Origin of the sequence: Actinospica sp. (assembly GCF_035552695.1) — a bacterium.
In the GTDB taxonomy this organism is placed as follows: domain Bacteria; phylum Actinomycetota; class Actinomycetes; order Streptomycetales; family Catenulisporaceae; genus Actinospica.
Window position 1 is genome coordinate 1 of sequence record NZ_DASZKT010000279.1, and the last position, 56,291, is coordinate 56,291.

Sequence of the window (56,291 nt, forward strand, 5' to 3'; positions counted from 1 at the left end):
CGCCAGCAACGTCGTCGGCGAAGAAGGCACGAACGGCGGATTGTGATGCTCACCCGTCGCGAACACATCCAAACCCACCTCCTCCGCCTTCCGCGCAATCGCCACCATCGCCATGATCCGCTCATGCTCCGACGGCGCACGGCCGGTGGTCGGGTCAACGCTCACGTCGCCGACGGTGAAGATCCCGAACTGCACGGCACTCAGCTCCTTTGTTGACAGTTCAACTACCTGCCGAACGGTCCGGGCGGCGCCGCTATTCCGCCGGCCCCCGGAACGCGAAGATCCCGGCCAGTCTTTCGACTGGCCGGGATCTTCGGTGGTAGCGGGGACAGGATTTGAACCTGCGACCTCTGGGTTATGAGCCCAGCGAGCTACCGAGCTGCTCCACCCCGCGTTGCTGTTGCTCTACTGTACGTCGAAGCCGACGGGCGGCGCAAATCGGTATCCGGGTGGTCGAGAATGGTCGGCATGGATCCTTCGAAGAACCCGGCGCTGACGCAGGCGCTGATCGAGTTGGAGCAGCACGTGGCCCGGGACGGCTGGGACCAGGGCATCCGGCTGTTCGCGCTGGTGGACACCGCCGAGCTGATCGCCGCCGAGCCGCGGCTGGCGGCCGCGCTGGCCCCGGAGACGGTGGAGTTCGGCGGGCAGATCGGGCCGCTGCGCACCTACACGTCCATCGAGCAGGAGGGCGTGCCCGCCGACCGGCCGCTGGACGAGCTGCTGGCCGGGATCGCCTGGCCGGAGACGGTGCACGGGGCCGCGCTGGTCGTCGAGCGGCTGATGCTGCCGCCGAGCGTGCAGGAGCAACTGCCGGAGGACGAGGAGAACGCCGACGAGTGGGTGGCCGCGCATCCGGAGCGGCAGGAGGTGCGCATCGCCGTGGGCGTGCTGCGCGACGGTTCCCGTGACTGCGCGCTGCGGCTGCGCACCAAGGACAAGGACGACGAGGTGCTCTCCGGCGCCGACCTGGTGCCGAACCTGGTGCGCGCGCTCGCCGACACGCTCAGGGACTGAAACTCAGGGACTGAACCGCCCGGACCTGAACGCCCGGAACCGAACGCCCCGGTCAGCAGAGCGGCGGCGTCTTGCCCTCGCGGATGTCGGTGAGGGCGTTCAGCGCGTCCTTGAGCGTGTTGACCTTGACCAGTTCGAGCCCCGAGGGCTCGTTCGCCTTGGCCTCGGCGCAGTTGCTCGCCGGGGCCAGAAAGACCGTCGCGCCGGCGTCGCGCGCGCCGATGGTCTTCATCTGGATGCCGCCGATCGCGCCGACGTTGCCGGCCGCGTCGATGGTGCCGGTGCCCGCGACGACCCGGCCGCCGGTCAGGTTCGTGTCGGTCAGCTTGTCGATGATGCCGAGCGCGAACATCATGCCGGCGCTCGGCCCGCCGACGTTGTTGAGCTGGATGGCCACCGTGAACGGGAAGACGTTCTCGCTCTCGATGGAGACGCCCACCTCGGCCTTGCCGCCGTTGTTCTCGCTGCCGGTGGTGATCGCCTGCTTCTTGCCGTCCCGGCTGACCTCGAAGGTGACCTGCGCGCCCGGGGCCAGCTTCTGGATCGCGGAGGTCACCTCGTTCATCCCGGTCTGCCCGCCGCTCGCGACCGAGGTGCCGTCCACCGCGTCGATCACGTCGCCGGCCTGCAGCTTCCCGGCCGCCGGGCCGCCGTCGGTGACCGACGCGATGACGACCTCGCTGCCGGTCGGCTTGATGTTCAGCGCCGCCAGCGCCGCGGTGACGGCCGAGTCCTGCGAGTCGGTCATCTCCTGGGTGTTCTGCGCGTCGCTCTGCTGCTGGGTCTGGCCGGCCGGGTAGATCGTCTCCTTGGGGACGATCGCCTGGTCGCTGCTCAGCCAGCCCGCGATCGCCTCGCCGAGCGGCATCTGGTAGCTCTCCTCGGACACCCCGACCGTGACCATGCGCAGCTGACCCGCCGTCGGATAGGTCTTGGTGCCGGTGATCGTGATCAGCGGGGTGCCGCTCGCCGTGCCGTCCTGGGTGCCGAGCACGTTGAAGGTCGGGCCCGGGGTGAGCTCCGCGTAGGGCACGGACTGGAACAGCGCCCCAGCGGCGAAACCGGCGAGCAGGGTGCCGGAGACCGCGAGGGTGACGGCGCGACGACGAGGCATACGCCCGACCTTAGTGCACCCGACTGAAGCGCGGCAGGCGGGATTACTCCTGTCGCGTGCGCTCACGCGGGCTCGCCGCCACCCCGTCCGCGGCGGCGCGGGCCAGCACCTCGCGGGCGCGCCGGTAGTGGTCCATCGTCTCCACATCGCTCCGGGCCGCGCGGACCCGGCGCACGATCGCGATCACGATCGCGGCCAGCAACGCCGCCGCGGCCGGGACCGCCCACCAGATCAGGATGGAAAGCACATATCCGACGGTAACTCAGATACCCGCGCAGGTGTGGGAACCGCGGAACTCAGACACCGACCCACGTGTGCGAACCGTCGGCGAAGCCCTCGCGCTTCCAGATGGGCACCTCGGCCTTGAGCGTGTCGATCAGCGCGCGGCACGCGGCGAATGCCTCGGCGCGGTGCGCCGCGGAAGCGACGACGACCACCGCGGCCTCGCCGACCGCGAGCGGTCCGACGCGGTGCTCGGCGGCGAGCGCGATCACGTCGTGGTCGACGGCCACCTTCTCGGCCACCTCGCGCAGCCGGGCCACGGCCTCCGGGTGCGCCTCGTACTCGAGGCCGGTGACGACCGCGCCCGGCGCCTCGGGCGTGTGGTCGCGGACGGTGCCGAGGAAGACGGCGGTGCCCCCGGCCGTCGGGTGGGCGGCCAGGGCCAGCAGCGCGTCCACGGACAGCGGCTCGGTGCGGACTTCGACGTGGATGCTGGTCATCGCTCCATCATCGCGCATCCGCGGCGCGCGGGGGTAGCGACCCCCGCGAAAACGGGCGGCTTCGGCCGGTCAGGTGCGGCGCTTCTTCCTGGCGCGGCGGACCAGCGCGGCGGTGCCGACCAGCGCGACGGTGGCGCCGGCGGCACCCAGCGAGGCGGCGGCGTCCTTCTTGCCGAGGCGGCGGGCGAGCGCGGCGTGGTGCCCGGCGACCTCGTCGAGCAAGGCCTGGAAGGCCTCCTCGTTCGCGTACTCGGCGGCGTAGCCCGCGGCCTCGAGCCGTTCCGAGGTCACGGCCCACGGGTGCATGACGTACTGCAGGTCGGTGGCCGGGGCCGGGGTCAGATGCAGCCGGTGCAGCCGCTCGGCCGCGCCGAGGGCCAGGCCCGCGGGCAGCTCCATGCGGCGCAGCCCCGAGCTCTCCTCGATCTGCTCCTGGCTCAGCCAGCCGGGGCTCGCCACGTTGTACGCGCCCTCCAGCTCCTCGTGCAGCGCGGCGAACGCGAGCGCGCTGGCCAGGTCCTCGAGATGGCAGAACTGCCAGCAGGGCTCGGTGTCCTTGGCCACGAGCAGCCGCGGGGCCTCGAAGTGCCGGGTGAAGACCGTGTCCACGCCCGGGCCGGTGACGATGGCCGGGCGCAGCACCGTGACGCGCAGGCCCGGGTGGGCGCGCGGGGCCCGGCGGCCGAGGCGCTCGATCTCCAGCAGGTCGGCCACCAGCGAGCCGTCCGGCACGGCGCGCAGCGGGGCGGAGTCCGGGATCGGCACGGGGTTGTCCGGCAGTGCGCCGTACACCATGGCGCTGCTGCGCAGGATCACCCGGCGCACCCCGGCGGCGGCCGCGGCGGTCAGCACGGTCTCTGTGCCGCGCACGTTCTGCCTGGTCCGCTCGGCCGGATCGGTGTCCGGGCTGGTGTCCAGGTCGGTGTGCACCAGCACGTCCACGTCGCTCAGCCGCTCGGCCAGCGAGGGGTCGAGCAGGTCGGCCGAGCGCTGCACCGCGCCGGCCGGCCACTCCGCGCGGTCCGGCTTGGGCCCGCGCGGCACCAGGCCGATGCTCCGGCCGGCTCCGCCGTACTCCGCGAGATGCCGCAGCACCGCGGCGCCGACGTGCCCGGACGCGCCGGTCACGGCCACCGTGAGCGGCCGGGACCTGGCGTGGCCGGCGGGCCGCGTGTCGCCGTCCGCCGGCCGGAGCCTGGCCGTACGCTTACCGTCGTCTGCCGGGGAACTCAAGAGCACGCTCCGTTAGTTACGGTGGGAGAGGGAGGTTTCCCGCCTCTCATGATCGCCGATCCTTCCGTGGGCCGGTGCACCGGCTCCGGAACTTAAGCCAGTCGAGGTATCGAACGTGAATGACCACCCGGAAAGTTTCCCCGACCCGGAGGAAGAGCCGGCCTCGGTGCCCTTCGAAGAGGTGGTCAAGGGGCTCGAGGGGCTCGGCGCCGACGTCGAGCGCGAAGAATCGCAGCGGGCCGCGCAGGAGCGCGGGGCCCGCGAGGAGGAGCAGAAATCGGCCTCCGACCAGCAGCCGGGCCAGCCGTTCCCGGGCATGCCGCCGGGCATGCAGCTGCCCAGCCCGGAGCAGCTGCAGGAGCTGCTCGGCGCCTTCGGCCTCGGCTCCGGCGAGGGCGGCATGCCGGACCTGTCGAAGCTGGCCGCCGGAATCGGCGACCAGATCCCTGGCCTTGACCCGCAGATGCTCGCCATGATGATGGGCCGTATCCAGTCCCTGATGAACTCGGGCGAGGGCCCGGTGAACTGGGCGCTGGCCAAGGACATCGCGCGCGGCGCCTCGGCGGCCACGCCCGACCCGTCGCCCACCGCCGGCGAGGTGGCCTCGCTCGCGGACGCGGTGCGGCTGGCCGAGCACTGGCTGGACGAGGTCAGCGAGCTGCCCGCGGGCACCACCGGCGCGCTCGCCTGGAGCCGCGCCGAGTGGATCGAGCAGACCCTGCCGGTGTGGAAGCGCCTGGTCGAGCCGGTGGCGCAGGGCATGACCGGCGCGATGAGCGGGATGCTGCCGACCGAGGCCGGGGAGATGTCGGGCCCGATGGGCGCGATCGTCAAGCAGATGGCAGGCACGCTCTTCGGCCACCAGATCGGCACCGCGCTCGCCGAACTGGCCGGCGAGGTGCTCGGCTCCTCGGACATCGGCCTGCCGCTCGGTCCTGAGGGCAAGGCCGTACTGCTGCCGGTCAACGTCGCCGCCTTCGGCGAGGGCCTCGAGCTGCCCGCCGCGGACCTGCGGCTGTACCTGGCGCTGCGCGAGGCCGCGTACCACCGGCTGTACGCGCACGTGCCGTGGCTGAGCGACCGGATGCTCGGCGCCGTCGAGGCGTACGCGCGGGGCATCTCCGTCGACGAGGGCAAGATCGAGGAGATGATGTCCTCGATGCAGAACCCTGAGTCGATGATGAACTTCCAGGAGATCCTCGGCGAGGGCGGGCTGACCTTCACCGCCCCTGACACCCCCGCGCAGCGCGAGGCCCTGACCCAGCTGGAGACGCTGCTCGCGCTCACCGAGGGCTGGGTGGACACCGTCGTCGACGCGGCGGCCTCGACCAAGCTCCCCGGCTCCGGCGCCCTGCGCGAGACCTTCCGCCGCCGCCGCGCGGCCGGCGGCCCCGCCGAGCAGACCTTCGCCGCCCTCGTCGGCCTTGAGCTGCGCCCCCGCAGGCTGCGCGACGCCGCGACGCTCTGGTCGCTGCTCGGCGAGGCGCGCGGCAGCGAAGGCCGCGACGCCCTCTGGGCGCACCCCAACCTGCTCCCCAGCGCGGCCGACCTCGACGACCCGGAGGCCTTCGTCCGCCGCCGCGAGGCCGACCTGGAAACCCTCGGCAGGCTGCTCGAGGCCGAGGATACCGAGATCGAAGGGGACGACGAGACCGAAGGGGACGACGACTCCGCCGAGCAGTGAGCAGTGCTGCCCGCTTCGCCGCACCGCCGACCTTCTCTCAGCCCTTGCGGATCTCCAGGAGCGGGACGAGCTGCTCGGCGGAGGTGAGGGAGCCGTGCATGCCGACCTGGCGGGAGTCGACGGCCTCGCGTTCGCTGGCGATGACGGCCCAGTTGTCGCGCATGGCGACCATGACGTCTCCGACGCGCGCGGCCATGGCCCCGTCGACCTCGCCGGGCGGGCCGAACCAGCCCTCGGCCACCGCCTGGTCTCTCCCGCGGACCAGGGCGACGCCGTCGAGGCGTTCCTGCCAGATGGCCAGCACGTCGCGGGCGGCGCCGGGGGTGGCGTAGACGTGGCGGGCCCTGGCCTCGCCGCCGAGCAGGGCGACGCCGGCGCGCAGCTCCAGGTCCTGGTCCATGTCGACGCGGCGATCCGTGGGGACGTCGACCATGCCGTGGTCGGCCGTCACGAACAGCGTCGCGTCCGCGGGCAGCCGCTCAGCCAGGCGTTCGACGAGGCTGTCCACGTACGCCAGCTCCTCGCGCCAGCGGGGCGAGCCGACGCCGGAGGTGTGACCGATGAAGTCGAGGTCCCGGTAGTACAGGTAGACGAAGCTGCGGTCGGCCGCCTGGAGCGCCTCGATCGCGCGGTTCGCCTGCTCGTCCACGGAGTCGGCGCCGGAGAAGCGGGCGCCGCGGAAGACCGACCGGGTGAGCCCGGAGTCGGCGAAGCGGGGGGCCGCGACGTGGGTCACGGCGATGCCCGCCGCGGACATCCGCTCGAACATGGTCTCGTGCGGCTGCCACTCGAGCGGGTCGACGTTCTGATCCCACCTCAGGAAGTTCATCAGCCGTCCCGAGGCGGGCACGAGGAGGCGGTAGCCGAGCATTCCGTGGGCGCCCGGCGGCAGCCCGGTGCCGATGGAGGCGAGCGAGGTCGAGGTGGTCGACGGGAAGCCCGCGGTGAGCGTGTGGCCGCGACCGGGCGCGGCGAGCAGCTCGGTCAGGTACGGCGCGTAATCGGCGTGCCCGGCCAGCAGTTCGCGGCCCATGCCGTCGATCAGGAAGAGGCACGCCTTGTCGGTCGGCTCGGGGACCCAGGGGCCGGGCTCGCGGTCGCCGGGCACTCCCAGCGCGGCGCCGATCGTGGGCACGACGTCGCTGAGCGCGCCCGACCGGTAGGCGGGCGGATCGAGGCCGTCCACGTCGACGGCGGAATACCCCACCTCAGCCGCGCAGTCCGGCGGTCGCGGCGCTCAGCGCCGTGGCGAACTCGAGCGTTCGGGCGACCGCCTCGACCCCGTCGGCGCCGGTCGACACGCGCAGCTGCAGGTCGTCGCCCGACATCGTGCCCGTATACCCGTGGTCGGCCTCGCAGTGCGGATCCCCGCAGCCGGCCGGCTCGAGGTCGATCCGGGCGATCGCACCCCAGCCCACCGTCAGCACGGCCTCGCGCGGCAGCGTCCCCGGCACGTGCTTGGCCGGGTCGTCGACCACCCTGGTGATCACGCACGTGGTGATCCGGTCGAGCCGGATCGCCTCGGTCGAGGTGGAGGCGTAGGAGCTGACCTGGCTGTCCATCCCGTCGATGGCCGGCTCGGTGCCGTGCTCGTCGGTGTGCCCGATGATCAACCGGGAGGCGGTGAGCGCGAGCACGCTCACATGCCGACGCACCTCCTCGTTGTCGAAGGTGGTCTCCTGGTGCACCAGGTGGCTCAGCACGGGCTCCGGGCCGATCGCCGCCTCGATCGCCTCGGCCACCAGGGCCGGGTAGTAACCGCTGCGTTCGATCGCGTCCCGCAGCCCCGGGTCGAGCGGAGTCGTGTTCGGCATGCACCAATCCTTGCACTGAAAAGTGCCCAGCGCGCACACCGGGGCGGGGCATTTCACGCGGTGTCCTCGGCAGACGGCACAATGGGGCCAGTCCTAGCGAGTCACCACGTGGCGAGAAGCGAGAAGAGTCCGATGGCACGGCGTAGCGCACCCCGGGAGACCGAGCCCTTCGAAGAGCGGATCGTCGACATCGACGTGACCGATGAGATGTCGAACTCCTACTTGGAGTATGCGTACTCGGTCATCTACTCGAGAGCACTGCCCGACGCCCGGGACGGGCTCAAGCCGGTGCACCGGCGGATTCTGTACCAGATGGGCGAGATGGGCCTGCGCCCGGACCGCGGCTTCGTGAAGTCGGCGCGCGTGGTCGGCGAGGTGATGGGCCGGCTGCACCCGCACGGCGACGGCGCGATCTACGACGCGCTCGTGCGTCTGGCCCAGCCGTTCTCGATGCGGCTGCCGCTGGCCGACGGGCACGGCAACTTCGGCTCGCTCGGCAACGACGACCCGCCCGCGGCGATGCGGTACACCGAGGCGCGGCTGTCCCCCGCCGCCCTGCTGATGACCAATGACATCGACGAGGACACCGTCGAATTCGTCCCGAACTACGACGGCCAGGAGCAGGAGCCGCAGGTCCTGCCGGCCGCCTTCCCGAACCTGCTGGTGAACGGGACGGCCGGCATCGCGGTGGGCATGGCCACGAACATGCCGCCGCACAACCTGGGCGAGGTGGTCGCGGCGGCGCGGCACCTGATCAAGCGTCCGGAGGCGACGCTGGAGGAGCTGCTGCAGTTCGTTCCCGGCCCGGACCTGCCGACCGGCGGCCGGATCGTCGGCCTGAACGGGGTGCGCGACGCGTACGAGTCTGGCCGCGGCGTGTTCCGGATGCGGGCGACGGCGCACGTCGAGACGATCGGCCGGCGCCAGGGCATCGTGGTCACCGAGCTGCCGTACAACATCGGCCCGGAGAAGGTGATCTCGAAGATCAAGGAGCTGGTGCAGGCCAAGAAGGTCCAGGGCATCGCCGATCTCAAGGACCTGACGGACCGGACGAACGGCCTGCGGATCGTCATCGAGGTCAAGAACGGCTTCAACCCGGAGGCGATCCTCAACCAGCTCTACAAGCTGACGCCGCTGGAGGAGTCCTTCGGCATCAACAATGTGGCGCTGGTGGACGGCCAGCCGCTCACCCTGGGCCTGAAGGAACTGCTCGAGGTCTATCTCGACCACCGCTTCGAGGTGGTGCGGCGGCGCAGCGAGTTCCGCCGGAAGAAGCGCCAGGACCGGATGCACCTGGTCGACGGCCTGCTGATCGCGCTGCTCAACATCGACGCGGTGATCGAGACGATCCGCGCCTCGGAGAACGCGGCGGACGCGCGCCGCCGGCTGATGGATCAGTTCTCGCTGACCGAGATCCAGGCGAACTACATCCTGGACACCCCGCTGCGCCGGCTGACCAAGTTCGACCGCCTCGAGCTGGAGAACGAGCAGGAGCGGCTGCGCGCGGAGATCGCCGAGCTGTCCGCGATCCTCGAATCGGACGCGCTGCTGCGCAAGGTGGTCTCGGACGAGCTGGCGAAGGTGGCGAAGGAGTACGCGACGCCGCGTCGCACGGTGCTGTTCGAGGCGGACGAGGTGCCCGCCGTGGTGGACGTGCCGCTGGAGGTCGCGGACGAGCCGTGCCGGGTGGCGCTGTCCTCGACCGGCCTGCTCGCGCGGCTTCCCGCGAACTACTCGGCGGCGCCGGACCGGGCGCGGGCCAAGCACGACGCGTTCCTCTCGCTCATCGACGTGACCACGCGCGCGGATCTCGGCATGGTGACCTCGGCCGGGCAGCTCTACCGGGTGGCCGTGGTGGACATCCCGGTGCTGCCGGGAGACGCGACGGGCCTGGCGGGCGGCATCTCGGTGCGAGAGCTGGTGCGCAGCCTGCCGGAGGACGAGCAGGTGCTGTGCGTGACGAGCCTGAACCCGGACTCGCAGGGCGTGGCGCTGGGCACGGAGCAGGGCGTGGTCAAGCGCGTCGTGCCGGAGTACCCGGGGAACAAGGACACGATGGAGATGATCACCCTCAAGGAGGGTGACCGGGTCGTCGGCGCGGTGGAACTGCGCACCGGCCGCGAGGATCTGGTGTTCATCACCTCGGACGCGCAGCTGCTGAAGTACTCGGCGGAGCTGGTGCGTCCGCAGGGCCGGCCCGCGGGCGGCATGGCCGGTATCAAGCTGGACGACGGCGTGAGCGTGCTGTCGTTCACCGTGGTGGACCCGGACAAGGACGCGGTCGTGGTCTCGGTCGCGGGCAGCGGGGACACGCTGCCGGGCGTGATGCTGGAGACGATCAAGGTCACGCCGTACCGCCTGTACCCGTCGAAGGGCCGGGCGACCGGCGGCGTGCGCTGCCAGCGCTTCCTCAAGGGCGAGGACCGGCTGGTGTTCGCCTGGGCCGGCGCGTACCCGGCACGGCCCACCGACGACGAGGGCCGCGCGCTCGAACTGCCCGCGCTGGACGACCGCCGCGACGGTTCCGGCGCTCCGCTGGCCAAGCCGATCTCGGTGATCGGCGCGTAGCCGGAAAGGTCGATCGCGGGGCGGGAGCGCGTGCTTCCGCCCCGCGGCGGTCTGTCATTCCGCCGGCTCTTGCTCCGGACCCTGGCCGCGCAGCCGCCACTCGCCGAGGGCCAGCGTGGCGAGGCAGAAGGGCAGCATCGTCGGCACGATCGGGCCGCCGCACGCCAGCCAGAGGAGGATCGGCCCGAAGGCGATCGCGAGGCCGCGGAACGCTCGCGGCCGGATGCGTGTGCTGATTCGCACCGGCCCGGCGAGCACCCCGGCCAGGCCGAAGCAGACGCCGATGACGACGGCGGTCGTTGTCGAATTCATCAGGACGGTCAACCGTCAACCGTCGACTCGGCGGCGGGTGATCAGTGTGCTCAGCGTGCTCACGACGGGCCCGGCGTGCGCCGGGATCTCCCGGCGGCGCACGCCGGACGCGACGACCTCCCGCATCGCACGCTTCCTTCCACCGGGCCCACACCACCGGAGACGGGCCCACCGCCGTTCCGGTTCAATGACCCAACAGTAGGTCGCGCTCCAGAATGTTGAGGTAACGAGAACGTCAATAACCAGGCGAGATACGCGCAGAATCTCATGAAAGCCCGGCGCGTCCCGGGCGCTGCGCGGCGTGGGAGAATGGCGGCATGCGACCTTCGTTCTCGACTGCCGGTGTGGTGGACCTGTCCGCGCTGAAGAAGCCGGCGGCGCCGGCGGGAGCGGCGGGCTCCGCCGCGTCCGGCGCCGCGGGGGCCGATGCCGGCTCCGCGCATGTGATCGACGTCAATGAGGCCGACTTCAAGACGGCCGTGCTGGAGCGCTCGCAGCAGGTGCCTGTGGTGCTCGACCTGTGGGCCGAGTGGTGCGAGCCGTGCAAGCAGCTGAGCCCGGTGCTTGAGCGGCTCGCCGAGGAGTTCGGCGGGCGGTTCTTACTGGCCAAGGTGGATGTGGACGCCAACCCGCAGCTTCAGCAGGCGCTGCAGGTGCAGGGCATCCCGGCGGTCAAGGCCGTCGTGCAGGGGCAGCTGATCGGCGAGTTCACCGGCGTGCTGCCGGAGGCCGAGGTGCGGCAGTGGCTGACCGAGCTGGTCACCCTGGCCGAGACGGAGTTCGGCATGACGGGCCCGGCGGACGCCGCGCCGCTGCCCGCGCCGCCGCTCGACCCGATGCTGCAGGCCGCGTACTCCGCACTGGAGTCGGACGATCTGGACGGCGCCGCGCGCGCCCTGCAGAACCTGCTCTCCGACCAGCCGGCGCACGCCGAGGCCAAGGTGATGCTCGCCCAGGTCGAGCTGATGCGCCGGACCGCGACCGTCGACCCGGCCGCCGTGCTGGCCGCCGCGAAGGCCGCGCCGGACGACGTCGAGGCCCAGTGCGCCGCGGCCGACGTGCTGGTGGTCTCCGGTCAGCCCGAGGAGGCCTTCGCCCTCCTGCTCGACGCCGTGCGCCGCTCCACCGGCGCCGAAAAGGATCGCGCCCGGCTGCTGCTGATCGAATACTTCGAGCTGCTCGGCAACGAGCACCCGGCCGTGCCCAAGGCCAGGCAGCGGCTCGCGCGACTGCTGTTCTAGGCCTTTCAGGGCCGCGACTTCGTATTCGGTGGCGATAAGCGTGACTAAGGGTTGATTACCGGCCGCGCGACGTGCCCCACCGGGCGTGCACTATGCCGCTCATGGCCGACACATTACCGACTCTTTACCAAGTCGCACGCGGCGAATTTTGGTGACGCAGAGTAATATCAGGAGCCGCCGGAACGGCGTTTACCAGGCCTTTGTCCGGATTTACCCGCGCACGACGAGTAATCGAAAGCCCCTCCCCGGGGGGATCTCCACCCGTTTCGTCGGCCCTTAGGTTACCAGCCGGTAACGGGGCCCTTGTGTATACGGTTGGGTGTCTACGAACATCCCTCTACCGGCCTTCGGTCGGACATACGGTCTGCACATTGGTCTACATAGGAGTGGACGCGGATGAAAGACACCTCCGGGGCCCAGGTTCTCGGGCGCACCTCGCTCAAGCGGCTCGGTATCGTCATGGTGCCGACCGTGGCCGCGGCCGGCGTTCTGACCGTTCTGATGGCCAGCGGTGCCGTCGCGGTCGGCTTCGCCATCTCGGGCCAGACCGCGCAGATGACCATCGGTCAGCTGGACGGCACCGGCTTCGCGCAGTACGGCAGCACGGACAGCGGTAGCGGCGGCACGACCGCGGTGGCCGTCTCGGCGTTCAAGACCGCCAAGATCACCAAGGGTCTGTGCCAGTCGGTGAGCACCAGCCTCGGCCCGCTCGGCACCTACACCCTCACGCTCTCCGCCAACAGCGCCGACGCCACCGACCTCATCGTCGACCTGCAGTCGCTGAAGGCGTCCGAGGCGGACTTCACCAAGATCAACATCGGCGTCGACGCCTCGCAGATCCAGGGCAGCGCCAGTGGCGCCGAGGGCAAGGCCGGCCTGTTCGGCCAGGAGGCCGACGGCGCGGTCCTGACCAACATCCAGCAGGTCGCCAACGCGACCTCGGCCGGCGAGTTCGATCTGCACGGCATGGGTCTGAGCCTGTCGAAGTCCGGCACGGGCTGCATCAGCTAGCAACGCGCCGGGGGGACCGTCGCGTCCGGCAAGGCAAGGCCGACAATTCCGCCGACGCGGATACCGTGAGGTGACGCGTCGGCGGTGTGCATGCCGCCCGGATCCGTACTCGAACCCCTTGACCTGACCTGCCCGTCCTTGGAGCACTGAATTCATGATCAGCACCCCTGAGCAGCGGCGAGCCGACACCCTCTGGGACCGGCTCACGGCTCCGACCGAGCCGTACCGCCGGCCGTTCCGCCGCTGGCGACGGGAGCGGCCGTTCGGCGCGGGACTGAGTATCCTGCTGTCCGGGCTCGAGATCTACTGGGCCCCGCACAGCAGCGTCGGCAAGATGCTCTCCATGGGGCTGCCCGGCATCTCCAGCCTGTTCATCGCGATCTTCCTGGTGATCTTCGGGATCACGGTGTGGTTCTTCCCCACCTACCGGGTCTTCTCCGGCATCGCCTCGATCCTGCTGGCCCTGCTGTCGCTCGTCGCGACCAACCTCGGCGGCTTCTTCATCGGCTTCCTGCTCGGCATGATGGGCGGCGCCTTCGCCGTCGCGTGGACGCCGCGGGACGACTACACCGTGGAGACCCGCAGGCAGCGGCGGCACCGGCTGGAGGCCGAGGCCGCGGCCGGCGGCGCGGGCGCGGAGTCGGAGGCGGAGACCGCCGAGTTCACCGCGGCCGCCCCGGAGACCGACCCGATCGCCGGACAGAACCCCGAATACAGCGAGAACACCCAGATCATCGAGCAGGCCGCCTCCCCGGGCGAGTCCGGCCCGAACAGACAGCCCACCACCGAACAGGAGTGATCTGTGCCCGCCACCGCTCGCTCCCACCGGCGCCGGGCCCACACGCCGCACTCGCGCCGTCGGTTGACGGCCATCGGAGTGCCGAGCGCGATGGTCGCCCTCGTCGGCGTGGCATTCGCCGCGGCGCCGGCGATCGCCGCCAACCCCGGCAGCACCGCGCTTCCCTTCCCGACCGTGTGCGCGTCCACGCAGTCGACGTCGAGGTCCGCCAGCCCGTCACCGAGCACGCCGAGTGCCTCGGCGACCAGCAGCACCCCGACGCCGAGCGCGTCCAGTGCCTCGGCTTCGGCCAAGGCGCAGACCGTGAAGACCACGGTTCCGGCGGCGCCGAGCACCACCGGCAAGTCGACCGCGACAGGCGGCGCCTCCGCGTCGGCGAGCCCGAGCGCGTCCGCCTCGAGTACCAACGGCGGATTCTTCGGCTGGCTCAACGGAATCTGGACGTGGATCACCGGCTCGTCGGACACGACGACCGGCACGCCCAAGGCCGTCACCCCGGCGACGGCCGCGAAGACACAGAGCACTACCACTCAGGTGAAGAACGTCTCCGCGGTCACGAGTTCGAAGAGCACCACCGGTTCGTCGAGTGGTTCCTCGAAGAGCAGCAGCGATTCGAAGACCACCACCTCGACGACGAGTGCCGCGACACCCAGCGCCACGACCAGCAGCGCCAGCGCGTCGCCCACGTCGACGGCGAACTGCATCTCCTCGGCGTCGGCCGCGGCTCTCGCCAAGAAGGCGGCCGCGAACGGTACGTCCGAGGGCGTCGACACCACCACGATCCCGTGGGTGCTGAAGACCCCGACGTTGCTGATGTACGACCTGACGTACAACGGCGTGAAGACGGTCCAGGTGTGGAACGGGTCCGCGTACGTGGCCCAGCAGGTGCTCGACTTCACCGCGTCGAAGCTCACGATCCAGTCGATGGTCACCTACTCGATCCAGTTCGGGCAGACCGTCTACAACAACGCGGGCGTCGGCACCACCACCACGCTGATCAACCCGCACCTGATGGTGGAGAAGATGACGGCGCAGCTGCTGGGGCTGATCCCGCAGACCTACGATCCGTCGAATCAGCCGCCGCTGCCGGTCGGCCTGACCATCCCGCTGATCCCGATCCTGTTCACCGACGTGACCACGCAGCTGGCTTATCTGCACACGGACACGATCTCGGTGCCCGGGTTCGACGGCCACGGCGTGACCGGTACCGCGACACCCCAGTAAGCGGTAGAGGCAATAAGCGCTCGGATATGACGAAGCCGGGCCGGTCCGCGAAGGACCGGCCCGGCTTCCTCGTCTCCGCGTCCGCGTGCTCAGCCGCCGAGCAGCTTGGAGCCGATCTTCAGCGCGGCCGCCGCGCCGCCCACGGCCGCCGCGGTGCCCGCCGCCTGCTCGGCGCCCGCGGCCGGGCTGTAGTAGCCGGACTGCAGGCCGACCCGGCCCGGGCCGGTGAACCGGTTGAACACGATGTTCCCGCCGCCCGCGAGCAGACCCGTCTTCAGGCCGTACATCTGCTGGCCGTAGCCGACCGAGACGTCCCGGTAGATCCACGAGCCGGGCTCCACGTCGATGACCTCGCCGGGCTGCAGCATGACCTCGAAGGCGTTGCCGTGCGCGTGCAGCCAGAGCAGGCCGTCGCCCTGCGGCGCGTCGAAGCGGTCCTGCCAGAAGCCCTGGCCGCCGAAGAGCATCGAGCCGACGCCCTTGATCCGCTCCGGGGCGAAGGTGAGGTTCATGGTCGCGGCCAGGAACTGGTGCTCGCGCACGTACAGCGACTGGCCGTGCGGGATGGTGAGCGGGAAGACCTGGCCGGAGGAGTCGCGGGAGAAGGCTATCTCGCCGTAGCCGACGGCCTGGGTCATCATGATCGGCATGCCCGCGATGACCCGCTTGAAGGCCCCTGGCATGCGCATCAGCTGAATGTCGATCTGCGGCTGCTTCCACAGCACGACGTGGTGCTCGAAGTACACCGGCATCTGGCCGTTCAGAGCCAGGTGCAGCACCGGAACGAGCTGCCCCTCGATGCGGTAGGCCATGCCGGGGCCCTGGCCCTCGGTGACCTGCGACGGCAGCAGGCTGACTGAGGCAGTCATCCGGCCCCCCTGTTCTGTTCGCGAAGATACGTACGAATGACGCTGACAGTGTTCCAGTCATTCGCCATAACGCAAAGGGCGAACAGAAGCAAGGGGGACGGCTGACGGGGGCTCAGCCGAGGCCGAGGTCCTTGCGCAGCTTGGCGACGTGGCCGGTGGCCTTGACGTTGTACTGGGCCAGCTCGATCTTCCCGGCCTCGTCGACCACGAAGGTCGAGCGGATCACGCCGACGACGGTCTTGCCGTACAGCTTCTTCTCGCCGAACGCGCCGTACGCGGTCAGCACGGCCTTGTCCGGGTCGGACAGCAGCGGGAAGTTGACGGAGTCGCGCTCGCGGAACTTGGCCAGCTTCTCCGGCTTGTCCGGGGACAGGCCGAGCACGGCGTACCCGGCGGCGGCGAGCGACTGCAGGCTGTCCCGGAAGTCGCAGGCCTGCTTGGTGCAGCCCGGGGTCATCGCGGCGGGGTAGACGTACACGATCACCTTCTGCCCGGCGTAGTCGGCGAGGGAGACCGGCTTGCCGTCGGCGTCCGGGAGGGTGAAGGCGGGGGCGGGTTCGCCGGGGGCGAGGCGGGTGGCTTCGGTCATGAGGTAAATCTAAGCCACGCCGGGGACACCGCTTCTTCGCTCGCCTGGCGCAACGGAAGTTATTTTCGTCGTACCGCTGGGCACTCGGGGGAGCGAGGTGGTCACGTGAACCGCAAGAAGCCGGAATGGACCGAGCCGGGGGCCGCCCTCGACCGGACCGATATCGACTATGCCCTGGAGGCCGGCAAGGGCACCGCCGCGGAGCATCCCGTGCTCTCGCTCGCGCCCGAGCGGACGCCGGCCACGCGGCCGTCGGCGACCGCGGAGGCCGACGGGCAGGCCGCCGACCATCGCAGCCCGGCCGAGATCGAGGCGGACATCGCGGCGGCCAGGGACCGGCTCGCGGGCACCCTGGACGAGCTCGGCGAGCGGCTGAGCCCGCGCGGCGTGCTGCGGCAGGCCAACGGGCAGGCGCGCGGCGCCTTCGTGGCCGAGGACGGCTCGGTGCGCAAGGACCGGGCCGCCATCGCCGTCGGCGCGCTGGTCGCCGTGGTCGGAGGTTTGGTCGCGGCGCGCAGGTTCCGCCGCTGATGCGCTACCGTCGAGACCGTGAGTCGCCGTAACCCCTCGCCCGACGAGAAGCTGCCCATCAAGATGCTGCACGACCGGGTGCTCGTGCAGGCGGACGGTGCCGAGGGGGACCGCAAGTCCACCGGGGGCATCCTCATCCCGGCCACCGCGCAGGTCGGCCGGCGGCTGGCCTGGGCCCAGGTGGTCGCGGTCGGGCAGAACGTGCGCACCGTGGAGATCGGCGACCGGGTGCTCTACGACCCGGAGGACCGTGCCGAGGTCGAGGTGCGCGCCACCGCCTACGTGCTGTTGCGCGAGCGCGACATCCACGCGGTCGCCGCCGAGCGGCTCGGCGAGGCGGGCCAGGCTACCGGGCTGTACCTCTGAGCATGAGCGAGCTGGGCGAGCAGGTCGCCGGGGAGGCCGGCCGGCCGGCCGAGACCTCCTCGTACTTCACCTACGCCTTCGGCCTCGCCGCCGGCGCGCTCTCCGCCTTCGCGCTGGTCCGCCTCGGCGCGCACGCGAAATCAGTGCTCGTAGTCGTCGCGCTCGCGGCCTTCTTCGCGGTCTCGCTCAACCCGATCGTCACGGCCCTGACCCGGCAGCGACGGGTGCCGATGCCGCGCTGGACGGCCGTCCTGGTGGTCGGCATCGGCGTGCTGGCGCTGGTCGCCGGGTTCCTCGCGATCATCGTGCCGCCGGTGGAGCGCGAGGTGACCGCGCTGGTGCATCAGGTCCCTCATCTGCTCAACGAGGCGCAGGACCAGTCCACCTGGCTCGGCCGGATGGAGAAGAAGTACCACGTCTTCGCCAAGATCGAGTCCGCGGTCAGCTCGAAGAGCCTGGGTGCGAGCGCGCTGACCGGCGTGGTCGGCGCGGGCAAGTACGTGCTCGACATGCTCACCTCCACGCTCGCCGTGGTGGCCCTGACGATCTACTTCCTGGCCGGGCTGCCCAACGTGGTCAACGCCGTCTTCCGCACCGTGCCGGCCTCCCGCCGGGTGCGCGCGCGGGTGATCGGCGACGAGATCCTCACGCAGGTCGGCCGGTACATGCTCGGTTCCGCGCTGAACGCGAGCATCGCGGGTCTTGCCACGTTCGTCTGGACGGCGATCTTCGGTATCCCCTACCCCGCCGCGCTCGGGCTGATGGTGGCCCTGATGGACATGGTGCCGGTGATCGGCTCTACGGTCGGCGGCGCGATCGTCACCCTGGTCGCGCTGTCCGTCTCGGCGCCGGTGGCCGTCGCGACCCTCGCGTTCTACATCGCCTTCCGGCTCACCGAGGACTACCTGCTGCTGCCCAAGGTGATGCGGCACGCGGTGAACGTGCCGCCGATCGTCACCGTCGTCGCGGTGCTGATAGGCGGCGCGCTGATGGGGATCATCGGGGCGCTGCTGGCGATTCCGACCGCGGCCGCGCTCAAGCTCGTCGCGCAGGAGGCGCTGATCCCCCGGCTCGAGCGTCGCTGAACGTCGTTTCCCGTTCGAGACCTGCGAACCGGCGCACGAGGACCCCTTTGCACGACTAGAATCAAGCGGATACCGTGCCTTGGCAAACACAATGGGTGATGTTCTAAGTGGCTAACACTGACCTGGTCGTTCTCGGCGCAGGACCCGCCGGTCTGGCGGCCGCGTGGCGGGCTGCCCGCCGCGGGCTCTCCGTCGTCGTACTCGACCGGGCCGAGGGTGTGGGGGGCATGGCCTCCTCCTTCGACATCGCCGGGGTGCGGGTGGATTACGGCAGCCACCGGCTGAATCCCGACATGCCGGGCTACGTCCTGGCCGACCTGCGCTTTCTGCTCGGCGCCGATCTGCAGACCAGGTACCGGGCCGGACGGCTGCTGCTCGGTGAGAAGTGGATCACCTATCCGTTCAAGCCGCGCGAGCTGGCCCGCGCGCTGCCCGCGGTGCCGATGGCCCGCGCGGCCTTCGAGGCCATCTCGACCTCCTGGCGCGGCAAGCCGAAGCCGGGCGAGTCGCCGGAGAGCTACGCGGAGCTGATGCGCGCGGGCTTCGGCCCGACGCTGTACGAGCAGGTATACGCGCCGTACGCCAGGAAGCTGTGGGGCATCGACGGCGAGCTGATCGACTCGGAGCAGGCGCGGCGCAAGGCGGGGGCGCCCACCGCTCTGTCCGCGCTGGCCCGGGCGGTTCGCAATGTCCTGTCGAACGAGTCGCTGGCCTACCTGTACCCGCGGCGCGGCTTCGGCCAGCTGTGCGAGTCGATGGCCGACGCGGCGGTCACGGCGGGCGCGCGGCTGCGACTGGGCAGCGCGGCCGAGCGGATCGAGGTGGGCCACGGCGAGGTCTCCGTGCGGCTCGGCCGGTCCGAGCACCACTACGCGGCCTCCGAGCGCTCCGGGTGGAGCTCGGACTCCTTCCTGGACAGCGGCGGCTGGCTGCGCGCCCGGCACGTCTTCTCCACCCTGCCGCTGCCGCTGCTGGCCCGGATGACCACGCCGGGCGCGCCGTACGAGGCGGTGGAGGCGAGCGGCGACCTGAAGTTCCGGGCGATCGTGCTCGTCTACGTCGTGCACAAGGGCGGCCGCTGGACCAGGCACGACGTGCACTACATCCCGGGCGGGCGCACCCCCGTCAGCCGGATCTCCGAGCCTATGAACCACCGGATCAACCCGGAGGACCCGGAGGACCGCGACGTGGTCTGCTTCGAAATGCCCTGCGATATCGGGGACGACATCTGGAACGCCTCGGACGACGAGCTGGCCGAGCTGGTCCGCGGCTGCGTGCGGGAGACCGGGCTGCCCGAGCTGAACATGGACTGGGTGCAGGTCAAGCGGGTGCGCAACGTCTACCCGATCTACCACCGCGGCTACCGCAGCCAGCTGGGGGTGCTCGAGCAGTGGGTGGAGCAGCTGCCGCACGTGACCACGTTCGGCCGGCAGGGTCTGTTCACCCCGGACAACACGCACCACTCGATGGTGATGGGCTACGAGGCGGCGGACGCGCTCGGCTCCGGTGATTTCGACCACGAACACTGGAAGCAGGCCAAGGAGCGCTTCTCGAACCACATCGTCGAGACCTGATGCGGTAATGCTCGAATATTCGCAGGTCGAGATCGCACGGTAACGGCGCAGCCGCGTCCGGTACGCGCCTGTTCACCCCCGGGCCACGTGTGATTCACGGGTCATTGGCCGCGATCTGCGGGAATGTACCTCGTGACGAGGTGGACGGAATGACCAGGTTCTACCACCCGGACCGGATCGACTACGACATGGTGGTTTCGAGCGGTCACGACGGCCGTAGGTTGTGGACCACGGCGGGCGTCGAGGTGGTTGACCCGTCGTCGGTGCTCGCCGACGGCAGCGGCCCGATGGACACGGACGCCTTCCGGGCGTACGCGGCGGCCGTGGCACCACGGTTGCGGGACTTCGCGGAGCGGTTGACCGGCGTCGAGTCCGACGCGGGTTCGACGGCCGGACGCTATGAGAGCTATCAGTTGGTGCGCGGCATCATCAGGGACGCCCAGGGCATGATGCTCGCCGAGGTTCGCTGCGACGGTTCGGTGATGGTGCTCGGCGAGCTCGACCCCTCGCTGCGACGCCAGTTCATCGGGATGATCAACGGCTGGCTGCCGATGACGATCCGCGAGGTGGACCGCTACTCCTACGAGAACGCGCTGGCCTCGCTGGTCAAGGCACGCCGCGTGGTGGACTCGATGCTGCGCGAGGTGATCGGCATCGCCGCCGGCGGCCCGGAGCCGCTGCCCTGGGACAAGGTGGCGTCGGCCGCGGGCACCACCCCGGCCGCGTTGACCAGCTGGTTCAGCTCGCCGGACGAGCTGATCAACTCCTGAACCGTCGCGGACTCACTCCTCGACGGCTCCGCCGATCCGGCGCAGGTGGGCGCGGAAGGTGTAGTCAGGGTTCTGACCGCGCTGGAAGAGGTAGTCGTCGAACCGCGTCTGCTGACGCAGCGTCGCCTGCCCGGTGGAGATCCTCCTCGCCTGCTCGTGCTCCGTGGCCCTGATCGCGCGGGCGGTTTCCAGGACTTCGCCCAGCCGGTCGCGGGAGATGAACAGCACCCCGTCCCGGTCCGCGAACACCGCGTGCGCCGTGCCGACCAGTTGCGGCCCGACGTGCGCGCTGGCCAGGGCTTCCGGCTCACGCGGGTCCACCCGAAGCGGGCCGAAGGGGAAGGCCCCGTAGCTGAACACCGGCACGCCGATCGTCGCGAGTTCGGCGGTGTCGCGGTGCAGCCCCCACACGATGATCCCGGCCACGCCCGCCGCTTTCGCCTCGAGTACCGCGAGATCGCCGATGCACGCCTCGTCGACGCGTCCGCCGTTGTCGATCACGAGCACGTCGCCGGGCTCGGCGGACGCGAAGGCCTCCAGGAAGACGTCCACGCTCCCGTAGTGGCGCACCGGAAGCACGCGGCCCGCGACCTCCGTCCACGGCGTCACCGGCCGGATTCCCAGCGGGGCGACGTACGCGGGGACGCCGAGGCGGACACAGGCGTCGGCGATGAGCGGCGTGGACAGCCCGGCGAAGTCGATCGTCATGGCGCGAGCGTAGTACGGCGGCTCGCGCCGGGCCGTCTCACACCTACTGCTACAGACTTGTAGCAGCACGGACATCTCCGGGCCGGCCACGGAGGCTGGATGACTGGCTAAGCTACAGCTCATGTCGTCGATCTCAAACTCGCTGACCTCCGTCGAGCACTACGTCGAGGCGATCGCGCTCGGCCTGGTCCAAGGGGTCACGGAGCTCTTCCCGGTGTCCAGCCTCGGGCACGCGGTGCTGATCCCGGCATTCATCGGCGGCTCCTGGGCCTCCGACCTGAGCATGACCAACGACAAATCACCGTACCTGGCGCTGATCGTGGCGCTGCACGTGGCCACCGCGCTGGCGCTGCTGGTGTTCTTCCGCGACGACTGGGTGCGGGTGATCCAGGGCCTGATCAGCTCGATCAAGCGCAAGCGGATCCGGACCCCGTACGAGAAGCTGGCCTGGCTGCTGATCTTCAGCACCATCCCGGTCGGCCTCGCCGGCGTGATCCTGGACAAGGTGCTGCGGACCACGCTCGGCAAACCGATGTACGCCGGGATGTTCCTGATGCTGAACGGCCTGGTGCTGTACCTGGCCGAGCGCGGCCCCGGACGCGCGTTGACCGCGAAGCAGAACAAGGGCGGTCGGCGCGGCCGCGGCGGCGCGTCCTCCGACACGTCCGTGCGCGAACTGGACAAGCACGGACGGGAACTGCCGCCGGACATCGCGAGCGACGTCCGGCTGTCCCGGCTGAGCGTGAAGACCGGCATGATGGTCGGCGCGGCCGAGATCGCCGGCCTGTTCCCCGGCCTGAGCCGCTCCGGCGCGACGATTGTGACCGGCCTGTTCAAGGGCATGAGCCGGGAGGACGCGGCCCGCTTCGCCTTCCTGCTGGCCACGCCCGTCATCCTGCTGGCCGGCCTCTACAAGCTGCCCACCCTGATGCAGACCCAGTTCTCGGACTGGCGCGGCCCGGCCCTCGCCGGCGCCGTCGTGGCGTTCTTCGCCTCGTACTTCTCGGTGAAGTTCCTGGTGCGGTATTTCGAGAACAAGTCGCTGATGCCCTTCGCGATCTACTGCGGCGTCGTCGGCCTGCTGTCAGTGATCTACTTCGCCTGAGCCGCCTCAGTGCAGCTCCTCCCGCGCACCTCGGCGGAAATTCGATCGACAGCCTGATGCGGCGCCCGAGATAGTCGGAACCATGCGCCAAGACGAGAACGAGGTGTTCTGGGACGACGAGGCCGCCCAGGGCTACGACACCGTGGGCAGCGGCATGTTCGCCCCCGAAGTGCTGGGTCCGACCGTGGACCGGCTCACCGAACTCGCCGAGGGCGGACCGGCACTGGAGTTCGCCATCGGCACCGGACGCGTAGCCATCCCGCTCCGCCGGCGCGACGTACCCGTCGCCGGCATCGAACTGTCCCGCCCGATGGTCAAGCAGTTGCGCACCAAGGCGGACGAGAGCGAGATCCCGGTCGTCGTCGGAGACATGACGACCGCGACCGCGGCCGAGCCCGGCACGTACCGCCTCGTCTACCTCGTCTTCAACACGATCTCCAACCTGCTCACCCAGGCCGAGCAGGTCGCCTGCTTCCGCAACGCCGCCCGCCACCTCTCCACCGGCGGCCGCTTCGTCATCGAACTCTGGGTCCCCGAACTACGCAGGCTCCCGCCCGGCCAAACGGCCACGGTCTGGCGCTCCGAGCCCGACTACGTCGGCCTGGACACGTACGACGTGCTCAACCAGCAGGTCGTCTCCCACCACTTCCACTTCGACTCCTCGGACGACTCACGCGAGGCGCGCCTGTTCCGGAGCCCTCACCGCTACATCTGGCCCGCCGAACTCGACCTGATGGCCCAACTCGCGGGCTTCGAACTCGAGTCCCGCCACGCCGACTGGCAGCGCTCCGATTTCACAGCGGACTCCTCCTCCCACGTCTCCGTCTATCGCCTTCCGGGTGCGTAGCGGAACCGTGCCGCCGCGAGGCCGCGTCCCGATCAGCATGCTGCTCTGGATCAACGGCCCCTTCGGCGGCGGCAAGACCGCGACCGCGTACGAGCTGCAGCGCAGGCTCACCGACAGCGTCGTATGCGACCCCGAGCACGTCGGCTTCGGCCTGCACCGGATGCTCCCGCCGGGTCTGCGCACCGATTTCCAGGACCTCGCCGCGTGGCGCCAGGGCGTCCACGAAGTCCTCGACCTCGCCGCCCGCGAGCATCCGGGCCCCGTCCTCGTGCCGATGACGCTGACCGATCCGCGGTACTTCGCCGAGACCGTGGGCCGATTGCGGGAGGACGGCCACGACGTGCGCCACTTCTGCCTGCTCGCCGAGCGTGAGACCGTCGTGCGCCGATTGAGGCGGCGGGGCTTCGGCTTCGGCCTCAAGCACGAGAAGTGGGCCCTCGACCGCCTGGACGACTCCCTGACCCGGCTGCGCGAGGCCGCGTTCGCCACGCACATCGCCACCGACGGACGCTCGGTGTCAGAGGTCGCTGACACGATCGCCCAGCAGGCCGGACTGCCGATCGCCCCTGACACCGACGGCCCCGTCCGCGCCCGGTGGCGGCTCTACCGCGCCTCGGTCCGGCACCTGCGAGCAGACTGACACTCCGGGAGGACACGCCCATGGACCTCGAACTCGTCGACACCTTCCACGCCGCCGCAGCAGGTCGCGGCCTGTCGAGCCGCCTCTACGCCGAGGCCTTCGGCGACGATTATCCGTTCGAGGTGGATCCCTCCAGCAGTTGCACGTGGTCCGTGCTCGGCGAGATGGTCAAACGGCTGCGCCTGCGCCCGAACGACCTCCTGGTCGATCTCGGCTGCGGACGCGGCGGCACAGGCCTCTGGCTCGCCCGCGCCTTCTCGTCGCGGCTCATCGGCGTGGACATCTCGCCGAAGGCCGTCGAGCTCGCCACCGAACGGATCCCCGAGTTCTTCCCCGCCGCTGCCGCTGTCGGAGACGCGGCCGCCGACGACACAGGCCGGTTCCGCTTCCAGGTCGGCACCTTCGCGGAGACCGGCCTCCCCGACCAGTGCGCGGACGGCGCCGTCATCATGGACGCACTGTCCTTCGGCCCGGACCGCGACGCGTCCCTGCGTGAACTGCGCCGCATCCTCAAGCCCGGCGCCCGCGCCGTCTTCACCGGCGGCCGCAACCTCCCCGGCCACCCCCTGTACGTACCCGGTCGCCCGACCTGGGACGAGCGCATCGCCGCCGCGGGCCTCGAACTCGAGGCCAAGATCGACCGCCTCGAGGAGAAGGGCCTGTGGGATCGCCTCAACGACCTCTGGGAGGCCCACGAGCACGAACTCCGCCGCGAGGACGGCGACGCCGCCACCGACGCGAAGCTCACCGAGGCCCGCAACCACCGCCCCGGCCGCCCATACCGCCGCACCTGGATCTTCACCGCCCGCGCCTGACTCGGTTACGCGCGTGCCTGCCGCGTCGCCCACCACCCCTACGGTGCTTGTGCTCGCGCCACGTCCCGCCCGAGAGGACCACGGCACGAGCGCGAGCTTCGGCGGCGACCGCAGGCCGCCGCCAGACAGCGAGCCGAGCGCAGACCGGGAGCCGCCTTATCGCCACAGCCGCGAAGCGACCACATTTCCCCCGGTGAGCCGCAAGCTTCCCGCCACCGCCGCCGTCACTCCGCGCCGCTTCCGTCACTCCTCGCCGGTTCGGCCCTGTCTCTCGGCCAGGCGGCGGATGGCGCCGAGGGGGATGTGCAGCCAGGTCGGGCGGTTGGCGGACTCGTAGACCGCCTCGTAGACGGCCTTGTCGATCTCGTAGCACTTGAGCAGGGTGTCCTGCTCGCGCGGGTCGTGGCCGCTGATCGCGGCGTAGCCCTTGCAGAAGGAGCTGAAGTTGCGGTCGGCCCAGGCCTGCGCGGCTTCGGGGTCGCCGCCGAGGTGGTGGGCGGCGTAGTCGAAGGACCTGGCCATGCCGGCCACGTCCTTGATCGCCGGGTGCATCGCGCGGCGCTCCTCGAGGGAGCGGCTCGGCTCGCCCTCGAAGTCGAGCAGCACCCAGCCGTTCACGGTGCGCATCACCTGGCCGAGGTGGAAGTCGCCGTGCACGCGCTGGGTGGGGATGGGCTTGTCGATCCGGCCCAGCTCCTCCAGTATCCGGCTCAGGGCCGGCACATACGGCTCGAGCTCGCGCACCCGGGTCGCGGCGTGCCGCAGGTGGTTGATCATGCCCTGCGCCACGCGTTCCAGCTCCTCCGGCTCCATCCTTCCGGTCGGCAGCATGGTGGCGAGGTCGTGGTGCACGCGCGCGGTGGCCTTGCCGAGGCGGCGGGCCTCCGGGCCGAAGTCGCCGCCGGCCGCCTTCGGGCTGGTGCCGGACGGCTGGGCGTAGAGGTCGCGCACGCTCGTCTGGGCCAGCAGCCAGCCGTCCGTGGCGGTGGGCAGGAACTCGGCGACCATGGCGACGGTGATCGGCTCGGAACCGCCGTAGTCCCCGTAGCCGCCCGAGCCGCGCTCGAAGCTCGGCCGGCCGTTCTCGTCCCGGCCCTCGTCCGTGTCCGGGGCGTCGTCGGCGGCGCCGCGGGGCGACGGGCCGGGGCGGGTGACCTCCAGGGCGTCGAGGTCCAGCGCCAGGTCGATCCAGCCGACCGGCTGCGGGATGTTGCGGCTGCCGGAGTCCGACAGGGCCAGCGAGAGCTCAAGGTCCGGATTCACCCCGGATACCGCGCGGCGCAGGAACTTCGCGATCAGCTTGTCCCCGTAGATCACCGAGGTGTTCGACTGTTCACCCGTGAGCACCAGGGACCTGAGACTGTCGTCGACGCGCCGTCCTGGCAGCAGGTGGAAGCGCAGCGGGCCGAGCACGTCGCCGGCCGCGAGCCGCTCCAGCAGCCAGCCCGCGAGCTCCGGGTCGTGCAGCGCGTCGTAGCAGTGCCACTGGGCCCCGTGATCGTCCGCCACGGAGCCGAGTTCGGCGTGCGCGAGCCGCTCGGGCAGCTCGCGCCGGGCCCCCAGGAACAACTGGTAGCGCTCCGGATCCCGCCCGTCGGGGCGCACCTCCACCACGACCATCGCCAGACCCGGGTCGCGGTCGAGCAGCAGGTCCAGTCGCGCCAATACCTTGACCCCGGTCTCGGCGTCGATGCGCGCGCCCTTGCCCCCGTACCAGCGTTGCCGGGGCAGCCAGTCGACCAGCAGCCTGGCCAGCCTGGCATCGAGCCCGTTCGCAGGTGCGAGGTGGACGTGGTCGACGATCGAGGTCATGGTCAGCGACTCCCTTTCTGCCCAAGGGGGCGCGTGCACCGACGCCGGATGCTCCGGAGCCGTTTACGTCTCCTATTACCCGCTAGGGACGCTGCAATCTGAACCAGTAGAACCCGTAACCTCCCAGTGTCAACAGATAGGACAATTCTCCGATCTTCGGGAAGCGTACGCCCCCCAGCAGCTCAACGGGTTCGATGTTCTGGTATTCACGCAGGTCGAGCTCGGTGGGCTGGGCGAAGCGGGAGAAGTTCATCACGCAAAGGACCAGGTCGTCCTGCGAAGGGTCGGCCCCGCGCAGCTCCCGCATGAAGGCGAAGACCGAGGGGTTCGTGGACCCCAGCTCGGTGTACGTGCCTAGTCCGAATGCCGGATTCTGCTTGCGGACCTCGATCATCCTCTTGGTCCAGTGCAGCAGCGACGAGGAGTTCCGGGTCGCGGCCTCGACATTCGTCGACTGGTAGCCGAAGACCGGGTCCATGATCGCCGGCAGGTAGAGCCGGCCCGGATCGCACTGGCTGAAGCCCGCGTTCCGGTCCGGGGTCCACTGCATCGGCGTACGGACGCCGTCGCGGTCGCCGAGCCAGATGTTGTCGCCCATCGCGATCTCGTCGCCGTAGTAAAGCACCGGGCTGCCGGGCAGCGACAGCAGCAGCGCGTTGAACAGCTCGATCTGGCGGCGGTCGTTGTCCAGCAGCGGGGCCAGCCGTCGCCGGATGCCGACGTTGGCCTTCATCCTCGGGTCCTTGGCGTACTCCGAGTACATGTAGTCGCGCTCTTCGTCCGTGACCATCTCGAGCGTGAGCTCGTCGTGGTTGCGCAGGAAGATGCCCCACTGGGTGTTCTTCGGGATCGCCGGGGTCTGGGCCAGGATCTCCGAGACCGGGTAGCGCGATTCGCGGCGCACGGCCATGAAGATGCGCGGCATGACCGGGAAGTGGAAGGCCATGTGGCATTCGTCGCCGCCGACGGCCGGGTCGCCGAAGTAGTCGACCACGTCGCTCGGCCACTGGTTCGCCTCGGCCAGCAGCACCCGGTCCGGGTACTCGCTGTCCACCATCTTGCGCACCCGCTTGAGGAACGCGTGCGTCTCCGGCAGGTTCTCGCAGTTGGTGCCCTCGCGCTGGTAGAGGTACGGGACCGCGTCGAGCCGGAAGCCGTCGATGCCGAGGTCCAGCCAGAACCGCAGCGAGCCCAGGATCTCCTCCTGCACCCGCGGGTTCTCGTAGTTCAGGTCCGGCTGGTGCGAGAAGAACCGGTGCCAGTAGTACTGCTTGCGGATCGGGTCGAAGGTCCAGTTCGAGGTCTCGGTGTCGACGAAGATGATCCGCGCGTCGGCGAACTGCTTGTCGTCGTCGGCCCAGGTGTAGAAGTCCCCGTACGGACCCTGCGGGTCGGTCCGCGAGGCCTGGAACCAGGGATGCTGGTCGCTGGTGTGGTTCATCACGAAGTCGATGACCACGCGGATGCCGCGCAGGTGCGCCTGCTCGACGAATTCCACGAAGTCGCCGAGGTCACCGAACTCGGGCAGCACGCCGGTGTAGTCGGCCACGTCGTAGCCCCCGTCGCGCAGCGGGGATTTGAAGAACGGGGGGAGCCAGATGCAGTCGATGCCCAGCCACTGGAGATAGTCCAGGCGCGAGGTCAGGCCCTTCAAATCGCCGGTGCCGTCGCCGTTGGCGTCCTGGAAGGAGCGCACCAGTACTTCGTAGAAGACGGCGCGCTTGAACCAATCCGGGTCGCGCTCGCTCTTGGGTAGGTCGAGCGGGCTGTCGGAGACGGGCTCGTTGACGATCACGGTCACTCCTTGGCTTCAGGAGGAGCACTCTGCGGTGCCAGGTGGATGAGCACCCCCACCGCTGCCCGAGTCAACGCCGGAGGGTCAGCAGGTGTGCGGGGTTCTCGTGAGGGTCGAGGCGGATGTAGTTTTCCCGTCCCCAGTGGAACACGCCGCCGCCTAGCTCGTCGTGCACGACGAAGCGGTCCGTCCAACCGAGGCCGAGTGCGGGAAGGTCGAGATGGACCGTGGCCTCCCGCGTGGTGTGCGGATCGAGGTTGACGACGATGATCACCGTGTCGCCCTCCTGGTCCCGCTTGGAGAAGCACAGCACAGCATCGTTGTCCGTGTGATGGAAATGCAGATTCCGCAACCCTTGTAGGGCACGATGGTTACGTCGGAGGGTGTTGAGCCTGGTGAGCAGAGGAGCCAAGGACCTACCTTCGGCCTCCGCCGCGGCCCAGTCACGAGGTCTCAGCTGGTACTTCTCCGAGTCCAGGTACTCCTCGCTGCCCGGGGCCGCGGGCAGGTTCTCGCACAGCTCGTATCCAGAGTAGACCCCCCACGTCGGTGCGAGCGTCGCGGCGAGGATAGCGCGGATCTCGAAGGCCGGACGACCGCCCTGCTGGAGGTACACGGGCAGGATGTCCGGGGTGTTCACGAAGAAGTTCGGGCGCAGCAACGGCGCGCTCCGCGTGGACAGTTCCCGCAGGTAGTCCTCGAGTTCGTCCTTGGTGTTGCGCCAGGTGAAGTACGTGTACGACTGGTGGAAGCCGATCGCCGCGAGGGTGTGCATCATCGCCGGACGGGTGAAGGCCTCGGCGAGGAAGAGCACGTCCGGGTCGCTCGCGTGGATCCGCTCGAGCAGCACCTCCCAGAACGCGACCGGCTTGGTGTGCGGGTTGTCCACCCGGAAGATCCGCACGCCGTGCTCCATCCAGAAGCGCAGCACCCGCTCGCACTCGTCGATCAGGCCGGGCAGGTCCGCGTCGAAGTAGACCGGGTAGATGTCCTGATACTTCTTCGGCGGGTTCTCGGCGTACGCGATGGTGCCGTCCGAGCGGTGCCTGAACCACTTCGGGTGCTTCTCCACCCACGGGTGGTCCGGCGAGCACTGCAGCGCGAAGTCGAGGGCGACCTCCAGGCCGAGCCCGGTGGCGCGCTCGACGAAGTAGTCGAAGTCCTTGATGGTGCCGAGCTCCGGGTTGACGGCGTCGTGGCCGCCCTCCGGGGAGCCGATGGCCCAGGGCGATCCCGGGTCGAACTCGCCGGCCACCAGCGAGTTGCCCGCGCCCTTGCGGAAGGTCGTGCCGATCGGGTGGACCGGCGGCAGGTAGACCACGTCGAAGCCCATGGCGGCGATCCCGGGCAGCCGCTCGGCCGCGCTGCGGAAGGTGCCGGAGCGGGGCGGACGCAGGCCCAGCGGGTCGATCCGGGCGCCCTCGGAGCGCGGGAAGAACTCGTACCAGGACCCGTACAGCGCCCGCTCCCGGTCCACCCGCAGCGGCAGCGGCTCGCTCGCGGTGACGTGCTCGCGCAGCGGACGGACGGACAACGCCTCGTGCACCGCCGGGCTGTCGGCCAGCGCCAGCCGGGCCTCAGGGCTCGCATTCTCGTCGCGCAGCTGCGCGGCGGTCTCCAGGAGCAGGTCCCGGCCGGGGTATTCGACCTCTTGCTCGGGTGTGACCGGAATCACAGTTTCGGCCGTCGCCGCCCGCTCGAGCAGGGTCGCGCCGTCGGCGAAGACGACCTCGATGTCCTGCCCGGCCGGGATCTTGGCGCGGGCGACGTGGTACCAGGTGGCCACCGGGTCGTCCCAGGCCTCCACGTGGAAGGTCCACTCCCCCGGCCGGTCCGCCTGCACCCAGGCCTCGTACCGGTCGGTCCCCGGCGCCCCCTCGTGCATCCGGTGCCAGCCGTCCGGTCTCCCCTCCGGATCGGTGAGCACGACGTTCGCGGCCACGGCGTCGTGGCCCTCGCGGAAGACGGTGGCTGAGACGGGGAAGCGCTCGCGGGGAACGGCCTTGGCCGGGCGGGCGCCGTCGAGGACTCGAGGCTGGACATCGAGTAGCGGGATGCGTCCGATCACACTTTAAGTTCTATCCGAATCCGGCCGACCGTACTACCGCAGGGGGCCGAACGTCTGGTGTCTTCGTCACATGTGGACGCGGCCGGCACCGAATGGCTCTCGCATGTTGGCGGTCGCTGTACGTGCGGGCGGCGCTGCGGCTAGGCTCGATCAGCATGAAGGCGATCCGGCGCCTGACGGTGCGCACAGTCCTGCCCGAACCCCTCTCCGCGCTGACCGGACTGGCGATGAACCTTCGCTGGTCCTGGCACGAGCCGACGAGGGCGCTGTTCGAGGCGATCGATCCAGAGCAGTGGGATCGGGCCCATCACGACCCCGTCCGGCTCCTCGGCTCGGTGGGCACCGAGCGCTTCGCGCAACTGGCCGCGGACGGGCACTTCACCGCCCGGGTCGCGGCGGCCGCGGAGGACCTGCGCGACTACCTGACCAAGCCCAAGTGGTATCAGACCCTTGACGACCCGCCGCACGCGATCGCGTACTTCTCCCCGGAGTACGGCCTCACCGCTGTGCTGCCGCAGTACTCCGGCGGACTCGGCATCCTGGCCGGCGACCACCTGAAGGCCGCGTCCGACCTGGGCGTTCCGGTGATCGGGGTGGGCCTGCTGTACAAGCGCGGCTACTTCCGCCAGTCGCTGTCCAGGGACGGCTGGCAGTTGGAGACCTATCCGCTGCTGGATCCGGACAACCTGCCGCTGACCAAGCTGCGGGACGCCGAGGGCGCGGCCGTACGGGTGACCATCGGCCTGCCCTCGCTGCGCGAACTGGTCGCCCAGGTCTGGCTGGCCAAGGTCGGCCGGGTGCCGCTGCTGCTGCTGGACACGGACATCGAGGAGAACGCGGACGGCGGCCGCGACGTGACCGACCGACTCTACGGCGGCTCCCCCGAGCACCGGCTGCACCAGGAGATGCTGCTGGGCATCGGCGGCATCCGGGCGGTCCGCGCGTACTGCGCGATCACCGGCACGCCGGAGCCCGAGGTCTTCCACACCAACGAGGGGCACGCCGGGTTCCTCGGCGTGGAGCGGATCCGCGAGCTGGTCGAGGACCGCTCGCTGGACTTCGACGAGGCGCTGGCCGCGGTGCGCGCCGGAACGCTGTTCACCACGCACACCCCGGTGCCCGCGGGCATCGACCGCTTCGCGAAGGACCTGATCGCCGAGCACTTCGGCGGCGAGAACGGCAACCCGGGCGTGCCGGTGCAGCGGGTGCTGGCGCTCGGCGCCGAGACCTTCCCCGGCGGCGACCCCGGCTGCTTCAACATGGCGGTGATGGGCCTGCGGCTCGCGCAGCGGGCCAACGGCGTGTCCGTGCTGCACGGCGAGGTCTCCCGGGGCATGTTCGGCGGGCTGTGGCCGGGCTTCGACGAGCCGGAGGTGCCGATCACCTCGATCACCAACGGCGTGCACGCGATGACCTGGGTGCATCCGCTGGTCACCGAGCTGATCGAGCGCGAACTCGGCCCGGAGGCGATGAAGGCGCCGTTCGAGGCGGTCGGCCGGATCCCGGACAAGACGATCTGGGAGATCCGCAACCGGCTGCGCGCCGAACTGGTCGGCGAGGCCCGGCGCCGGGTGTACGAGTCCTGGCTCTCCCGTGGCGCCTCGGCCGCCGAACTGGGCTGGACCGGCTCGCTGCTCGACCCGAACGCGCTGACCATCGGCTTCGCCCGGCGGGTGCCCTCGTACAAGCGGCTGACGCTGATGCTGCGCGACCGGGAGCGGCTGATCCGGCTGCTGACCGACCCGGACCGGCCGGTACAGCTGGTCATCGCGGGCAAGGCGCACCCGGCGGACGACGGCGGCAAGCGGCTCGTGCAGGAACTGGTCCGCTTCGCGGACGACGCGCGGGTGCGCCACCGCATCGCCTTCCTGCCGAACTACGACATGGCCATGGCGCAGACCCTGCTGCCCGGCTGCGACGTGTGGCTGAACAACCCGCTGCGCCCGCTGGAGGCCTGCGGCACCTCGGGCATGAAGTCGGCGCTGAACGGCGGTCTCAACCTGTCGATCAAGGACGGCTGGTGGGACGAGTGGTACGACGGCGAGAACGGCTGGGCGATCCCGACCGCGGACGGCGTGGAGGACCCGGACCGGCGTGACGAGCTGGAGGCGTCGGCGCTCTACGACCTGATCGAGCACTCGGTGGCCCGCCGCTTCTACGACCGGGACGCGGCCGGACTGCCGACCCGCTGGATCGAGATGGTGCGGCACACGCTGACCAGCCTCGGCCCGAAGGTGCTGGCCGGCCGGATGGTGCAGGACTACGTGCAGCGGCTCTACGAGCCCGCCGCGCGCTCCAGCCGGGCCGCGGCGGCCGAGGACTACGCCGGCTCGCGGGAGCTCGCCGCCTGGACGACCAGGGTGCGCCGGATGTGGCCGCACGTGGCGATCGAGCACGTGGACGCCGAGCCGGACGACGCTGGCGAGGGCGGCCGCCGGCCGAGGCTCGGCGGCGGGCTGCGGATCAGGGCGCTGGTGCAGATCGGCGAGCTGGCCCCGGACGAGGTGCAGGTGCAGGCCGTGTTCGGCCGGGTGGACGAGGACGACCAGCTGCGCTCGTCCTCGATCGCGCAGCTCACCCACCTGGGCGTGGACGAGATCGGCCGGAACCGCTACGAGGGCGTGATCGACCTCGAGCAGTCCGGGCCGTTCGGCTACACGGTCCGGGCCGTGCCGCAGCACCGGCTGCTCTCCTCCCCCGCGGAGATGGGCCTGGCGGCGCTGCCGTACTCGGGCTGATTCGGTCGGGCTCTCGATCGGAACCGAGGCGAGCTGAGCCGCCGTCAGTCGCTCGGTCAGTTGGCTATCCCCAGGGTGAACCAGACGGTCTTGCCCTGGGGGTGGCTGCGCACTCCCCAGTCCGTCGAGAGCTCGTCCACCAGGTGCAGGCCGCGGCCGCCCTCGTCGCCGACCTGGACGTTGCGCAGCCGCGGCACCGTCGGGTTGCCGTCGGAGACCTCGATCATGACGTTCGCGGAGTCGCGGGTCATCCGCAGCCCGAAGGGCGCGATGCCGTATCGCAGCGCGTTCGTCACCAGCTCACTGACCAGCAGTTCGACCACGTCGGCGAGTCCTTGCAGACCCCAGGCGAGCAGCCGGTCCCGGATCAGGTCTCTGGCTTGGGCCACGGCGGTGGGCCGGGCGGTGAGGGTCCACGCGGCGGCATCGGCCTCCGGCAGCCGGCCCAGCTTGGCGAGCACGAGGGTGGCGTCGCCGGTGTGCTCGCCGTTCCCGAGCATCGTGTGGCTGATGTGCTCGCAGGTCTGGTCCAACTGCTCGTCGGGAACGTCCTCGGCCTTGTCGAGCAGCCGTCCGAGTTCGGCGATCGCGCCGTCGGCGTCCTCGCCGAGCGCGTGTCCGAGCAGCCCGTCGGTGTAGAGCGCGAGCAGCGAGCCCGGCGGGATCGTGCACTGCCGCTCCTCGAACTCGCCGCCGCCGACACCGAGTGGCGGGCCGATCGGCAGCGCGACGCGGTACGCCGGGTCGTAGGGCGTGCGCAGCAGCGGCGGCAGGTGTCCGGCGGAGGCGAACACCGCGGTGCCGTCGGACAGGTCGCAGCTGACGTACACACAGGTGCTGGTGTATTCGTCCCCGAGGGATGCGGCGAGCACGTCGAGCCGATGCAGCACCTGCGCCGGGCTGAGATCCATCTGGGTCAGCACTCTCGTCGCACTGCGGAACTGGTCGGCCACCGAGGGTGGCGTGGGCAGGTCCCCGCCGAGCACGTCGCCCACCACGAGCACCAGCCGATTGCCGGGCAGACCCAGCGAATCCGCCCAGTCGCCGCCTTTCGCCCCGGTCAGGCCGGTGCGGCGCCGGTACGCGACGCGCACTCCGGCCACCTCGGGTGCCGAGGAGGTGCTGGGCATAGGAGCGGATCCTGGGGTCGTTCGGGACGAGCCTTACACCCTCCTCATCCCCCGAGACAACCCGTTTAATAGGACTTTCGACGTGTTTTACGCCACCCGGGTCCCGGGGACCACTTCAGCGTCGAGCGCATCGAGGATCACGTAGTCTCCCTCGAGCCAGGGCACCTCGCGCACCTCGGGCGTTCCGGCCGTGAACCAGCGCACCTCGTCGTGGCTCTCGATCGGCGCGGGTTCGCCGGAGAGCAGTTCGGCCCGGTACGTGCGCACCAGGTAGCGGCCGTTCGGCGAGAGGTACTCGGGGCCGACCGGTTCGCCCACCGCGATCTCCACCCCGAGCTCCTCGAGGCACTCCCGGATCAGCGCGGCCACGTCGTCCTCACCCGGCTCGACCTTGCCGCCGGGGAACTCCCACAGCCCCTTGAACGACTCCGGCTCGGTGCGGCGGGCGCCGAGGAAGCGTCCGTCGCGCTCGATCACGGCGGCGACGACGGGGATGAGCGGTTCACGCGGCGACTGCGGCTCGGTCATGAGCTCCATGGTGCCAGGCTCCGCGGCCGAACCGATTACAGCTCGCGAGTTGCGGCGGGGTTCATGAGGGCGGAGATACTGGGGTTCATGCCCAGCATGCACGCTTACGACGCCGAACTCGCCGACCTGATCTTCGACTACATGCGCGAGCGGCTCCAGCTCGACCCGGTCCCACTGGACCATCCGGGCCGCAAGGACAAGCTGGAATCGGTGCTGGCCGGGCTGATCGGCCCGGCCGGGCACGACCCGCGGCGGGTGCTGTCCGTGTACGACGACCACCTGTCCCAGGCGGTGATCTCCTGCGACAGCCCGCGGTTCCTGTCCTTCATCCCCGCCGCGCCGACGAAGGCCGCGCTGCTGTTCGACATGGTCGTCTCCTGCGCGTCGCTGCAGGGCATCTCCTGGCTGGAGGCCTCGGGCGCGATCGCCGCGGAGAACCAGGTGCTGCGACTGATCGCGGATATGGCCGGGATGGGCGCGGAGGCGGGCGGCTGCTTCGTCACCGGCGGCTCGGCCGGCAACCTCTCGGCGCTCGTCGTGGCCCGCGACACGGCCAGGACGCGGCTGGGCCTGGGCCCCTACGACCCGGTGCGGATCGCGGTGAGCGACCAGGCGCACTCGTCCATCGGCAACACGCTGCGGATCATCGGCGTGGAGCCTCTCGTGGTGCCGAGCGACGACCACCGGCTGACCGGCGCGAACCTGCGCGCGACCCTGGCGGCGGACGACAGCGGCATCCCGGTGATCGGCGTCGTCGCCACCGCGGGCACCACCAACGCCGGCATCATCGACGACCTCGAGGGCGTCGCCGAGATCGCCAAGGAGCGGGACCTCTGGTTCCACGTCGACGGCGCGTACGGCGGCGCCGGCCTGTTCGCGCCGAGCGTGCGCGCCCGATACGACGGCATCGAACACGCCGACTCGTTCGTGGTGGACCCGCACAAGTGGCTCTTCGCCCCCTTCGACTGCGCGGCGCTGGTGTATAAGAACCCGAAGCTCGCGAAGGCGGTGCACACCCAGGACGCGTCGTACCTCGACGTGATCCACATGGACACCCCGGACGAGTGGAACCCGACCGACTACGCGTACCACCTGACCCGCCGGGCCCGCGGCCTTCCGCTCTGGTTCTCGCTGGCCGTGCACGGCACCGACGCCTACGCGCAGGCCATCGAGGCGGCGCTCACCCTGGCCCGCGAGTCCGCGCAGCTGATCCGCCGCCACCCGGAACTCGAGCTGATCCGCGAGCCCGAGCTGTCCTCGGTCCTGTTCCGCCGCAAGGGCTGGAGCGCCGAGGACTACCAGGCCTGGTCCGACCGCCTGCTCGCCGGCCAGATCGCCTTCGTCACCCCGACCGGCTGGGAGGGCGAGACGGTGGGCCGCTTCGCCTTCCTGCACCCGCACACCACGCTCGGCACCGTCGAGGAGATCCTGGCCACGATGGCGTGAGGAATCAGGACTCTGACTAGAGCGCGGCGCCGGAGTGTCCCGACGCGGGCAGCCACACAAGAATATTGATATGCCGGGCGGCGACTTGCGCGGCGTGCCCCGGTGTCGATTCAATGGGCCCCGAATCTTTGTCGTGGGTTGGGGATCTCATGGAAGCATTGACCGCGCAGGATCCGGCCCGGATAGGCCCGTTCCGCCTCGTGGCGCGGCTCGGCCGGGGCGGCATGGGCCGGGTGTACCTGGGGCGGGACGAGGGCTCGGGGCGGCACGCGGCGGTCAAGACGATTCACGGGGAACTGGCGGCCGATCCGGAGTTCCGCACCCGCTTCACGCAGGAGGTCAACGCGGCGCTGCGGGTGCGCGACGAGTACATCGCCGAGGTCGTGCTCGCCGACCCGGCCGCGGCGGTGCCGTGGCTGGCCACCGCGTACGTGCCGGGCATCTCGGTCGAGGACGCGGTGCGCAAGTACGGGCCGATGTCCGCCGACTCGGTGCGGATGCTCGGGGTCTGCGTCTCCCGCGCGGTCGCCGCGATCCACGCCGTAGGCCTGGTGCACCGGGACCTCAAGCCGGGCAACGTGCTGCTGACCGCGCAGGGCCCGAAGGTGATCGACTTCGGCATCGCGCGCGGCGTCGGCGACGAGGGGCTGACGAAGACCGGCATGGTCGCCGGTTCGCCGCCGTACATGGCGCCGGAGCAGCTGGTCACCGGCGAGTTCGGGCCGGCCTCCGACGTGTTCTCGCTCGGCGCGATCCTGCACTACGCGGCGACCGCGGCGGGCCCGTACGGCCGCGGCGGCGCGCAGGAGCTGTACGCGCGGGCGCTCGCCGTCGGCCCGACCGTCGCTCCGGACCTCGCGGACGCGATCGCGGTGCCGGTCTCGCACGCGCTGTCGCGGGAACCCGGCTCCCGCCCCTCGGCCGCGGAACTGGTGGCCGAGCTCGAGCTCGAGCCCGGCGAGAAGCCGGCGCCCGGCTGGCTGCCCGGGAACGTGACGCAGGAGATCCTGACTCAGGCCACTGAGGCGCTGACCACGGCGTCGGCCGCGTTCGACAGGCTGCCGCCGCCCGGGCCGCAGCAGCCGCAGGCGCCGACCTTCGCGCCGCCGTTCCCGCAGCCGCAGTCGGGTCCGCCGTCGCACCCCTCGAACCCGCAGAATCCGACGTTCGGCCCGCCGCCGGTCTCCTCGAGTCCGCACAACCAGTTCGGGCCGCCCTCGAATCCGTCGAATCCGTCGAATCCGCGGAACCCGACGTTCGCGCCGCCGAACAGCCAGCCGAATCGGCCGTTAGGCCCGCCGCAGCAGATGTTCCAGCAGCCGCAGGGCTACCCGCAGACCCCGCCGCGGCAGACGCCCGTGCCGCCGCAGCCCCAGCAGCGTCCGTTCCCGCCGCAGCAGGGCGGCTCGTACGGCCCGCGGCCCGGCACCGCGCCGCAGGGCACCGGCTACCGCTACCCGCAGGCACCGCAGCCGCAGTACCCGCAGAGCAACGGGATGGGCACCGCCGGGCTCACGCTCGGCATCATCGGCCTGTTCCTGCCCTGCCTGCTGATCTTCGGCATCATCTTCAGCGGCATCGGGCTCTCCCGGGCCGGCCAGGGCCAGCCCTCGGGCACCTCCAAGGCCGGACTGATCGTCAGCCTCGTCGGCCTCCTCGGCTGGATCCTGCTGATCGTCTTCGCGGTCACCCACGCCACCTCGTCCTGAGCTCGGAGACAGCGCGATGGCCGTCCCCGCCGGGGACGGCCATCGCGTTTCATCCGTGCTCCGCTACCAGATCAGGTGCGACCAGAGGTACAACGGGTTCGGCGTGCCGACGCCGGTGACGTCGTCGTACCCGCGGGTGGCCGCGAGGATCTGCGTGTCGCCGAAGGTGACCGCGTACGCGGTGCCGGTGCCGTCCGAGGTCGGCATGTCGTTGTACGCCTTGGTGCCCGGGCCATTGCCCGTCACGTCGTCGTACGCGAAGCTGCCGGACCGCGCGTAGATCGCCGGGTTGGCGAAGCCGATCGGCTGGTAGCCCTGCAGTTCCATCGCGTCCGCCTGCAGACCGGCGAACAGCGGGCTGGCCAGGCTGGTGCCGCCCCAGGCGGACTCGCCGTAGCCGGTGCTGCCGTCGGGCAGTTGCTGCGTCTGGCCGACCAGGAAGCCGGTGTACGGGTCGGCGTCCATCGACACGTCGGGCGTGACGCGCATCTTCGTACTGGTGGTGACGCCGGTCGGCAGCGTCGTGGCCAGCGAGTTCGGCACGACCCACCGCTGGTACCACGGCTGGGCCACCGTCGCGCTGGTGCCACCGCCGCCACCGAAGTACCAGCCGTACTCGGTCCAGCCGGTGCTCTCGTTGAGGAAGATGTCGGTGCCCCAGGCCGTGTTCCACTCCGCCTGGCCGTGCTTGCCGATCGCGACGCTGGTGCCGCCGACCGAGGTCGCCCACGCGGACGAGGACGGCCAGTCGGTCTGCGGCTGCGACGAGGTGTCGTTCGTGCCGCAGCCGGTGGTCGGGATCTCCGCGCCGCAGTCGCCGGACGAGAAGTTCATCTCGATGCCCTCGGCCGCGGCCTGCATCAGCACCTGGTCGTACTCGGCCATCACCGTCGCCGCCAGATTGCCGGTGGTGGAGAAGACGGGCTCGCCCCAGGAGTTGGAGACGATGTCGGCCGAGTGCGTGTCCACGATCTGCTGCAGCGCGGCGAGCATGTCGGAGTCGTTGCAGGAGTTGGAGGCGTAGTAGTGCACGGTCGCGCCGGGGGCCATCGCGTGCACGGACTCGACGTCGATGTGCTCCTCGGGCGACCAGCCGGCCGCTCCGCCGCACGCGCTCTGCGCGGTCCACAGGGACGGGGTCTCGGTGTCGAGGAACTGGCCGGACTTGAACGCCTGGTCGCCCTGGTTGACCGCGTACATGTTGGCGTCGGAGAGGATGTCGCCGCTGCCATAGGCGTCGATGATCGCAACCGTCACGCCGCGGCCGTTCACACCGCCGACGCCGTACGCGCTGCGCAGCTGGCTCGGGACGTACCCGCACACGACGTACGGGTTGTCCTTGGTCCCGTTCTCGGCCGGGGCGTTGGTGTCCTTGGCCTGGCCGTAGTAGCTGGAACACGGAGTCTGTCCGACGTAGTACGCGCCGTCAGCGCTCTTCGTCATCGTCGGCTTCTGCCCGGTGATCTGAGTCTCCACCTGCGCGGTGCTGACCAGGCTGGACGGCTTCATGATCGTGGACATGCTGCTCAGACCGTCGATGGTCAGCACGTCCGCGGCGATCGAGGACGGCACCTTCGCGTCCGACGAGGGCGCGCGGTAGGTCTTGCCCTTCACCGCGTAGGAGTGCAGTGACGTGCCGTACGCCGCCTCGGTCTGCGCGGCCGTGCCGGAGACCTCGACGGAGTGGCCGTCGGCGGAGACCGCGTGCAGCCCCGCCGACCGCAGCCACGACTCGACTGCCGTGACCTGCGCCGTCGTCGTGCCGTAGCGGCTCTGGAACTGGCTGGTGCTCAGATAGCGGTGGTAGAGCGCGTTCCCGGGCGTGGAGACGGCGGCGGCGTAGGCCTCCAGCCCTGCCTGGTCCTGGCTCGCCAGGTAGACGGTGGAGGTGACCGAACTCCCGGCGGCCACCGCTCCGCGATCGGCGGATCGAGTAGCCCAGGTGGGCGCCGTGCCGGCGACGCTCGCGGTCGCGGCAGCCGCGCCCGTCGTCGCCGAAGCCGCGGTCGCCGTGACGAACGAGCCGGTCAGCGCTGCCGCGGCGAGCGAGGCGGCGCACAACCGCCGTCGGCGCACGCGCGCGCGAGATATCTCAGGGGCCATACTTCGTGGGTCCTTCCCCAGGATGGCCCGAGCGGTCTGCGGGTAGCACGAGATCGCCGGGCAGGCGGAAAGTACTACCTGGAGTTAGTACTCTCCCACCCGGCGCGTGACAAGAGCCGCACGATCACAAGCTGGGAAAGGCCGTTGAGGTTTAAGGGAATTCGAAACGCTACGGAAACGATCTTAGCTTTCGATCATGCGCTCGCGGGAAGATTCATTGTGGATCATTCCGCCGCCGCCTTCCCCTGCCGCTACACGTTGAAGCGGAATTCGACGACGTCGCCGTCGGCCATGACGTAGTCCTTGCCCTCGATGCGGGCCTTGCCCTTGGCGCGGGCCTCGGGGACGGAGCCGCAGGCGACGAGGTCGTCGTAGGAGACGATCTCGGCCTTGATGAAGCCGCGCTGGAAGTCGGTGTGGATGACGCCGGCCGCCTCGGGGGCGGTGGCGCCCTTCTTGATGGTCCAGGCGCGGGCTTCCTTGGGACCGGCGGTCAGGTACGTCTGCAGGCCGAGGGTGTCGAAGCCGACGCGGGCGAGCTGGCTGAGGCCGGACTCCTCCTGGCCGATGGACTGAAGCAGTTCGAGAGCCTCGTCCTCGGGGAGCTCGATCAATTCGGACTCGATCTTGGCGTCGAGGAAGATGGCCTCGGCGGGGGCGATCAGGGTCCTGAGCTCCTGCTTGAGTTCCTCGTTCGCGAGTTCGTCGGAGTCGAGGTTGAAGACGTAGATGAACGGCTTCGCGGTGAGCAGGTGCAGGTCGTGCAGCGGGGCCGGGTCGAGGCGGGCGGCGAAGACGGTGGTGCCGGTCTCCAGGAGCTTCTGCGCCTGCTCGACGGCGGCGACCTTCTCGGCGAGCTCCTTCTTCATCCGCGCCTCCTTCTGCAGGCGCGGCAGGACCTTCTCGATCGTCTGCAGGTCCGCGAGGATCAGCTCGGTGTTGATCGTCTCGATGTCGGACTCGGGGTCCGGGGCGCTCTTGTCGTCGGCGAAGACCACGTCCGGGTCCGTGAAGACGCGGATGACCTGGCAGACGGCGTCGGCCTCGCGGATGTTGGCCAGGAACTTGTTGCCGAGGCCCTGGCCCTCGGAGGCGCCCTTGACGATGCCGGCGATGTCCAGGAAGTCCACCGTGGCCGGGAGCACGCGCTCGGACTTGAAGATCTCGGCCAGCGTGGCCAGCCGCGGGTCCGGCACGCCGACCACCCCGACGTTCGGCTCGATGGTGGCGAAGGGATAGTTCGCCGCCAGCACGTCGTTCTTCGTCAGCGCGTTGAAAAGGGTCGACTTGCCCACGTTGGGCAGGCCGACGATACCGATTTGCAGACCCATGAACAGCAAGTCTAGTTGAATGACGGAGTGACTCTCGGCGCGCTCCTCCTCCTGCTGCTCGGTCTGGTTCTCGGCACGGCCCTCGGCCTGCTGTGGGAGCGCTCGCGGCGGGCCACGCGGGCGGATCCGGCCACGTCCGCCGCCCTGGACGGCACCGCGCGGGTGCTGCTGGAGACCGCGGACCGGCAGTTGGCTCAGGCCAGCGCGCCGATCCACGAGTCGCTGCGGCACCTCGACGACCGGCTGCGCGAGATCGAGCAGGGCCGGGTGGCCGCCCAGGCGGCGCTCGCCCGGCAGATCGAGGACGTGCGCACGACCGGGGAGGAGCTGCGCGGGCAGACGGCGGCACTGGTCACGGCCCTGCGCACGCCGCAGGTGCGCGGCCGCTGGGGCGAACTGCACCTGCGTCGCGCGGTCGAGCTGGCGGGTCTGGTGGACCGCTGCGATTTCACCGAGCAGCTGGTCATCCCGGCCCAGGAGGGTGCTGATTCGGGCGACGGGAGCGGGCCGGCCTTCGGCACCGCGCGGCCTGACCTCGTCGTGCACCTGGCCGGGGACAAGCACGTGGTGGTGGACGCCAAGGTCCCGCTCGGCGCGTTCCTGGAGGCGGCGGAGGCGGCGGACGAGGTCACCCGCCAGGAGCGGCTGCGCGCGCACGCCAAGCAGCTCCGGGCGCACGTCGACACGCTCGCCTCGCGCGCCTACTGGAAGCGGATGGCGGCGGCCGGGGCGCCGACCGCCGAGTTCGTCGTGCTCTTCGTGCCCGGCGAGGCCTTCCTCTCGCACGCGCTGAGCGCCGACCCGGAGCTCGTCGAGTACGCGGCGGAGCGCAAGGTCGTGCTGGCCAGCCCGATAACGCTGATCACGCTGCTGCGTACGGTGGCGTACGCCTGGACGCAGGACACGCTCGCCAGCGAGGCCCGGACGATCGTCGAACTCGGCCGTGAGCTCTACGACCGGATCGGGGTGTTCACCGAGGCGCTGGACACGGTCGGCCGCTCGCTCGGCGCCTCGGTCGCGGCGTACAACCGGGCGGTCGGCTCGCTCGACACGCGGCTCCTGGTGACGGCCCGCCGACTGCGCGAACTCGGCCTCGACGACGGTCAGCCGCCGAGCGCCCGGAGCCTGGACACCGCGGCGAGGGCGGTCGCTCAGCCGCCCGAGTGAGCGATTGATTCGAGGGTGCGTCGCAGGCCTTCTGTCGGCGTGTCAGCTCGTACTGTTATACGTATGAGTCAGAACCGCGCCCCCGCTTATCGGCAGCAGCTGCCGCGGGCCAGAGCACCGCGGCCGACTGCCTACCGGCCTGGCTCGGCTTCACACGGCGTCGGACCGCTGACGGGGCTCGGCGTGGCGCTGGTGCTGCTGGCCGGCTGCGTGCTCGGCTCGCTGCTCGACTTCTTCCTGGTCGGCGGTCCGGACTGGGCGGTCGCCGCGCTCTACATCGCGGCCTGCGGATACACCGCGAGCCGGGTGCGCGGCGCGGACTGGTACGCCGCGCTCGTCGCACCGCCGATCGCCTTCGCGATCTCGATGATCCTGCTGGCCAAGCTGATGCCGGAGTCCTTCGGTCCGGGACTGCTCGGCCTGCTCGCGACCATCGTCGAACTGCTCGCCGCGAAGGCCAAGGCGCTCTACATCGGCACGGCGCTCTCGGCGGTCATCCTCTGCGTGCGCGCGGCGCGCGGGGGACGTCGGCTCCGTACCCGCAGGTGACTACAGCCTCTTCAGCTCGTGCGGGAGCGCGAACAGCAGCTTCTCCTGCGCCGAACGCACTTCCTCGACGTCCGCGTAGCCGTGCTCGGCGAGCAGCTCGAGGACGTCCTGCACCAGGTTCTCCGGCACCGACGCGCCCGAGGTGAGGCCGACCGTGTTCACGCCCTCGAACCAGGCCGGATCCACCTCGTCGGCGAAGTCCACCAGGTACGACGCGGGCACGCCGACCTCCAGCGCGACCTCGACGAGCCGTACCGAGTTCGAGGAGTTCTTCGAGCCGACGACGAGCAGCAGGTCGCACTCTCCGGCGATCTGCTTGACCGCGATCTGCCGGTTCTGCGTCGCGTAGCAGATGTCGTCGGACGGCGGGTCGAGCAGCAGCGGGAAGCGCGTCTTGAGCTTGGCGACGGTCTGCTGGGTCTCGTCCACCGAGAGCGTGGTCTGCGAGAGCCAGGCGACCTTCGCCGGGTCGCGCACCTCGATCGAGTCGACCGACTCGGGCCCGTCGACCAGCTTGATGTGCTCGGGGGCCTCGCCGGTGGTGCCGATGACCTCCTCGTGGCCCTCGTGCCCGATGAGCAGGATGTCGTAACCCTCGTCGGCGAAGCGCACGGCCTCCTTGTGCACCTTCGTCACCAGCGGGCACGTCGCGTCGATGGTGCGCAGGTTGCGCTGTTTGGCGCTCTCGTGCACGCCCGGGGCGACGCCGTGCGCCGAGAAGATCACCAGGGAGCCCTCGGGGACCTCCTGGTTCTCCTCGACGAAGATCGCGCCGCGCTCCTCGAGGGTCTGCACGACGTGCTTGTTGTGCACAATCTCCTTGCGCACGTAGACGGGGGCGCCGAAGCGCTCGAGCGCGTTCTCGACGGTCTGCACCGCGCGGTCCACACCCGCGCAATAGCCGCGCGGCGCGGCGAGTAGCACTCTCTTGCGGGGGACGGGGTCGGCGGAAACCGGAGCAGAGACCATGCACCCATGGTATTCCGGTGCCGCCCCGGTCCCTAGCCCGGCCGCGTGATCTTCACGACGTTTGCACATCCGTTTCCCGCTTCGGGGCGCGTCCGGCGTGCTGCCGCCACGGTGTCGACGTGCTGTCGGCGCGGCGCTCTAGTGTTGGGCCATGGCTTTGGAGAGCTCCTTCGACGAACCGGTGCCGGTGGCGAAGGTCGCGACGCTGGTGGCGCAGTGGATCGACCGGCTCGGCGTGATCCACGTGGAGGGGCAGATCACGCAGATCAGCCGCCGTCCGGGCGCGGGAGTGGTCTTCCTGACGCTGCGTGACCCGGCGCAGGACGTGTCGATGTCGGTCACCTGCATGCGCGGGGTCTACGAGCAGATCATCCCGGCGCCGGCCGAGGGCCAGCACGTGGTGATCCGGGCCAAGCCGGCCTTCTACCGGGGCCGCGGCCAGTTCTCGCTGCAGCTGCAGGAGCTGCGGCAGATCGGCATCGGCGAGCTGCTGGCGCGGATCGAGCAGCTCAAGCAGAAGCTCGGCGCGCAGGGCCTGTTCGAGCCGGGCCGCAAGCAGCCGCTGCCATTCCTGCCGCAGCTCATCGGCCTGATCACGGGCCGGGCGTCGGCCGCGGAGAAGGACGTGCTTGAGAACACGCGGCGGCGCTGGCCGGGGGTGCGCTTCGAGGTGCGCGAGGTCGCGGTGCAGGGGGCCACGGCCGTGCCGCAGGTCGTCGGCGCGCTGAAGGAGTTGGACGCGCATCCCGAGGTGGATGTGATCGTGATCGCGCGCGGCGGCGGCTCGGTCGAGGACCTGCTGCCGTTCTCGGACGAGCTGCTGCTGCTGGCCGTCTCGGCGTGCGGCACGCCGGTGGTCTCGGCGATCGGGCACGAGCCGGACTCGCCGCTACTCGACCTGGTCGCCGACCTGCGCGCCTCCACGCCGACGGACGCGGCGAAGCGGATCGTGCCGGACGTGCGCGAGGAGCAGGAGCGGGTAGGGACGGCCCGCGAGCGGATGCGCGGCGCCATCGAGCGGATGCTGGAGCGCGAGGAGCGGGCGCTGGCGAACTGCCGGTCCCGGCCGGTGCTGGCCGCGCCGTACGACATGATCGACCGCCGCGAGCAGGAACTGAAGGATGCGAGCGGACGGACGCGCCGCGCCCTGGAGCACCGGATCGCGCGGGATTCCGAGGTGCTCGAACACACGCTCGCCCGGGTGCGCGCCCTCTCGCCCCTCAAGACGCTCGAGCGCGGTTACGCGATCGTGCAGGCGGCCGACGGCTCGGTCGTGCGAGACGCCGCTGAAGTGACGACGGGTCAGGAACTCGGCGTCCGGCTCGCCGCGGGCCGGCTGGCCGTGTCCGTGACCACCGCTACTCCCGCCGATACGCAAACGACCACACCGACGATTACACCTGGGCAGGCAGCCAACGACTGAGGTGGGTGCCGTACTGCAGGTCGGAGAAGCCGAGCTCGCGGTACAGGTCGTCGCCCATCGAGGACGCGGTGAGCTCGGTCTTCGGCACACCGCAGCTGTCCAGCCACTCGAGCGTCGACTCGACCACGGCTCGCGCGTACCCGCGCCGCCGGTAGTCCGGATCGGTCGAGACGCTCTGGATGTAGCCGATCAGTCCCGAGTGGTTGTCCGGGCTGGGCAGCCGCTGCTGGATCAGGCCGATCGAGCAGGCGGCCAGCTTCCCGGGGAAGTCCCCGGCGTCCACCACGAAGGCCTGGATCATTCCGTCCGGATCGGCGAGGGCCTGCTCGAACGCATCCTTGCATGAGTACTCCCAGAGATCGTCGTGGATCTCCTGGAAGTGCTTGAGCATCACCCGGCGCAATCGGGTCAGCTCCCAAGCGTCCTCGACAGACGCGCGTCGTACCACGACTCCCATACGTGCCTCCCCGGTTTCTGTCCGTAGGGGAATCTATCGTGGAGGCCATGACTACGGAAGAGATCTCCTCGCTCGGCTACGAGCAGGCGCGCGACGAGTTGATCAGCGCGGTGCAGAAACTGGAGGCCGGTGGCCTGGCCTTGGAGGATTCACTGGCGCTATGGGAGCGCGGCGAGGCGCTCGCGGCGCACTGCCAAGCGAAGCTCGACGGCGCGCGCGCCCGGCTCGACGCGGCATTGGGGGCGCAGAACGGGAGCGCGAACGGGGAGAACTGAAAACCCCTCAGGAAAGCGAGGCCGCTGGGGCGGGTGCGTCGGAGCACACCCCGCCCGAGTGGGCGGGGTAGGGAATCGGCCCGGATGTGGGCCCCGCGAAGCGGAGCGAATCATTGCGCACCGCAAGGCCGCCCGCGACTACCCGCCGCGGCCGCTCAGGCCTTCAGGGAGCTTGCCAGGGTCTGCAGCTCGGCCATCGGCGCGGAGCCGGCGATGATCTGGAGGCTCTTGCCGTCGGCGGTCCGGCGGAAGAGCAGGGTCTTGTAGGCGGCGGGCGCGGTGCCGGTGTACTCCGTCCAGCTTTCGCCGGCCACCTGGACGGAGCCGGACTTCTCGGCGTTGGAGGAGGCGGAGCTGAGGAACTGGCCGACGGTCAGGGTGGTCTGCTCGAAGGCGGCGTACTTGCCGGACGGCGTCTGGTAGCCGAGGTGCCAGTCGGCGGCGGTGACGCCCTCCGGCTGGTAGTCGTCGGAGGTCAGCTCCCAGCCGGCGGGCAGGCCGGTGGGGCTGAGCGCGCTGAACGGGAGCGAGCCGCGGGCGGCCGTCAGCATGGCCTGGTAGTCGCCGCTCGACACCGTCGCCACCGGCGAGGCGGAGTGGGTGGCGGGCATCAGCCAGATGACCGCCAGGATCGGCAGCACGATCAGGGTCATCGAAAGGATCATGTCCCGCACGGTCGTGCGCAACCTGGACGGGCCGTTCTTCGCCATGCCGTCCATCATCGCAAGGCGCTCCCCCTGGCCGTACACCGGGTGGGCAGTAGGATCATCGAACCGGCACCCCTCGGCCGGCAACCCCACGTCCGATGATGATCCGACCCTCCGATCCAAGCGGACGATCCAACCTGACGATCCGACGATCTGACCCGAGTCCCGTGCGGAAGGACTGCAGATGACGAACACACAGCCCGAGGTACCCGACCGGAACCTGGCACTCGAACTGGTCCGGGTGACCGAGGCCGCGGCGCTGGCGGCGGGCCGCTGGGTGGGCCGCGGCGACAAGATCGGCGCGGACGGCGCGGCGGTGGGCGCGATGCGCAGGCTGATCAACACGGTCTCGATGAGCGGCGTCGTGGTGATCGGCGAGGGCGAGAAGGACAACGCGCCCATGCTGTTCAACGGCGAGCAGGTCGGCAACGGGGACGGCCCGGAGTGCGACGTGGCCGTGGACCCGATCGACGGCACCACGCTCAACGCCAAGGGCATGCCGAACGCCATCGCGGTGATCGCGCTGGCCGAGCGGCACGCGATGTACGACCCCTCCGCCGTGTTCTACATGGAGAAGCTGGTCGCCGGTCCCGAGGCGGCCGACTCGGTCGACATCACCGCCCCGGTCGCGCACAACATCCAGGCGGTGGCGCGGGCCAAGGGCGGCTCGGCGAGCGAGGTGACGGTCGTCATCCTGGACCGGCCGCGGCATGAGGGCCTGGTGCGCGAGGTGCGCGAGGCCGGCGCGCGGATCAAGTTCATCTCGGACGGCGACGTGGCCGGCGCCATCATGGCGACGCGCCCGGGCACCGGCGTGGACCTGCTGCTCGGCATCGGCGGCACGCCGGAGGGCATCATCGCGGCGACGGCCATCAAGTGCCTCGGCGGCGTGATCCAGGGCCGGCTGTGGCCGAAGGACGACGCGGAGCGGACGAAGGCGATCGACGCCGGGCACGACCTGGACCGGGTGCTGAGCACCGACGATCTGGTCACCGGCGAGAACTGCTTCGTGGCCATCACCGGCATCACGGACGGCGAACTGGTGCGCGGTGTGCACTACCGCTCAGGAGGCGCGGTGACGACCTCTCTTGTCATGCGCTCCAAGAGCGGTACCGTGCGCCGTATCGAGTCGGAGCACCAACTGACGAAGCTGCGTACCTACAGTTCGGTCGATTTCGGGTGAGCTTGCGAACCCGAAGCTAAGGCGACAGCGGATAAACCCACCGAACTGACGCCCGTTCGGACGACCCCGCGGGCGGCCTCGTCACGGCGGTGCTCCCCTGGTGTAAGCAGAGGAGTCGAGCGCCGAGACGGAGGCCGCCCGTGGCTGTCGACCAGGCCCAGCAGGAGGAAACCGGCACTCCGCCGATCGAGGAGAGCCGCCGCAAGGTCATGCTGGTGTTCGCCGGCGTGATGCTGGGCATGTTCCTGGCGGCCCTCGACCAGACGATCGTGGCGACGGCGCTGCCCACGATCGTCGGCGACCTCGGCGGGGCCAACCACCTGTCCTGGGTGGTCACCGCGTACATGCTGGCCTCGACGGCGACCACCCCGCTGTGGGGCAAGCTCGGCGACATGTTCGGGCGCAAGACCGTATTCCAGGTCTGCATCGTGATCTTCCTGATCGGCTCGGTGCTGTGCGGCCAGGCGCACAACATGGTGCAGCTGATCTCCTTCCGCGCGCTGCAGGGCATCGGCGGCGGCGGCCTGATGGTGCTTTCGATGGCGATCATCAGCGACGTGGTGCCGCCCCGGGACCGCGGCAAGTACCAGGGCGTGATCGGCGCCGTGTTCGGCGTCGCGTCGGTGCTCGGACCGCTGCTCGGCGGATTCCTGGTGGACAACCTCTCCTGGCGCTGGGTGTTCTACGTCAACCTGCCGATCGGCGCGATCGCACTGGCCGTCATCTCCGTGGCGCTGACGAAGAAGAACCCCGACCACAAGCCGAAGATCGACTACCTCGGCACGTTCCTGATCGCCGCCGCGTCGGTATGCCTGGTGCTGATCACCAGCCTCGGCGGCAGCACGTGGGCCTGGAGTTCCGCGCCGGTCTACGCCTGCGGGGTCGGCGCGGCCGTGCTGATCGTCCTGTTCATCCTGGTGGAGCGGCGCGCGGCGGAACCGGTGATGCCGCTGAAGCTGTTCCGGAACCGGGTGTTCACGCAGTGCTCGGCGATCGGCTTCGTCGTCGGCCTGTGCATGTTCGGCAGCCTGTCCTACCTGCCGCTGTTCATGCAGGTGGTGAACGGCGATTCGCCCACGGTCTCCGGTCTGCGGCTGCTGCCGATGATGGGCGGTCTGCTGGTCGCCTCGATCGGCACCGGCCAGCTGATCAGCAAGTTCGGCAGGTACAAGATCTATCCGATCGTCGGCACGGTGTGCATGGCGGTCGGCCTGTTCCTGATGTCGCGGATCGACGAACACACGCGGTCCACGACGCTCGGCTGGGACATGGTCGTGTTCGGACTCGGCATCGGGCTCACGATGCAGGTGCTGACGATCGCCACGCAGAACAACGTGGACTACGCGGACCTCGGCGTGGCCACGTCCGGCGTGACCTACTTCCGCTCGATCGGCGGCTCGTTCGGCGCGTCGATCTTCGGCACGGTCCTCAACAACGAACTCTCCAGCAAGGTGAGCACCTCGCTGCACAACGGCGTGCTCGCCAAGGGCTTTCCGGTGCAGCAGATCCTCGGCGACCCGACCGCCGTCAACAAACTGCCGCCCGTGGAGCGCGATCCCTTCCTGCACATCTACGCCACGTCCGTCGCGCACGTCTTCCTGATCGCCTCGCCGATCGCGCTCGTCGGCTTCCTGCTCGCGCTGTTCCTGCGCGAGGTCCCGCTGCGCACCGCGACGCGCTCGACCGACCTGGGCGAGTCCTCCGGGCTGCCGACGTTCCGCACCTCGCTGGCCGAGATCGAGCGCTTCGTCACGAAGCTGTCGAGCCGTCAGAACGTCTGGGAGCGCTACGGACGCGTCATCGAGCGCGCGGACCTGGACATCTCCGTGCCGCACGCGTACGGCCTGTTCCGGCTGCACCACGCCGGGCCGGTGACCGAGGAGCAGATCTGCGCGAGGCTCAAGGCGCCGATCGGCGAGATCCGCCCGAAGATGGAGAAGATGATCAACGCGGGCACCGTGCAACGGGACACGAACGGCGTGCTCACGCTCACTCCGCAGGGTCAGCAGATCATCGACAAGTTGTCCACGGTACGGCTGCAACTGCTGGAGGAGCAGCTCAAGGGCTGGGATCCGGACCAGCATCAGGACCTGATCGCGCTGCTCAAGACGCTGGCCGACAACTCGCTCGAGGCGCCGGACTACAGCCTGATGCGGGGTTAGCTCCGCGGTTCGGATATGGGGCCGGCTGCGCGGTCAGCCGTCGACCACGGCGAGGAACTTCTCGGACCACGGCGAGGGACGCAGGTCGCCGGGCGAGACCTTCACGATCGCGCGGATGCCCCGGGCGTGCAGCACCTCGGGACCGTCCTCGCCCTTCGGGTAGGACAGGCAGCGGAACGAGAACACCGCGCTCGTCCGGCCGCGCCGCTCGAGCGAGACCTCGACGACGAGGTCTCCGCGCTCCAGCGTGAACGGCTGGATGAACTCGATGTCGTACTGCTTGACCACGTTCAGGCCGTCGGACGGGTCGACGTCGGCGAGCGAGTGGTACCAGGCGGTCATCGCGCGCTCGACGTGGATCGCGTAGCGCGCGTTGTGCATCACGCCCACCATGTCGAGCTCGTCGAACCAGATGGTCTCGCGGTGGACGTACAGCGGCTGTGCGCTCATCGGTTCTTGAACCACTTCTTCTTGGGGCGTCTGGCCTCAACGCTACCGAGCAGTGTCAACCCGCGGACATGCACGATCGGCGAGTCGGCGGTGTACGGCTGGTCCTGGCGGAGCTCCATGTTCCGCTCGCCGAGGATCGCGGTGCCCTCGTTGACCACCATGACGCCCTCCGGCACGATCAGTTTCACCTCGCCGAAGATCGACGTCGCCGAGATCGTCAGCTCACGCTGTTCGAGTACGGCCTCGGTCAGGTCCAGTTCGATCGAACCGAAGATCGCCTTCGCGTCCAGGCCGCTGCGCACCAGCCAGCGTCCGCGGCGCTTCTGCTCGCCGAACACGGCCATCACGGAGTCGGTGACGGGCATGTTCGCGAGTGACGCCGGGTCGGATCGAGCCGCGGGCGCGCCGCCCGCGGTCGGCGGGGTGAAGCTCACCGGCAGGTCGGCGACCAGCGGGCGCAGCTCGCCGAGGGTCTTGGCCTGGTACACGCTCTCCAGCCGCTCCGAGTGCTCCTCCGCGTCCAGGCGGCCCTCCGAGAGGGCCTGGCCGAGCAGCGCGGCAACGTGGTCGCGGTCGGCGTCGGAGGCGCGCAGCGCGAGCCTCCGGTCGTCCTGCGGGGCGGGATCCATGGAGAAGGGCGGGGTCACCGGTCCAACTTAGCCGATCGGCGATTTCAGGGATCAGGAGAGCTTGTCCAGCGCCGCCTCGATGTTGTGCACCGCCTCGAGGATGGCCGCCTGCTCGTCGCCGACGCGGATCGCGTCGAGCAGCGTGCGATGGCCGCGTACCAGGTACGGCTCGTGGTCAGCCTGCGCGGCGGCGCTGAGCAGCAGGGCGGAGAGTTCGGCGCTCATCTCCATGTACATCTCGGCGAGCATCGGGTTGTGCGAGGCGAGGACGACGGCCTGGTGGAAGCGCACGTCCGCCTCGACCCACGGCACGCCCCAGGACTCGTCCCAGCGGCCGAGGTCCGCCGCGGCCTTCGCGTGCACGTCGCGCTCGTCCAGCGCGGCTGCCATCGCGACCAGATCCTCATCGGTGCGCCGCTGCGCCGCCAGCCGCGCGCCCTCGACCTCCAGCGCCCGCCGCACCTCCTGCACGTGCCGCTCGGTGACGTTCAGCATCTGACGACGCAGCGCCCCGGCGAGTTCGCTGCGGGACTTCACGTACGTGCCGTCGCCCTGCCGGACCTCGAGCAGCCCGATGTGAGCCAGAGCCTTGATGGCCTCGCGGACGGTGCCGCGGCCGACCTGCAGGCGCTCGACGAGCTCCGACTCCGGCGGGATGCGCTCGCCGACCGGCCATGTGCCCGACGCGATCTGCTCGCGCAGCTGCGCGATGACCTCATCGCACAGCGACCCGCGACGAATCCCCGCCAGCTCGCTCATCGAACTCACCTGCTTCCCTTTGCCCTGCGTGACCGGAACTGTCTCATGAATACCACCGCTAAGACACGGTCATCGCGCGCCTGTCAATACAGTGCCTCGACGGGGCGAGGCCACGTAGAGCCCCACCAGCCCCTGCAGCGCGGTGGACACCACCACGATCAGCAGCGGCACGGTCCAGGAGCCGGTCGCGTCGTGCAGCAGGCCGAAGCCGAGCGGCGCGGCCGAGGCGATCAGGTAGCCGATGGACTGCGCGAACGTGGACAGCGCCGCGGTGCCCTGAGCGGTGCCGCCGCGCACCGGGAAGAGCGCGAGCACCAGCGGGAAGATGGCCATGCCGAAGGAGAAGATGAACGCCCAGAGCCAGACCAGCGAGACCGGAGCGACGATCAGGCCGGTGAAGCCGATCAGGGACGCCAGCGTCAGCCCGATCAGCAGCGGCCGCCGGTCCCGCATCCGCGCACCGAAGTGCGGCACCGCGTAGTTGAGCGGGATGCCGATGAAGAAGATCGTGGACAGCACGACGCCCGCCTTGCCCGCGGACATCCCGGAGTCGGACAGGATCGTCGGCAGCCAGCCCATGATGACGTAGGCACCCATCGACTGCAGGCCGAAGAGCGCGGCCATCGCCCAGGCCAGCCGGCTGTGCGCCAGCTGACGCAGCGGCAGATGCGCGGCGGGCTCGACCGCGGCGGCGTTGGTCGGGTGCGCGGCACGCTGCGGCCGCGCGGCGATCCAGGCGGCGAGGCCGATCACGGCCGGGATCACCCAGACCGCCAGCCCGGCGTCCACGTTGTTCAGGTGGTCGGCGACCGGCACCGAGGCGAGCGCGGCGAACGCGGCGCCGCCCGAGAGCACCATGGCGTACAGGCCGGTGACCGAGCCGACCCGGTCCGGGAAGTACTGCCGCACGACGACCGGCAGCAGCACGTTCGCCAGCGCGATGCCGAGGCCGGCGAGGATGGAGCCGAAGACGAGCGCGGGCGTGTCGTGCAGGCTGTGCACGACCTGTCCGGCCACCAGCGCGCCGACCGCCCAGGTGATCACGGTCCCCGCGGTGAAGCGGCGGGCCAGCCAGGCGCCGGAGATGCCGCCGACCGCGAAGGCCAGCGGCCACACGGCGGTCAGGAAGGACTCGACGCCCGAGCCGAGCCGCAGCGAGCCGTCCAGGCGGTGCAGCAGCGCGCCGGTCGCGGAGACGGAAAGCCGCAGGTTGACGGCGATGAGCACGACGCCGAGCAGGATCAGCGCGGTCCCCTTGGCGCGGTGCTCGGCCGGGGCGGCGGCCTCGCGCTCGACATACACGGGGATGGGTCCGGTGTCGTGCGGAGTCTGCAATATCGCCGTCATGGCCTCGATGATAATACGTATGACGTCTGCTGTCATATGGCCTCCGCCGACGGCGCGCAGCGTGGTCAAGGCCACGCCGGGAACGGCCGGTTCGCCCCGGTGCGCGGGCATAGGCTTTGACCGAGGACGCTGAGGTCTGTCAAGGGTCTATGGAGGCGTAGTAGAAATGCCCGAGTTCGCTTATTCCGACCTGCTGCCGACCGGCCAGGACGAGACCGAGTACCGCCTGCTGACCAGCGAGGGCGTCTCCACGGTCGAGGCGGCCGGCCGCACCTTCCTGCAGGTCGAGCCGGAGGCGCTGCGCCTGCTGACGGCCGAGGCGATGCACGACATCGCGCACTTCCTGCGCACCGACCACCTCAGGCAGCTGGCCTCGATCATGAACGATCCGGAGGCCTCCCCCAACGACCGCTTCGTCGCGCTGGACCTGCTGAAGAACGCGAACATCGCCGCGGCCGGGGTGCTGCCGATGTGCCAGGACACCGGGACCGCGATCGTGATGGGCAAGCGCGGCCAGAACGTGCTGACCGACGGGCACGACGAGGCGCACATCGCCCACGGCGTGTACGACGCGTACACCAAGCTGAACCTGCGCTACTCGCAGATGGCGCCGCTGAACATGTGGGAGGAGAAGAACACCGGCTCCAACCTCCCGGCGCAGATCGAGCTCTACGCCGCCCCGGGCGACGCGTACAAGTTCCTGTTCATGGCCAAGGGCGGCGGTTCGGCGAACAAGTCCTACCTGTATCAGGAGACGAAGGCCATCCTGAACCCGAAGGCGATGCTCGCCTTCCTCGAGCAGAAGATCCGCTCGCTCGGCACGGCCGCCTGCCCGCCGTACCACCTGGCCATCGTGATCGGCGGCACCTCGGCCGAGTTCGCGCTGAAGACCGCGAAGTACGCCTCGGCGCACTACCTCGACGCGCTGCCCACCGAGGGCTCGATGCTGGCGCACGGCTTCCGCGACCGGGAGTTCGAGCAGGAGGTCTTCGAGCTCACCCGGCGCCTCGGCATCGGCGCGCAGTTCGGCGGCAAGTACTTCTGCCACGACGTGCGGGTGATCCGGCTGCCACGGCACGGCGCTTCGCTCCCGGTGGCCATCGCGGTCTCCTGCTCCGCCGACCGTCAGGCCCTCGCGAAGATCACCCCCGAGGGCGTGTTCCTCGAGCAGCTCGAGCGGGACCCGGCGCGCTTCCTGCCGGAGACCACGGACGAGCACCTCGACGACAACGTCGTGCGGATCGACCTGAACCGCCCGATGGCCGAGATCCGCGACGAGCTGTCGAAGTACCCGGTCAAGACGCGCCTGTCGCTGACCGGCACGCTGGTCGTGGCCCGGGACATCGCGCACGCGAAGCTCAAGGAACTGCTGGACTCGGGCAAGCCGCTGCCGGACTACGTCAAGGACCACCCGGTCTACTACGCGGGACCGGCGAAGACCCCGGAGGGCTACGCCTCCGGCTCCTTCGGCCCGACCACCGCGGGCCGGATGGACTCGTACGTCGACCAGTTCCAGGCGGCCGGCGGCTCCTTCGTCATGCTGGCCAAGGGGAACCGCTCCAAGCAGGTCGCCGACGCGTGCAAGGCGCACGGCGGCTTCTACCTCGGCTCGATCGGCGGCCCGGCGGCCCGGCTGGCGCAGGACTGCATCAAGAAGGTCGAAGTGCTCGACTACCCGGAACTCGGCATGGAGGCCGTGTGGCGGATCGAGGTCGAGGACTTCCCGGCCTTCATCGTGGTCGACGACAAGGGCAACGACTTCTTCACCGACCCCGGCGATGACAAGCCCCTGCTGAACATCGGCAAGCGTTCGTAAACTCCGGTTAAAGCCGTGACCCCTGTGCCCCGGAAGTTCTCCGGGGCACTTGTGTTGGTCTAGAGTCCTCGCAACGGGAACGCATCATCACAAAATCGGGGTGTGATATGGGAGATTCGTTCGAAGCCGTGCCTTCGGCGATAGCTCAGCTCGGGGTGCGGTTCGCCGATCAGGCGGGGCAGCTGAACCAGTCCGCGTCCAGTTTCGGCGGCAACGCGCTCCAGATCGCGGACGCTTTCGGCCTTCTCGGCGTGTGCGACGGGGCGATGAAGCAGTACATCAGCATGGCGCAGTCCACGATGCAGGGCTTGGAGCAGCTCGCGGCGCTCTGGGACGAGACCGCGAACCAGCTCGTGGCCCAGGCGGAGCAGTATGAGCTCACCGACGAGGAGAATGCCAGGCAGTTGCACGGGGTCATGCCCGGTGGCGGGTCGGGGGGTGGCCACTGATGGACTGGAACGTCAACGGCGACATCATGAAGGTCCTGGACATGCTGGGCATGCCGATGCCGGGCGGCAACGGCGGTGTGCTGCGGCAGATCGCCCAGGACTGGAACACGATGGCCACCGCGGTGGAGGCGCAGGTCACCGCGCTCGACCAGGCCGTCGCCGCGGTGGTACCGAGCCAGTGGACCGGAGCGGCCTCGGACGGCTTCCATCAGCACTGGCAGACCCAGTCGCAGGAAGTGTCCAAGGGCCTGGCCAACTTCCGCCAGGTGGCCGACTCGCTGGACAAGTACGCGGACACCGTCGACACGATCAACGAGGAGATCCTCAGCATCGCTGAGCAGATCCTGGCCGCGTCGGTCGCGGGCGCGCTGCTCACCATCGTGACCGCGGGCATCTCCGACGCGGTGGCCGCTGCCGCCGACGCGGCCGAGGCGCTCCGGATCACCGAACTGATCGCGAAGTTCACCGAACTCGCCGAGCAGGTCGGCGTCGACATCGAGCGCATGGTCGAGGTCGTCGGCGAGGTGGTGTCGAAGATCAAGTCGATGCTCGAATCGCTCAAGACGATGCTGGAGTCGGTCAAGGCCACCAAGGTGGGCTCGATCGCGCTGAACTTCGCGGGGAACTTCGCCGCGGACTCGGCGGCGAACG

53 protein-coding genes and 1 tRNA gene (1 of these 54 running past the window's edge) are annotated in these 56,291 nt (G+C 70.1%); 28 read left to right on the forward strand and 26 right to left on the reverse strand.

Annotation, left to right across the window (positions count from 1 at the left end; genetic code table 11):
- Positions 1-195 (reverse strand): LLM class flavin-dependent oxidoreductase (locus VG296_RS32110; RefSeq protein ID WP_325572281.1); only part of this gene is annotated, 195 nt, incomplete at its 3' end.
- Between the two features lie 122 nt (positions 196-317).
- Positions 318-394 (reverse strand) — tRNA-Met (locus VG296_RS32115).
- A 74-nt stretch (positions 395-468) separates the two neighbouring features.
- Here VG296_RS32115 and VG296_RS32120 point away from each other — a divergent pair.
- Positions 469-1,017, forward strand: a complete 549-nt coding sequence (locus VG296_RS32120; protein ID WP_325572282.1) for a PPA1309 family protein — start codon at positions 469-471, stop codon at positions 1,015-1,017.
- A gap of 52 nt (positions 1,018-1,069) precedes the next feature.
- Here the strand turns inward: VG296_RS32120 and VG296_RS32125 are convergent, their stop codons facing one another.
- The 4 genes from VG296_RS32125 to VG296_RS32140 form a co-directional block, all read right to left on the reverse strand.
- Complete coding sequence (locus VG296_RS32125) at positions 1,070-2,131, reverse strand: YlbL family protein (RefSeq protein WP_325572283.1); 1,062 nt, start codon at positions 2,129-2,131, stop codon at positions 1,070-1,072.
- 43 nt (positions 2,132-2,174) lie between these two features.
- The gene (locus tag VG296_RS32130) at positions 2,175-2,378 is read right to left on the reverse strand and encodes a hypothetical protein (protein WP_325572284.1); all 204 of its coding nucleotides are present in this window, start codon (positions 2,376-2,378) and stop codon (positions 2,175-2,177) included.
- Between the two features lie 49 nt (positions 2,379-2,427).
- Positions 2,428-2,853, reverse strand: a complete 426-nt coding sequence (locus tag VG296_RS32135; protein ID WP_325572285.1) for a molybdenum cofactor biosynthesis protein MoaE — start codon at positions 2,851-2,853, stop codon at positions 2,428-2,430.
- Positions 2,854-2,922: 69 nt separating this feature from the next.
- On the reverse strand, positions 2,923-4,086 hold the full coding sequence (locus VG296_RS32140) for an NAD-dependent epimerase/dehydratase family protein (protein WP_325572286.1): 1,164 nt from the start codon (positions 4,084-4,086) through the stop codon (positions 2,923-2,925).
- Between the two features lie 115 nt (positions 4,087-4,201).
- On the opposite strand from VG296_RS32140, the gene VG296_RS32145 reads away from it, so the two are divergent.
- Positions 4,202-5,770, forward strand: coding sequence for a zinc-dependent metalloprotease (locus VG296_RS32145; protein WP_325572287.1), 1,569 nt, complete (start codon positions 4,202-4,204; stop codon positions 5,768-5,770).
- A gap of 37 nt (positions 5,771-5,807) precedes the next feature.
- Here VG296_RS32145 and VG296_RS32150 read toward each other — a convergent pair whose 3' ends face one another.
- Entirely contained in the window at positions 5,808-6,977 is a 1,170-nt protein-coding gene (locus tag VG296_RS32150; RefSeq protein ID WP_325572288.1) for an alkaline phosphatase family protein, read from the reverse strand.
- A 1-nt stretch (position 6,978) separates the two neighbouring features.
- On the reverse strand, positions 6,979-7,584 hold the full coding sequence (locus VG296_RS32155; protein ID WP_325572289.1) for a DUF5998 family protein: 606 nt from the start codon (positions 7,582-7,584) through the stop codon (positions 6,979-6,981).
- 132 nt (positions 7,585-7,716) lie between these two features.
- Between VG296_RS32155 and VG296_RS32160 the strand changes: the two genes are divergently transcribed.
- The gene (locus tag VG296_RS32160; protein ID WP_325572290.1) at positions 7,717-10,152 is read left to right on the forward strand and encodes a DNA topoisomerase IV subunit A; all 2,436 of its coding nucleotides are present in this window, start codon (positions 7,717-7,719) and stop codon (positions 10,150-10,152) included.
- 54 nt (positions 10,153-10,206) lie between these two features.
- On the opposite strand, the gene VG296_RS32165 is transcribed toward VG296_RS32160, so the two are convergent.
- Positions 10,207-10,464 (reverse strand): hypothetical protein, encoded by a 258-nt coding sequence (locus VG296_RS32165; protein ID WP_325572291.1) that lies wholly within the window; start codon positions 10,462-10,464, stop codon positions 10,207-10,209.
- Between the two features lie 317 nt (positions 10,465-10,781).
- On the opposite strand from VG296_RS32165, the gene VG296_RS32170 reads away from it, so the two are divergent.
- The 4 genes from VG296_RS32170 to VG296_RS32185 all read left to right on the forward strand — a co-directional run bounded on the left by VG296_RS32170 (position 10,782) and on the right by VG296_RS32185 (position 14,739).
- On the forward strand, positions 10,782-11,705 hold the full coding sequence (locus VG296_RS32170) for a tetratricopeptide repeat protein (RefSeq protein WP_325572292.1): 924 nt from the start codon (positions 10,782-10,784) through the stop codon (positions 11,703-11,705).
- 396 nt (positions 11,706-12,101) lie between these two features.
- On the forward strand, positions 12,102-12,716 hold the full coding sequence (locus tag VG296_RS32175; RefSeq protein WP_325572293.1) for a DUF6230 family protein: 615 nt from the start codon (positions 12,102-12,104) through the stop codon (positions 12,714-12,716).
- Positions 12,717-12,870: 154 nt separating this feature from the next.
- On the forward strand, positions 12,871-13,515 hold the full coding sequence (locus VG296_RS32180; RefSeq protein WP_325572294.1) for a DUF6114 domain-containing protein: 645 nt from the start codon (positions 12,871-12,873) through the stop codon (positions 13,513-13,515).
- A gap of 3 nt (positions 13,516-13,518) precedes the next feature.
- Entirely contained in the window at positions 13,519-14,739 is a 1,221-nt protein-coding gene (locus VG296_RS32185) for a hypothetical protein (RefSeq protein WP_325572295.1), read from the forward strand.
- A gap of 89 nt (positions 14,740-14,828) precedes the next feature.
- On the opposite strand, the gene VG296_RS32190 is transcribed toward VG296_RS32185, so the two are convergent.
- Positions 14,829-15,608 carry an AIM24 family protein gene (locus tag VG296_RS32190; protein ID WP_325572296.1) on the reverse strand — a complete coding sequence of 260 codons (780 nt, stop codon included), beginning with the start codon at positions 15,606-15,608 and terminating at the stop codon, positions 14,829-14,831.
- Between the two features lie 112 nt (positions 15,609-15,720).
- On the reverse strand, positions 15,721-16,197 hold the full coding sequence (gene bcp, locus VG296_RS32195; protein WP_325572297.1) for a thioredoxin-dependent thiol peroxidase: 477 nt from the start codon (positions 16,195-16,197) through the stop codon (positions 15,721-15,723).
- A gap of 105 nt (positions 16,198-16,302) precedes the next feature.
- Between bcp and VG296_RS32200 the strand changes: the two genes are divergently transcribed.
- The 5 genes from VG296_RS32200 to VG296_RS32220 all read left to right on the forward strand — a co-directional run bounded on the left by VG296_RS32200 (position 16,303) and on the right by VG296_RS32220 (position 20,523).
- The gene (locus VG296_RS32200) at positions 16,303-16,728 is read left to right on the forward strand and encodes a DUF3618 domain-containing protein (RefSeq protein WP_325572298.1); all 426 of its coding nucleotides are present in this window, start codon (positions 16,303-16,305) and stop codon (positions 16,726-16,728) included.
- A 63-nt stretch (positions 16,729-16,791) separates the two neighbouring features.
- Complete coding sequence (locus tag VG296_RS32205) at positions 16,792-17,094, forward strand: co-chaperone GroES (protein ID WP_349259784.1); 303 nt, start codon at positions 16,792-16,794, stop codon at positions 17,092-17,094.
- A gap of 2 nt (positions 17,095-17,096) precedes the next feature.
- Complete coding sequence (locus tag VG296_RS32210; RefSeq protein ID WP_325572300.1) at positions 17,097-18,179, forward strand: AI-2E family transporter; 1,083 nt, start codon at positions 17,097-17,099, stop codon at positions 18,177-18,179.
- A 107-nt stretch (positions 18,180-18,286) separates the two neighbouring features.
- Positions 18,287-19,753, forward strand: coding sequence for a protoporphyrinogen/coproporphyrinogen oxidase (locus VG296_RS32215; RefSeq protein ID WP_325572301.1), 1,467 nt, complete (start codon positions 18,287-18,289; stop codon positions 19,751-19,753).
- 149 nt (positions 19,754-19,902) lie between these two features.
- Positions 19,903-20,523 carry a hypothetical protein gene (locus tag VG296_RS32220; protein ID WP_325572302.1) on the forward strand — a complete coding sequence of 207 codons (621 nt, stop codon included), beginning with the start codon at positions 19,903-19,905 and terminating at the stop codon, positions 20,521-20,523.
- A 12-nt stretch (positions 20,524-20,535) separates the two neighbouring features.
- Here the strand turns inward: VG296_RS32220 and VG296_RS32225 are convergent, their stop codons facing one another.
- Entirely contained in the window at positions 20,536-21,231 is a 696-nt protein-coding gene (locus VG296_RS32225; RefSeq protein ID WP_325572303.1) for an RraA family protein, read from the reverse strand.
- 142 nt (positions 21,232-21,373) lie between these two features.
- On the opposite strand from VG296_RS32225, the gene VG296_RS32230 reads away from it, so the two are divergent.
- The 4 genes from VG296_RS32230 (at position 21,374) to VG296_RS32245 (ending at position 24,638) form a co-directional block, all read left to right on the forward strand.
- The gene (locus VG296_RS32230) at positions 21,374-22,336 is read left to right on the forward strand and encodes an undecaprenyl-diphosphate phosphatase (RefSeq protein ID WP_349259785.1); all 963 of its coding nucleotides are present in this window, start codon (positions 21,374-21,376) and stop codon (positions 22,334-22,336) included.
- Positions 22,337-22,418: 82 nt separating this feature from the next.
- On the forward strand, positions 22,419-23,183 hold the full coding sequence (locus tag VG296_RS32235; RefSeq protein WP_325572305.1) for a class I SAM-dependent methyltransferase: 765 nt from the start codon (positions 22,419-22,421) through the stop codon (positions 23,181-23,183).
- Between the two features lie 37 nt (positions 23,184-23,220).
- Entirely contained in the window at positions 23,221-23,823 is a 603-nt protein-coding gene (locus VG296_RS32240; RefSeq protein ID WP_349259786.1) for an AAA family ATPase, read from the forward strand.
- 20 nt (positions 23,824-23,843) lie between these two features.
- Positions 23,844-24,638 carry a class I SAM-dependent methyltransferase gene (locus VG296_RS32245; RefSeq protein ID WP_325572307.1) on the forward strand — a complete coding sequence of 265 codons (795 nt, stop codon included), beginning with the start codon at positions 23,844-23,846 and terminating at the stop codon, positions 24,636-24,638.
- 243 nt (positions 24,639-24,881) lie between these two features.
- On the opposite strand, the gene VG296_RS32250 is transcribed toward VG296_RS32245, so the two are convergent.
- The 3 genes from VG296_RS32250 to VG296_RS32260 all read right to left on the reverse strand — a co-directional run bounded on the left by VG296_RS32250 (position 24,882) and on the right by VG296_RS32260 (position 30,313).
- Positions 24,882-26,450, reverse strand: coding sequence for a maltokinase N-terminal cap-like domain-containing protein (locus VG296_RS32250; protein WP_325572308.1), 1,569 nt, complete (start codon positions 26,448-26,450; stop codon positions 24,882-24,884).
- A gap of 82 nt (positions 26,451-26,532) precedes the next feature.
- Positions 26,533-28,245: a maltose alpha-D-glucosyltransferase gene (treS, locus tag VG296_RS32255; protein WP_325572309.1), complete on the reverse strand. Its 1,713-nt coding sequence runs from the start codon at positions 28,243-28,245 to the stop codon at positions 26,533-26,535.
- Between the two features lie 70 nt (positions 28,246-28,315).
- The gene (locus VG296_RS32260) at positions 28,316-30,313 is read right to left on the reverse strand and encodes an alpha-1,4-glucan--maltose-1-phosphate maltosyltransferase (protein ID WP_325572310.1); all 1,998 of its coding nucleotides are present in this window, start codon (positions 30,311-30,313) and stop codon (positions 28,316-28,318) included.
- A gap of 155 nt (positions 30,314-30,468) precedes the next feature.
- Here VG296_RS32260 and glgP point away from each other — a divergent pair, with 155 nt between their 5' ends.
- Complete coding sequence (glgP, locus tag VG296_RS32265; RefSeq protein ID WP_325572311.1) at positions 30,469-33,051, forward strand: alpha-glucan family phosphorylase; 2,583 nt, start codon at positions 30,469-30,471, stop codon at positions 33,049-33,051.
- A 56-nt stretch (positions 33,052-33,107) separates the two neighbouring features.
- Here glgP and VG296_RS32270 read toward each other — a convergent pair whose 3' ends face one another.
- Positions 33,108-34,181, reverse strand: coding sequence for an ATP-binding SpoIIE family protein phosphatase (locus VG296_RS32270; protein ID WP_325572312.1), 1,074 nt, complete (start codon positions 34,179-34,181; stop codon positions 33,108-33,110).
- Positions 34,182-34,268: 87 nt separating this feature from the next.
- Positions 34,269-34,718 carry a (deoxy)nucleoside triphosphate pyrophosphohydrolase gene (locus tag VG296_RS32275; RefSeq protein WP_325572313.1) on the reverse strand — a complete coding sequence of 150 codons (450 nt, stop codon included), beginning with the start codon at positions 34,716-34,718 and terminating at the stop codon, positions 34,269-34,271.
- An 87-nt stretch (positions 34,719-34,805) separates the two neighbouring features.
- On the opposite strand from VG296_RS32275, the gene VG296_RS32280 reads away from it, so the two are divergent.
- Positions 34,806-36,155: a pyridoxal phosphate-dependent decarboxylase family protein gene (locus VG296_RS32280; RefSeq protein WP_349259787.1), complete on the forward strand. Its 1,350-nt coding sequence runs from the start codon at positions 34,806-34,808 to the stop codon at positions 36,153-36,155.
- 149 nt (positions 36,156-36,304) lie between these two features.
- Positions 36,305-37,864 (forward strand): protein kinase domain-containing protein, encoded by a 1,560-nt coding sequence (locus VG296_RS32285; RefSeq protein WP_325572315.1) that lies wholly within the window; start codon positions 36,305-36,307, stop codon positions 37,862-37,864.
- 63 nt (positions 37,865-37,927) lie between these two features.
- Here the strand turns inward: VG296_RS32285 and VG296_RS32290 are convergent, their stop codons facing one another.
- Entirely contained in the window at positions 37,928-39,967 is a 2,040-nt protein-coding gene (locus tag VG296_RS32290) for a S53 family peptidase (RefSeq protein WP_325572316.1), read from the reverse strand.
- Positions 39,968-40,218: 251 nt separating this feature from the next.
- Positions 40,219-41,298: a redox-regulated ATPase YchF gene (ychF, locus tag VG296_RS32295; RefSeq protein ID WP_325572317.1), complete on the reverse strand. Its 1,080-nt coding sequence runs from the start codon at positions 41,296-41,298 to the stop codon at positions 40,219-40,221.
- Positions 41,299-41,325: 27 nt separating this feature from the next.
- On the opposite strand from ychF, the gene VG296_RS32300 reads away from it, so the two are divergent.
- Together VG296_RS32300 and VG296_RS32305 are read left to right on the forward strand one after the other, a co-directional pair.
- A complete protein-coding gene (locus tag VG296_RS32300; RefSeq protein WP_325572318.1) occupies positions 41,326-42,465 on the forward strand; it encodes a DNA recombination protein RmuC in 1,140 nt (379 codons plus the stop codon).
- 63 nt (positions 42,466-42,528) lie between these two features.
- Positions 42,529-43,014: a DUF6542 domain-containing protein gene (locus tag VG296_RS32305; RefSeq protein WP_325572319.1), complete on the forward strand. Its 486-nt coding sequence runs from the start codon at positions 42,529-42,531 to the stop codon at positions 43,012-43,014.
- On the opposite strand, the gene VG296_RS32310 is transcribed toward VG296_RS32305, so the two are convergent.
- Positions 43,015-43,983 (reverse strand): 4-hydroxy-3-methylbut-2-enyl diphosphate reductase, encoded by a 969-nt coding sequence (locus tag VG296_RS32310; protein ID WP_325572320.1) that lies wholly within the window; start codon positions 43,981-43,983, stop codon positions 43,015-43,017.
- A gap of 151 nt (positions 43,984-44,134) precedes the next feature.
- Here VG296_RS32310 and xseA point away from each other — a divergent pair, with 151 nt between their 5' ends.
- Positions 44,135-45,406, forward strand: a complete 1,272-nt coding sequence (gene xseA, locus VG296_RS32315; RefSeq protein ID WP_325572321.1) for an exodeoxyribonuclease VII large subunit — start codon at positions 44,135-44,137, stop codon at positions 45,404-45,406.
- Here xseA and VG296_RS32320 read toward each other — a convergent pair.
- Positions 45,378-45,863, reverse strand: a complete 486-nt coding sequence (locus VG296_RS32320; RefSeq protein WP_325572322.1) for a GNAT family N-acetyltransferase — start codon at positions 45,861-45,863, stop codon at positions 45,378-45,380. The two genes, xseA and VG296_RS32320, sit on opposite strands and share 29 nt — an antisense overlap.
- 47 nt (positions 45,864-45,910) lie before the next feature.
- On the opposite strand from VG296_RS32320, the gene VG296_RS32325 reads away from it, so the two are divergent.
- Positions 45,911-46,138, forward strand: a complete 228-nt coding sequence (locus VG296_RS32325; RefSeq protein ID WP_325572323.1) for an exodeoxyribonuclease VII small subunit — start codon at positions 45,911-45,913, stop codon at positions 46,136-46,138.
- 155 nt (positions 46,139-46,293) lie between these two features.
- Here VG296_RS32325 and VG296_RS32330 read toward each other — a convergent pair whose 3' ends face one another.
- Positions 46,294-46,848 (reverse strand): DUF4245 domain-containing protein, encoded by a 555-nt coding sequence (locus VG296_RS32330; protein WP_325572324.1) that lies wholly within the window; start codon positions 46,846-46,848, stop codon positions 46,294-46,296.
- A 181-nt stretch (positions 46,849-47,029) separates the two neighbouring features.
- On the opposite strand from VG296_RS32330, the gene glpX reads away from it, so the two are divergent.
- Positions 47,030-48,028, forward strand: a complete 999-nt coding sequence (glpX, locus tag VG296_RS32335; protein WP_325572326.1) for a class II fructose-bisphosphatase — start codon at positions 47,030-47,032, stop codon at positions 48,026-48,028.
- A 140-nt stretch (positions 48,029-48,168) separates the two neighbouring features.
- On the forward strand, positions 48,169-50,190 hold the full coding sequence (locus VG296_RS32340; RefSeq protein ID WP_325572328.1) for an MFS transporter: 2,022 nt from the start codon (positions 48,169-48,171) through the stop codon (positions 50,188-50,190).
- Positions 50,191-50,223: 33 nt separating this feature from the next.
- Here the strand turns inward: VG296_RS32340 and VG296_RS32345 are convergent, their stop codons facing one another.
- The 4 genes from VG296_RS32345 to VG296_RS32360 all read right to left on the reverse strand — a co-directional run bounded on the left by VG296_RS32345 (position 50,224) and on the right by VG296_RS32360 (position 53,375).
- Positions 50,224-50,640: an acyl-CoA thioesterase gene (locus VG296_RS32345; protein ID WP_325572330.1), complete on the reverse strand. Its 417-nt coding sequence runs from the start codon at positions 50,638-50,640 to the stop codon at positions 50,224-50,226.
- Positions 50,637-51,287, reverse strand: a complete 651-nt coding sequence (locus VG296_RS32350) for a DUF1707 SHOCT-like domain-containing protein (protein WP_325572332.1) — start codon at positions 51,285-51,287, stop codon at positions 50,637-50,639. Before VG296_RS32350 ends, VG296_RS32345 begins: the two co-directional genes overlap by 4 nt.
- Positions 51,288-51,320: 33 nt before the next feature.
- The gene (locus VG296_RS32355; protein ID WP_325572334.1) at positions 51,321-52,028 is read right to left on the reverse strand and encodes a FadR/GntR family transcriptional regulator; all 708 of its coding nucleotides are present in this window, start codon (positions 52,026-52,028) and stop codon (positions 51,321-51,323) included.
- 69 nt (positions 52,029-52,097) lie between these two features.
- Positions 52,098-53,375: an MFS transporter gene (locus tag VG296_RS32360; RefSeq protein ID WP_325572336.1), complete on the reverse strand. Its 1,278-nt coding sequence runs from the start codon at positions 53,373-53,375 to the stop codon at positions 52,098-52,100.
- A 166-nt stretch (positions 53,376-53,541) separates the two neighbouring features.
- On the opposite strand from VG296_RS32360, the gene VG296_RS32365 reads away from it, so the two are divergent.
- The 3 genes from VG296_RS32365 to VG296_RS32375 form a co-directional block, all read left to right on the forward strand.
- Positions 53,542-55,191, forward strand: a complete 1,650-nt coding sequence (locus VG296_RS32365) for a fumarate hydratase (RefSeq protein WP_325572338.1) — start codon at positions 53,542-53,544, stop codon at positions 55,189-55,191.
- A gap of 128 nt (positions 55,192-55,319) precedes the next feature.
- On the forward strand, positions 55,320-55,640 hold the full coding sequence (locus VG296_RS32370) for a hypothetical protein (protein ID WP_325572340.1): 321 nt from the start codon (positions 55,320-55,322) through the stop codon (positions 55,638-55,640).
- A protein-coding gene (locus VG296_RS32375) for a WXG100 family type VII secretion target (protein ID WP_325572342.1) crosses the window boundary here: on the forward strand, positions 55,640-56,291 show its 5' portion. Its footprint extends 455 nt past the window's final position; only the first 652 of its 1,107 coding nucleotides appear in the window; the start codon lies at positions 55,640-55,642; its stop codon lies off the right edge, out of view. The genes VG296_RS32370 and VG296_RS32375 overlap by 1 nt, the downstream gene beginning before the upstream one ends.

Excerpts from the sequence above, each read along its gene's own strand:
- VG296_RS32360 (WP_325572336.1), bottom strand. The coding sequence starts at position 53,375 with ATGACGGCGATATTGCAGACTCCGCACGACACCGGACCCATCCCCGTG.
- VG296_RS32170 (WP_325572292.1), top strand. The coding sequence starts at position 10,782 with ATGCGACCTTCGTTCTCGACTGCCGGTGTGGTGGACCTGTCCGCGCTG.
- VG296_RS32210 (WP_325572300.1), top strand. The coding sequence starts at position 17,097 with ATGAGCGAGCTGGGCGAGCAGGTCGCCGGGGAGGCCGGCCGGCCGGCC.
- glpX (WP_325572326.1), top strand. The coding sequence starts at position 47,030 with ATGACGAACACACAGCCCGAGGTACCCGACCGGAACCTGGCACTCGAA.
- VG296_RS32275 (WP_325572313.1), bottom strand. The coding sequence starts at position 34,718 with ATGGAGCTCATGACCGAGCCGCAGTCGCCGCGTGAACCGCTCATCCCC.
- VG296_RS32320 (WP_325572322.1), bottom strand. The coding sequence starts at position 45,863 with ATGGGAGTCGTGGTACGACGCGCGTCTGTCGAGGACGCTTGGGAGCTG.
- ychF (WP_325572317.1), bottom strand. The coding sequence starts at position 41,298 with ATGGGTCTGCAAATCGGTATCGTCGGCCTGCCCAACGTGGGCAAGTCG.
- xseA (WP_325572321.1), top strand. The coding sequence starts at position 44,135 with ATGGCTTTGGAGAGCTCCTTCGACGAACCGGTGCCGGTGGCGAAGGTC.
- VG296_RS32135 (WP_325572285.1), bottom strand. The coding sequence starts at position 2,853 with ATGACCAGCATCCACGTCGAAGTCCGCACCGAGCCGCTGTCCGTGGAC.
- VG296_RS32205 (WP_349259784.1), top strand. The coding sequence starts at position 16,792 with ATGCTGCACGACCGGGTGCTCGTGCAGGCGGACGGTGCCGAGGGGGAC.
- VG296_RS32155 (WP_325572289.1), bottom strand. The coding sequence starts at position 7,584 with ATGCCGAACACGACTCCGCTCGACCCGGGGCTGCGGGACGCGATCGAA.
- VG296_RS32250 (WP_325572308.1), bottom strand. The coding sequence starts at position 26,450 with ATGACCTCGATCGTCGACCACGTCCACCTCGCACCTGCGAACGGGCTC.
- VG296_RS32290 (WP_325572316.1), bottom strand. The coding sequence starts at position 39,967 with ATGGCCCCTGAGATATCTCGCGCGCGCGTGCGCCGACGGCGGTTGTGC.
- VG296_RS32175 (WP_325572293.1), top strand. The coding sequence starts at position 12,102 with ATGAAAGACACCTCCGGGGCCCAGGTTCTCGGGCGCACCTCGCTCAAG.
- VG296_RS32285 (WP_325572315.1), top strand. The coding sequence starts at position 36,305 with ATGGAAGCATTGACCGCGCAGGATCCGGCCCGGATAGGCCCGTTCCGC.
- VG296_RS32220 (WP_325572302.1), top strand. The coding sequence starts at position 19,903 with ATGACCAGGTTCTACCACCCGGACCGGATCGACTACGACATGGTGGTT.
- VG296_RS32225 (WP_325572303.1), bottom strand. The coding sequence starts at position 21,231 with ATGACGATCGACTTCGCCGGGCTGTCCACGCCGCTCATCGCCGACGCC.
- VG296_RS32125 (WP_325572283.1), bottom strand. The coding sequence starts at position 2,131 with ATGCCTCGTCGTCGCGCCGTCACCCTCGCGGTCTCCGGCACCCTGCTC.
- VG296_RS32240 (WP_349259786.1), top strand. The coding sequence starts at position 23,221 with ATGCTGCTCTGGATCAACGGCCCCTTCGGCGGCGGCAAGACCGCGACC.
- VG296_RS32245 (WP_325572307.1), top strand. The coding sequence starts at position 23,844 with ATGGACCTCGAACTCGTCGACACCTTCCACGCCGCCGCAGCAGGTCGC.
- VG296_RS32190 (WP_325572296.1), bottom strand. The coding sequence starts at position 15,608 with ATGACTGCCTCAGTCAGCCTGCTGCCGTCGCAGGTCACCGAGGGCCAG.
- bcp (WP_325572297.1), bottom strand. The coding sequence starts at position 16,197 with ATGACCGAAGCCACCCGCCTCGCCCCCGGCGAACCCGCCCCCGCCTTC.
- VG296_RS32165 (WP_325572291.1), bottom strand. The coding sequence starts at position 10,464 with ATGAATTCGACAACGACCGCCGTCGTCATCGGCGTCTGCTTCGGCCTG.
- VG296_RS32120 (WP_325572282.1), top strand. The coding sequence starts at position 469 with ATGGATCCTTCGAAGAACCCGGCGCTGACGCAGGCGCTGATCGAGTTG.
- VG296_RS32310 (WP_325572320.1), bottom strand. The coding sequence starts at position 43,983 with ATGGTCTCTGCTCCGGTTTCCGCCGACCCCGTCCCCCGCAAGAGAGTG.
- VG296_RS32325 (WP_325572323.1), top strand. The coding sequence starts at position 45,911 with ATGACTACGGAAGAGATCTCCTCGCTCGGCTACGAGCAGGCGCGCGAC.
- VG296_RS32235 (WP_325572305.1), top strand. The coding sequence starts at position 22,419 with ATGCGCCAAGACGAGAACGAGGTGTTCTGGGACGACGAGGCCGCCCAG.
- VG296_RS32345 (WP_325572330.1), bottom strand. The coding sequence starts at position 50,640 with ATGAGCGCACAGCCGCTGTACGTCCACCGCGAGACCATCTGGTTCGAC.
- VG296_RS32160 (WP_325572290.1), top strand. The coding sequence starts at position 7,717 with ATGGCACGGCGTAGCGCACCCCGGGAGACCGAGCCCTTCGAAGAGCGG.
- VG296_RS32330 (WP_325572324.1), bottom strand. The coding sequence starts at position 46,848 with ATGGCGAAGAACGGCCCGTCCAGGTTGCGCACGACCGTGCGGGACATG.
- VG296_RS32365 (WP_325572338.1), top strand. The coding sequence starts at position 53,542 with ATGCCCGAGTTCGCTTATTCCGACCTGCTGCCGACCGGCCAGGACGAG.
- VG296_RS32355 (WP_325572334.1), bottom strand. The coding sequence starts at position 52,028 with ATGAGCGAGCTGGCGGGGATTCGTCGCGGGTCGCTGTGCGATGAGGTC.
- VG296_RS32270 (WP_325572312.1), bottom strand. The coding sequence starts at position 34,181 with ATGCCCAGCACCTCCTCGGCACCCGAGGTGGCCGGAGTGCGCGTCGCG.
- glgP (WP_325572311.1), top strand. The coding sequence starts at position 30,469 with ATGAAGGCGATCCGGCGCCTGACGGTGCGCACAGTCCTGCCCGAACCC.
- VG296_RS32305 (WP_325572319.1), top strand. The coding sequence starts at position 42,529 with ATGAGTCAGAACCGCGCCCCCGCTTATCGGCAGCAGCTGCCGCGGGCC.
- VG296_RS32280 (WP_349259787.1), top strand. The coding sequence starts at position 34,806 with ATGCACGCTTACGACGCCGAACTCGCCGACCTGATCTTCGACTACATG.
- VG296_RS32180 (WP_325572294.1), top strand. The coding sequence starts at position 12,871 with ATGATCAGCACCCCTGAGCAGCGGCGAGCCGACACCCTCTGGGACCGG.